The sequence below is a fragment of the Salibaculum halophilum genome, assembly GCF_002094885.1.
Classification (GTDB): Bacteria; Pseudomonadota; Alphaproteobacteria; order Rhodobacterales; family Rhodobacteraceae; genus Salibaculum; species Salibaculum halophilum.
Genome location: NZ_MSIT01000009.1, coordinates 1 through 55,550, shown reverse-complemented (window position 1 = coordinate 55,550; position 55,550 = coordinate 1). Strand labels below are relative to the sequence as shown.

Genomic DNA, 55,550 nt, shown 5'->3' with positions numbered 1-55,550 from the left:
AGTAGCGCGGCGCGGTGCGGCTGCCGTTCTGGGCATAGAGCTTCTGCGCCGCCGGCGAGGTGAAGGCGACCAGCGCCTCGGCGGCATCGGCAACGCGGTCCTCGGCCAGGTTCGAGGGCACGCAGAGCACGTAGCCCCCCACCGGCGCGATCGGCGCGCCCTCGGGCCCGTGCGGATGCGGCAGATAGCCCGTGTTGCCGTGGGCCGGGCAGCTGCTGTCGAGTTCGAAATAGGGGGCCAGCAGGGTATAGCCATAGGCCATGGCGACCTTGCCCTCGGCATAGGGGCGGACGCGTTCGTACCACGACATCGACAGGATGTCGGGCGGCGAGACATCCATCAACTGCATCAGGTAGTCGGCCGCTGCATGCGCGCGGTCGGTATCGAACCGCGGGGCAAAGCCGCCCTCGGCCAGGTTGTCGGCGTCGAACCCGCCGGCGATGGGCGGAATGTCGATGATGGGCTGGCCGAAGGCCGCGCAGGTCATCATGAAGGTATGCCCCAGCGCGGTGCCGCGCGCGGCGTTCCAGGCCACGCCGTAGCGGCCGTGGCGCGGGTCGTGCAGGTGCCGGGCGGCGGCGATCACCGCCTCGGTGGTTGCCGGCGGCTCCAGCCCGGCGGCGGCGAACCAGTCCTTGCGGTAGAACATCAGTTCCGGCGTCGTCTGGCTGGGCACGCCGTAGGGTGTGCCGCCCCAGTGCGCCGCGCGCCAGCCGGCGGTGTGAAAATCGCTGGGGTCGAGGCGGTCGACATCCATGACCTCGGCCAGCGGACGGATGACGCCCCGGCTGACGAACTCGCCCAGCCAGGGCAGATCCACCGCGATCAGGTCATAGCGGCTCTTGGGGCGGGCGGCGTTGCGCAGCGCCTCTTCGCGCAGCCGGTCGATGGAAAAGGCGCGCTGATGGATGCCGGTGCCGACGATCTGTTCGAACTGCCGCTTGAGCGTCTCCATGACCATGAAGGTGGGGTCGCCGTGAACCAGGATGCGCAGCCCGCCGGCCAGCTTGAGCGGCTGCGGCAGGGCGCTGGGCGGCGCGATGGCGGCCAGGCCCGGCTGATAGGAGCGCCCGAAGTAATAGTCGGTGTCCCCGCCGTCGCCGGAGGTCTGAAGCAGCGTGGCCCGGGCCATGCGGTCGACCCGGTCGGCCAGCTGGCTGAAACTGTCCAGCAACTGCGGGCTGGGATGCAGCGAGAAGCTCTTGCCGGTCTTGGTGCGCGGGCGCTGCTCGATCAGCCCAGCGCCGCGCAGATCGGTCAGCTTGCGGGTGCCTGTGGCGTAGGGCACCCCGGCGGCGGCGACCATGGACGAGGGCGAGATCACGCGCCCTTCGAGGTGCCCGCGCAGCAGGTGCAGGATCATGTTGAGATGCGGGTTTGGCGTGTTCGGGTCGATCGCCGTGTCGATCTCGACGCAGAAGTCCTGCAAAAAATGCACGATGCGTTCCAGATCGGGGCCGGCCGCCACGCCGGACAGGCCGTCAGCGGGGGCGACAGCGGATTGTCCGATTTGGATATCTTTAGCGGCAGGCTGGTGCATGGCTCGCGGCGTGTCGGAGGTTGCGGGGGCGCGGGTCGCGTCGTTCATCGGATTGTCCTCAAAATGTTCAATTTGGGCTGGCGCCAGTATGGATAAAAAATCCGTATCGGATACAAGAATATCCGATTTGAACAAAACGGCCGATCACATGTGGCGCAGAATCGCGCCTTATTCGGGGCAGGATTGCGCCGGGTGTCGTCCCGGTCTGGGAGGACAGCCGCGATCCGCGCGATACATCCAATGGGAGGATCCAGGAATGAATAAGACACTGAAAGCCGCGCTCGCCTGTTCGACGGCCATGATCGGCACGTCGGCGCTGGCGCAGGATGACACCTATACCATCGGCATCACTCAGAACAACGTGGGCGTCGACAGCTACCAGACAACCTACGAGCAGGCCTTCATCGCCGCCGCCGAGGCCAACGACAACGTCGAGGTCGTGGTGCTGGACGCCGGCGGCGACGTGGCCCGCCAGATCGCCCAGATGGAAGACCTGATCCAGCAGGAGGTCGATGCCATCATCATCTGGCCGACCAACGGCGAAGCGGTGATCCCGGCCGTGCGCAAGGCAGACCAGGCCGGCATCCCGGTCGTCGTCACCAACTCGAACATCGCGGAGGCCGGTTTCGACTTCGTCGCCTCCTTCTCGGGCCCCGACAACATCACCCAGGGCTCGCGTTCGGCCGAGATCATGTGTGATCGCTTCAAGGAGCTGGGCATCGCTGACGAGGCCCGCGTGGTCGAGATCACCGGCCAGCCCGGTTACACCACCGCGATCGAACGCTCCGACGGTTTCCAGGACCGCCTGCCCGAGGTCTGCCCGAACGTCGAGCTTGTCGAAAGCCAGCCCGGTGACTGGAACCGCGAGAAGTCGCAGCAAGTCATGGAAGCCTTCCTCGTCAAGTACGACGATATCGACGGCGTCTATGCCGGCGACGACAACATGGGCGTGGGCGCGCTGAACGCCGCCAAGGCCGCGGGGCGTGACGGGATCACCTTCGTGGGCGCGACCAACTTTGCCGTGGGCTACGAGGCCATGGGCGAAGGTGATTACTGGGGGTCTATCTACCAGTCGCCGGTTGATGACGCCGAGGCCGCGCTGCGGACCGCGATCGACGTTCTCGATGGTGAGGATGTCCCGTTCCTGAACTACTTCGACACGCCGAAGATCACTCAGGACAACATGGACGAGTTCGACAAGCCGGTGTTCTAGGTCTCTCCCGGAATGCGCGGGGCGGCCTGTCTGCCCCGCGCATTTTGCGTTCCACGACAAGACGGAGAGGGGCGTGTGATGACGCGAGTCTCGGGGCGGTCCTGCATCGTCACTGGCGCGGCACAGGGCATTGGCCGCGCGATCGGAGAGGCGCTCCTGGATGAGGGCGCGAATGTCTGTTTCGCCGACATGAACGCGCACAAGATCGCCGAGGTCGCCGCGCAGAACGCCGCTCGCGCCGCGCGGGCCGGCGCTGACGTGACCCACGCTGTGGTCGATGTCACCGATCGCGATCAGGTTCGCGCGATGATTGCCCACACCGTCGAGGTCTTCGGGCGGCTGGACGTCAAGTTCAACAACGCGGGCGTGAACAAGCCGATGAATTTTCTCGACGTGACCGAGGATAACTGGAATTTCATCATGGGCGTCAACGGGATGGGCTGCATGATCGGCATGCAGGAAGCGGCCCGGCAGATGATCGCCCAGGGCGGCGGCGGCAAGATCGTCAACACCGCCAGCATCGCCAGCCGGCAGGGGTTCGACAACGTCGCGCCCTATTGTGCCAGCAAGTGGGCGGTTGTCGCGCTCACGCAATCGGGGGCACGCGATCTGGCAAAACATGATATCACGGTGACGGGCTTCGCCCCGGGCGTCGTCGCCACCGAGATGTGGGAACAGGTCGACCGCGACCTGATGGAGATCGGCGCCGCCGACCGCCCCGGGCAGGCGATGGAGGAATTTTCGGCAGAGATCCTCAAGGGCCGCGTCGCCCGCCCCGAGGATATCACCGGGACGACGACGTTCCTGGCCTCGAAGGACAGCGACTACATGACCGGGCAGATCGTGATGATCGACGGTGGGATGACCTTGGTGTGACCGGGCCGCGGGCCGCGGCGCACCATCTGGGAGGATGACATGGCGGACTTGACGAAAAAGGGCATCGGCGGCTTCTTGGCCCGGCAGGGCATCCTCGTCGCCTTCGTGCTGTTCATGGTCGGCTTCGCGCTGGCCAATCAGCGATTTATCGCGATCGACAACATCTTCGGGGTGATCCGGTCCTCGGCCATCCTCGGGGTGATGGCGCTGGGCGTGACCTTTGTGGTGATCGGCGGCAACCTCGACCTGTCGGTCGGGTCGATGATGTCGTTCTCGACCATCGTGGTGCTGGATTTGCACGACACGCTGGGCCCGACGCTGGCGATCCCTGCGATGTTCGGGCTGACGCTGGCGCTCGGGGCCTTCATCGGGTTCCTCGTGGGGTATCTGAAACTTAATTCCCTGATCGTGACGCTGGGCATGCTTTCGGCGATCCACGGTCTGACGCTGACATGGTCGGGCGGCCAGAACATGGACATCGCCGACAAGGAGGGCACCTGGTTCGGTCTCTTCGGGCGCGGTGATATCCTCGGCGTCCCCATGCCGATCGTCATCTTCGGAACGCTCGCCCTCGTGCTGAGCCTGGTGCTGTCCAAGACCCCCTTCGGCCGCAAGGTCTACGCCGTCGGTGGTAACGGCCAGGCGGCAACCTTCTCGGGCATTCCGCGGGCGCGGGTGGTGTTCTTCACCTACCTGATCTCGGCCTTCTGCGTGGCCACGGCCGGCCTGCTGCAGGCCAGCCGCAGCCTGGGCAGCCAGAACACCGTGGGCCAGGGCTACGAGCTCGAGGTGCTGGCCATGGTCATCCTCGGCGGCGCGTCGCTTCTGGGCGGGTCGGGCACGATCCTAAAGACGGTGATCGGCGTCCTGATCTTCGGCTTCATCGAGAACGGCCTGCTGCTGATCGGCCTCGAATTCTATGTCCAGGACGTCGTGATCTGGGCGGTCATCATCCTGGCGGTCTGGCTGGACATCGCCGCCAAGCGGGGCCGTCTCTGGTCGCCGATCGCCTGAGGGAGGGACACCATGTTTACGGAAAGACGCAAGGACCTGCTCAAGCAGGGCGCGATCTGGGGCTTCATCGTCCTCGAACTGGCCTTCTTCTCGATCGCGGGAAACTACCTGTCGGTCACTGACACGGCCTTCATGGATTTCGACAACATGCTGCTGCTGCTCAAGCAGTCGGCACCGATCGGGATCATCGCGCTGGGCATGACCATCATCATGATCAACGGCAACATCGACCTGAGCGTCGGCGCGACCTTCGCGCTGGCTGCGATCGTGATGCTGGACAGCATGACTTGGCCCTTCATGCAGGCGCTGGGCGACTGGGCCATCCCGCTGGCCTGGGGCTTCGCGCTGCTGACCGGGGTCGTGCTCGGGGCGATCAACGGCCTGATCGTCTGGAAGACCGGGGTCGATGCCTTCATCGTCACGCTGGGGTCGATGCTGGGCTTTCGCGGGCTGGTGTTCATGTACAACGGCGAACAGCCCACCAGCCACCTGAACTGGACGCTGGTGGATTTCGCCGAGGCGCAGTTCCTGGGGCTGCACACGGCAAGCTGGTTCCTGCTCGCGGTGGCGCTGATCCTCTGGCTGGTCATGACCCGGACGGTGCACGGCCGCAATGCCTATGCCATCGGCAACAACCGCGATGCGGCGGTGAACGCCGGTATCCGGGTCGGGCCGCACTTCCTGCTGAATTTCATGCTGATCGGTTTTCTCGCGGCGCTGTCGGCTGTCGTCTTCTACTCGGAAAGCGGCTCGGTGAACCCCAATGACGGCATGCTCTACGAGCTCTGGGCGATCACCGCCGTGGTCCTGGGCGGCACCAAGCTGGCGGGGGGCTACGGCTCGATCGTCTCGACTCTCGGCGGGGTCATCGCCATCCAGCTGCTGCGCAAGGGGCTGGGCCACATCGGCGCCGACACGGAAACGGTGAACCTCGTGATCGGCCTGATCCTGATCGCGGTGCTGTTCCTGGATCGCCAATTGAACCGCAAGGGCAAGGAGGAGCTCAAGACATGACGGATCAACCCCCTGTTCTGCGCCTGGAAGGGGTGGTCAAGACCTTCCCCGGCGTGCGCGCCCTTGATGGTGTCTCTTTCGACCTGCGCCCCGGCGAGGTTCACGCCCTCATGGGCGAGAACGGTGCCGGAAAGTCGACACTGATGAAGGTCCTGGGCGGCATCTACGACCCCAACGAGGGTCAAATCTGCGTGGCCGAGGAACAGGTCGAGATCACCTCGCCCATGCAGGCCAAGGCCCGCGGCGTGGTTTTCATCCACCAGGAACTGAGCCTCGCGGACGAACTCACAGTGGCCGAAAACATCTGGCTTGGCGAGTTGCCTCTTAAATCCTTCGGCCGGGTGGATTGGGGCAAGCTCTACGCGGATACCGACGCGATCCTCAAGACGCTCAATGTCAGCTTCGATGCGCGCACCCGGGTCGGGGACCTGTCGATCGCCAACCAGCAGATGGTCGAGATCGCCCGCGCGCTGACCGTCGATCCGCGCGCGGTCATCTTCGACGAACCCACGGCCTCGCTGACCGATGCCGAGAAGGTCGTGCTCTTCAAGGTGATTGCGGATCTGCAATCAAGGGGCGTCGGGATCATCTATATCTCGCACCGGATGGAGGAAATCTTCAAGATCACCGACCGGATCAGCGTCCTGCGCGACGGCCAGTATCGCGGCACGCTGAACACCGCCGAAACCGATGAGGAAGCGGTCACGCAGCTGATGATCGGGCGCAAGCTGGACCTGAGCCGCAACGAGAGCCATCACGAGATGGGCGATGTGGCGCTGGAAGTGCGCGGCCTGTCCTGCGGTCATCTGTTCAATGATGTCAGCTTCACCGTCCACCGGGGCGAGGTCGTGGGCTTCTACGGGCTGGTCGGCGCGGGCCGCACCGAGATCGCCGAGACGATCTTCGGCCTGCGCGATCCGTCCGAGGGGCAGATCCTGCTGGGCGGGGAGGAGGTGCGTATCCATTCCCCGATCGAGGCCATTGCGCGGGGAATCTCGCTGGTGCCCGAGGATCGCAAGGGCCAGGGCCTCGTGCTGGGCATGAACTGCCGCGACAACATGACCTTGCCGCAGGTCGACGACCTGACCGCCGGGCCCTTCGTCAGCGACGGGGCCGAGATCTCGATCTTCGACCAGTATCGCGACAAGCTCGACATCCGAACGCCGGGCTGGCGCCAGACCGTCGGCAACCTGTCGGGCGGCAACCAGCAGAAGATTGTCATCGGCAAGTGGCTGTCGATGCGCCCCGAGGTGCTCATCGTCGACGAGCCGACGCGCGGCATCGACGTCGGCTCGAAGTCCGAGATTCACAACCTGATCCGCGACCTTGCCGCGCAGGGCTACGCGGTCATCGTCATCAGTTCGGAAATGCCCGAGGTGCTGCATGTCTCCGACCGGATCGTCGCGATGTTCTCGGGCCGGGTTATGCGCACCTTCACCTCGGACGAGGTCACTGAAGACAGCCTGATCCAGGCGATTTCCGGCCTGCAGGGCGACAAAGTGGCCTGAGATGCGCGTCGGATTCGCGGGACTTGGCCGTATGGGCGCGCATATGGCTGCCAATCTCGTGGCGGCCGGGCATGACGTCACCGTCTGGAACCGCACGCCCGACAAGGCGCGGGCGCTGGCCGACCGGACCGGCTGCTCCGTCGCCGACAGCCCCGCGGCGATGACCGAAGCGGTGGAGGTCGTCGTGACCATGCTGGCCGATGACTCGTCGTCCGAGGCGGTGCACCTCGACGCGGACGGGTTGTTCGCGGGGCGGGGCGCGCGGGTCTTCCTGGAAATGGGCACCATGTCGCCGGATCACATCGCGATGCTGGCTTCGAACGCGCCGGAAGGATGCCAGGTGATCGACGCGCCGGTCTCCGGGGCGACGCAGGCCGCCGAACAGGCGCAACTGCTGATCATGGCCGGTTGCACCGAGGATGAGGCCGCGCCGCTCAGGCTGCTGTTCGACGCCATGGGCCGGGCCACGATCTGCCTTGGCGCCACGGGCGCCGGGGCGGTCATGAAGCTCGCCGTCAACTCGCTGATCCACGGCATCAACCAGACCCTTGCCGAGGCCATGACCCTGGCCGAGGCGGCGGGCATCGCACGCGACGCGGCCTTTGACGTGATCGAGAAGAGCGCCGCCGCCGCGCCGATGCTGAAATACCGTCGGCCGCTCTACCTCGACGAGGCCGCGCATGACGTGACCTTCACCGTGGCACTGGCGCGCAAGGACATGGAAGTCACCGCCGCTCTGGCCGACAGGCTGGGCATCGCCATGCCGCAGGGGCGGGTGACTCTGGACAGACTACTCAGGGCCGAGGCTGAGGGCTATGGCGCCCGCGACATGGCCGCGATCCTGCCATTCACGCGAGGGGACAAGGCATGAAGGCCGCGCTTTTCGTCGGCGGATGGGAAGGCCACACGCCCACCCACTTTGCCGACTGGTACAAAGAGCTTCTGGCGGCGAACGGTTTCGAGGTCGATGTCTACGACACGCTAGCACCGCTGGAATGCCCCGATGACCTGGCCGACCTGGACCTGATCACGCCGATCTGGTCATCGGCCCGGTCGGGCCATCAGATCGAGTTCGGCAACATGACCAAGCCGCAGGAAGACGGATTGCTCAAGCTGATCGGGGACGGCTGCGGGCTGGCCGGCTGGCACGGGCACATGGGTGACGCCTTTCGCGACCGGCCCACATATCACTTCCTGATCGGCGGGCAGTTCGTGGCGCACCCGCCGGGCTGGCCGGACAACCTCCAGCCCAGGGAAGACTACATCGACTACGATGTGACCATCTGCCAGCCTGACCATCCGCTGGTCGCGGGTATCGGCAGTTTTCGCATTAAGTCCGAGCAGTACTACATGCTCACGGATCCCTCGAACAACGTGCTGGCCACGACTACCTTTTCCGGCGACCATCTTTGGTGGATCGAGGGCACGGTCATCCCAGTCACCTGGACCCGCCGGTGGGACAAGGGTCGGGTGTTCTATTGCTCCATCGGGCACGAACTGGACGATCTGAAGGTTCCGCAGGTGACCGAGATGATCCGACGCGGCGCCATATGGGCCGCCGAGGGCAAGCAGGCGGCGGGCTGACAGCGCGGCGGCACGGCGCTAGGTTGCCGCTCCGAAGGGAGCCGTCGATCGTGGACGCCGACACGCTGAAATCCCGTATCCGGTCCTGTTCGCTTTGCGCCGAGGATTTTGCGGCCACGAAAACTGCCCATGCCCCGCGCCCGGTGGCCTGGTTCCGGCCCGGTGCCCGTCTGCTGATCGCGGGGCAGGCGCCGGGGATGCGCGTGCATGAAAGCGGGGTGCCATTCGACGATCGGTCGGGCGATCGGCTGCGCGACTGGCTGGGCCTGAGCCGCGCGGAGTTCTACGACACCGACAGGGTGGCGATCGTGCCCATGGCCTTCTGCTTTCCGGGGTATGATGCGCGCGGCAGCGACCGGCCGCCGCCGCGGCGCTGCGCGGAAACCTGGCGCGCGGCGGTCCTCGCGCACCTGCCTGATATCAGGACGACCGTTGTGATTGGCGGCCACGCCCAGCGCTGGCACCTCGGCCCGCAGGCCGCGCGGGCGGGGGTGGTCGAGACCCTGCGCAACTGGCGCGCCCATGCGCCGGGCACCTTCGTCCTGCCGCATCCGTCGTGGCGCAACACCGCCGTGCTGCGCCGCCACCCCTGGATCGAGGCGGAGATCCTGCCGGCGCTGCGCCAGCGGGTCCGGGAGATCCTCTAGCGCTTGCGGTCGCGGCGGCTGGACATGGGCTGGAAGGCGACGCCGACATGGGCCTCGCAATAGGGTTTGCCCTGCTGCACCGGCAGGCCGCAGAAATAGAAATCCTCGGTCGCCGGGTCGCCGATGGGCCACTTGCAGGTCCGTTCGGTCAACTCCATCAGGCTGAGCTTCTTGGCGGTCTTCTCGACCTCGCTCACCTTCGCCAGCGCCTCGGGGTCGATCTCGTTGGCGCTGGGCTGGGGTGGCAGCGGCTGGCCCGCAGGGATGATGGCCCGACGCGCGGCGGTGCGCGGCGCCTCTTCTGCGGCCTCTTCGTGATCCTCCGCGTCCGGCTCGGGCGCTGCGGGGGCCGGGCTTTCGGCCTCCGGCTCGGGCCGGGCCTCGGGCTGGGCGGTCGGCTTGGCGGCCGGGGCCGGTTTCGCCGGGGCCTCGGGCGCCGGCGCCGCGGCTGTCGCTGCGGGCGCCCCGGCCGTACCGGCCCGATTCGACAACCCCAGCCGGTGCACCTTGCCGATCACGGCGTTGCGGGTCACGCCGCCCAGCTCCTTGGCGATCTGGCTGGCCGACTGGCCTTCGGTCCACATCTTCTTCAACGTCTCGACGCGCTCGTCGCTCCAGGACATCTGCTTCCAATCCGCTCGGTCTGGCCCCGGGCGCCGCTCGGGCACCGCGCAGGGGGTTGTATCTCGGGTCAGCATCCTATTCTAAGCACACGCACTGCAGATACAAGCGGATCGCGGGCAAAAGGACGGGCGGATGACCGATAATCCGGAAATGGGCGTGCGCCGATTCGGCGCGGTGAACTGGCTTGGCACCTGGACGCTGGCCCGGCGCGAGGTGCAGCGTTTCATCAATGTCTGGACCCAGACGGTGATGGCGCCGCTGATCAACGCGGCGCTTCTGCTGCTGATCTTCACCATCGCGATCGGCAGCCGCCGGGGCGATGTCATGGGCGTTCCCTTCCTGGAATTCATCGCGCCGGGCATCCTGACCATGACGGTGATCCAGAACGCCTTTGCGAATACCTCCTCCTCGATCGCCTCCGCCAAGGTGCAGGGCAATATCGTCGATACGCTGATGCCCCCCTTGTCGCCGGCCGAACTGCTCGTGGGGTACCTGGCCGGGGCCGTCGCGCGCGGGCTTCTCGTGGCGCTGGTCATTGCCATCGGGGCCTGGCTGTTCCTGGATGTTGCCTGGCCGCACCCGCTGTGGTCGCTGACCTTCGTGGTCGCGGGGTCGGTCGTCCTCGGCGGGCTGGGCATGATCGGTGGCATCTATGCCAACAAGTTCGATCAACTCGCTGCCCTGACGAATTTCGTCATCACGCCGCTGGCCTTCCTGTCGGGCACCTTCTACTCGATAGAGGCGCTGCCGCCGCCGGTGCAGATGATCAGCCACCTCAACCCGTTCTTCTACATGATCGACGGGGTGCGCTACGGGGCCATCGGCGTGTCCGACAGTTCGCCCTGGCTGGGGCTGGCGATGGTGCTGGGCGCGGCCGCCGTGATCCTCGGGCTGGTCTGGACGTGGCTCAAACGGGGCTACCGGCTCAAGGCCTGAGGCGGGGGCGCCCCGCGTCACGCCGTTGAAAAGGGGTTCCCAAACCGGGCCGATTAACCTAAACGCCAACGCATGAACTGCGCGATGCCCACCGCCGACACCCGCCGCCGACGCTGACACTGCGTCCGCGCCGCCATGTTTGCGCAGCTTTTCCCGACGACGTCCCGCCCGACAGATTGACACGGCCCGTCGTGTCGGCATCACTCGGGCTTTCCAAGCAAGGACCATCAGGATGATCCCCACCGTTCTCCCCACCTACACGCGTGCGCCGCTTAGCTTCGTGGCGGGCGACGGCAGCTGGCTGACGGAGCAGGACGGGCGACGCTTCCTCGATTTCGGCGCGGGGATCGCGGTGAACGCGCTGGGCCATGCCCACCCGGACCTGGTGCAGGCCCTGACCGACCAGGCCGGCAAGCTCTGGCATGTCTCGAACCTCTACCAGATCGAACCGCAACAGCGGCTGGCGGATCTACTGGTCGAGGCGACCTTCGCCGACACGGCCTTCTTTACCAATTCGGGCACCGAGGCCTGCGAACTGGCCGTCAAGATGGCCCGCAAATACTGGCACGACCGCGGCGCGGACCGCCCCACGATCCTCACCTTCGAGGGCGCGTTCCACGGCCGCTCCAGCGCCGGGATCGCCGCTGCCGGATCCGAGAAGATGACCAAGGGGTTCGGCCCGCTCCTGCCCGGGTTCCGCAGCCTGCCCTGGGGCGACCATGACGCGCTCCGGGCCGCCGCCGCGCAGCCCGATGTCGGCGCCATCCTGATTGAGCCGGTGCAGGGCGAGGGCGGCATCCGTCCGTTGCCCGACCCCTGCCTGCAGGGCCTGCGCGAACTCTGCGACGCCCACGGCCTGCTACTGATCCTCGACGAGGTGCAATGCGGCATGGGGCGCACCGGCAAGCTCTTCGCGCATGACTGGGCCGGGGTGGCGCCGGATATCATGATGGTGGCCAAGGGCATCGGCGGGGGCTTTCCCCTGGGCGCGGTGCTGGCCAGCGAAACGGCCGCACAGCCCATGACGGCGGGCACGCACGGCTCCACCTACGGCGGCAACCCGCTGGCCTGTGCCGTCGGCTGCACGGTCATGGAAATCGTGGCCGACCCCGCCTTCCTGGCCGAGGTGCGCCGCAAGGCCGCCCGGTTGCGCCAGGGTCTCGAGGGGCTGGTCGCCGGCCACCCCGAGGTTTTCGAGGCGGTGCGCGGCACCGGCCTGATGCTGGGCCTGAAATGCAAGGCCGCCAACACCGAGGTGTTGCAGGCGGGTCACGCACAGCAGATCCTGACCGTGCCGGCCGCCGATAATGTCGTGCGCCTGGTGCCGCCGCTCAACCTGACCGACGACGACATGACCGAGGCGCTCGCCCGTCTGGATGCGGCGGCAACGGGCCTGCACGCCTGATGTCTTCTGGCCCCAAATATCCCGGGGGGTCCGGGGGGCTGGCCCCCCGGTGCGACCGGCCCAAAGCGAGACTGACATGACCCATTTCCTCGATATAGACAAAACCAGCCCAACCGAGCTGCGTCAGATCATCGACACGGCCGCGGCGATGAAATCGGCGCGCAACGGCCGCCCCCGCGGCAGCCCCGACGACGCCATGCCGCTGGCCGGGCACATGGTGGCGCTGATCTTCGAGAAACCCTCGACCCGCACGCGCATCTCCTTCGACGTGGGCGTGCGCCAGATGGGTGGGCAGACCATGGTGCTGTCGGGCTCCGACATGCAGCTGGGCCACGGCGAGACCATCGCCGACACCGCCCGCGTCCTGTCGCGCTATGTCGATCTGATCATGATACGCACCTTCGAGGAGCAGACCCTGCTGGAAATGGCCGAACACGCCGACGTGCCGGTCATCAACGGGCTGACCGACCGCAGCCACCCCTGCCAGATCATGGCCGACATCCTCACCTACGAGGAACACCGCGGCCCCATCGCGGGCCGCAAGGTCGTCTGGTCGGGCGACGGAAACAACGTCTGCGCCAGCTTCATCCACGCCGCCGGGCAGTTCGGCTTCGACCTGACCTTCACCGGCCCCGAACCGCTCGACCCAGACCAGGCCGTCGTCGACGAGGCCCGCGCCCGGGGCGCGCGGGTCGAGATCGAGCGCGACCCGCACCGCGCGGTCGCCGGGGCCGACCTCGTTGTCACCGACACCTGGGTCAGCATGCACGACCCCCAGTCGGCCCGCGAACGCCGCCACAACCAGCTGCGCGGCTACCAGGTCAACGCCGCGCTGATGGCGCGGGCCAAGGCGGATGCGCTCTTCATGCACTGCCTGCCTGCACACCGCGACGACGAGGCCACTTCCGAGGTCATGGACGGCCCGCACTCGGTGATCTGGGACGAGGCCGAGAACCGCCTGCACGCGCAGAAGGCGATCCTTCGGCACTGCCTGGGCGTCTGAGCGGGGCGGCGCGGCGTCCCATCCGCGGCCGCAATCGGCCTGCGCCGATCGCTTTCCCGCGGTCGGCGAAACTGCGTTTCACCTAGGACGAGGCCGAAAACCGCCTGCACGCGCAGAAGGCGATCCTTCGGCACTGCCTGGGCGTCTGAGCGCAGCGGCAGGGCGTCCCATCCACGGCCGCAATCGGCCTGCGCCGATCACTTTCCCGCGGTCGGCGAAACTGCGTTTCACCGGGGACGAGGCCGAGACCCGGCTGCGCGCGCAAAGGGCGATCCTTCACCACTGCCTCTGCGTCTGAGCGGGGCGGCGCGGCGTCCCCTCCGCCGCACCCGGCCTGCGCCCCGCGCATCGCACTGCTCCCGCCCAGGCGTCTTCGGGTGTCAAATACCGCGGGGGAGTCCGCGCCCCGGCGCGGATGGGGCCTGCCGCCCGCTAGCCCCGCCGCTTGGTGCGCAGGGTGGGGTCGGCGCGCGTCGGGTCCTCGGGCCATGGGTGCTTGGGGTATTGCCCGCGCATGTCCTTGCGCACCTCCATGTAGGACTCGGCCCAGAACCCGGGCAGGTCCATCGTCGTCTGAACCGGCCGCCCCGCCGGCGAGAGCAACGTCACCCGCAGCGGCCGGCCGGCCACCTGCGGATGCGTCGTCTGGCCGAACATCTCCTGCAGGCGCAGGGTGATCTCGGGGGCCGCGCCGCCGTAGTCGATCGGCACCTTGCGGCCCAGCGGCGTGGTGAACGTCGCGGGCACCGCGCGGTCCAGCCGGGCGCGCTGGGGCCAGTCCAGCATCGCCTCAAGCGCGGACAGCTTGTCGAAACCCTTCCAGTCCTCCGCCGTGCGCAGGCCCGCCAGAAAGGGCAGCGCCCAGTCTTCCAACCCGTCGAGCAGGGCCGCGTCGCCCATGTCGGGCAGGTCGCCGTCCCGCGCGCGCAGCAGCGCGACCCGCGCGCGGAACCGGTCCGCGGCGGGCGACAGCTGCAGGCCGATCTCGCGGATGCCCGCCAGCATGGCGCGGGCCACCGCCTCGGGCGGGGCGTCGGGCCAGCGCCGGTCGTCCAGCACCAGCGCGCCGAACCGTTCCTGCTGGCGGGTGATCACCCGCCCCGAGCGGCGCGACCAGGCGCAGTGGTCCTGCCAGGCGATGCGGCCCCCATGCACTTCGCGCAGCTCGCCCTCGGTCAGCGGCAGGGCGGCGCGGATGCGGGCCTCGCGCGGGTTGCCGTCGGTGTCGGTGACGACCAGCAGGCGCTGCCCGGCCAGCGGGTCGGCCGCGTCCAGCACCGCGCCCTTGCCGCCCGAGAGGACATAGCGCGGGGCCTCGCCCGCGCGGCGCAGGCCCACCCGGTCGGGATAGGCGAGTGCGGCCATCTGCGCGGGGGTGAAGGTATCCGTCGAACGCGGCGCCCCCTTGGCCAGCCGCTTGGCCTCGGCGCGCACCCGGTCGCGGGCGGCGGGGATCACCTCGCCCGGCCCGTCATGGTGGCCCCTCAGCGCCGCCAGCCGCAGGGTCAGGTCTGCCGGCGCGCCGCGCAGGATGTCGCGCTCGGCCAGCAGGGCGGCCAGCGGCGCGGCGTCGCGCCCTGCCACCTGCAGCATGTGCCCCAGCCGGGGATGCAGCGGCAGGCGGGCCAGGGCGCGACCATGCGGCGTAATCCTGTCGGCCCGGTCCAGCGCGCCCAGGTCGCGCAGCAGCGCGCGTGCCGCCTCGAGCGCGCGCGGCGGCGGCGGTGTCAGGAAGGGCAGGTCGGCACTGCCCCACAGTGCCAGTTCCAGCGCCAGCCCGGTCAGGTCGGCCACCTCGATCTCGGGCGGGGCGAAGGCGGGCAGGGCGCCGTCGGCCCCGCGTGTCCACAGCCTGTAGCACACTCCTTCGGCGACCCGGCCGGCGCGGCCCGCGCGTTGCGTGGCCTCGGCGCGGCTGACCGGCTCCGTCACCAGCCGCGACATCCCCGATCCGGGATCGAAGCGCGCCCGCCGCGCCCGGCCCGCATCCACGACCACACGGATATCCGAAATGGTCAGCGAGGTTTCGGCGATCGACGTGGCCAGCACCACCTTGCGCCCCTGGTCCGCCGGCGCGATCGCCGCGCGCTGCTCGGCAAAGGGCAGGGCGCCGAAAAGCGGCCGGACATGGCAGTCGTCTGGCAGTGACAGCTTTGCCATGGTGCGCCGGATCTCGCCCTCGCCGGGCAGGAAGGCCAGCACGCCGCCCGTCGTCTCGGCCACGGCCCGTTCGATCAGCCGCGCGGTGGCCGCCTCCAGCCGCGTGGCCTTGGGCACGGGCGTATCGAGAAACCGGGTCTCCACCGGATAGCTGCGCCCCTGCGCGGTGATGACCGGCGCGTCGTCCATCAACGCGGCCACCGGCACGGCGTCCAGCGTTGCCGACATGGCCAGCACCTGCAGGTCCGGGCGCAGCGCCGCGCGCGCCTCCAGCACCAGCGCCAACCCGAGGTCGGCATTGAGCGAGCGTTCGTGAAACTCGTCGAAGATCACTGCCCCGATACCGGGCAATTCCGGGTCGGATTGCAGCATGCGAGTCAGGATGCCCTCTGTCACGACCTCGACCCGCGCCCCCGGCACGTTGGCCCCACGCATCCTGTAGCCCACGCGGCCGCCCGGCGCCTCGCCCAGCCCCTCGGCCAGCCGTTCGGCGGCGGCGCGCGTGGCCAGCCGGCGCGGCTCCAGCATGACGATGCGGCCCTGGGTCAGCCCGGCCTCCAGCATGGCCAGCGGCACGCGGGTGGTCTTGCCCGCGCCGGGCGGGGCCTGCAGCACAGCGCGGCCCTGCGCGCGCAGGGCCTCGATCAGCTCGGGCAGGCAGTCGTCGATGGGCAGGCGGTGCATCGCTCCCTTGCAGCCCGCCCGGCGCCGAAGGTCAAGACCGCGCGTTTCGGGGCCTCTGGACAGTCGCGCTACGCCGGGCGACAAGTCCGGCCATGGAGACGACCGAGTTGGCAGACAAGATCGCCCGCGGCGACCGGCGTGCCCTGGCCCGGGCCATCACCCTGGTCGAAAGCGCGCGCCCCGATCACCGCGCCCAGGCCGCCGAGGTTCTGGCGGCGCTTGACACCACGCGCCAGGCGCTGCGCATCGGGCTGTCGGGCACGCCCGGTGTCGGCAAGTCCACCTTCATCGAAAGCTTCGGCCTGATGCTGACAGGGCAGGGCAAGCGCGTTGCGGTGCTGGCGGTCGACCCCTCCAGCGCGCGCTCGGGCGGGTCGATCCTGGGCGACAAGACGCGGATGGAACAGCTCTCGCGCGACCCCAACGCCTTCATCCGCCCCTCGCCCAGCCAGAGCCAGTTGGGCGGTGTCGCCCGCCGCACCCGCGAGGCCATCGCACTGTGCGAGGGGGCGGGCTTCGACGTGGTGCTGATCGAGACCGTGGGCGTGGGCCAGTCGGAAACGGCCGTGGCCGAGATGTCGGACTTGTTCCTGTTGCTGCTGGCCCCGGCGGGCGGCGACGAATTGCAGGGGGTCAAGCGCGGCATCATGGAGACCTGCGACATGATCCTCGTCAACAAGGCCGATGGCGAGTTGCGCCCACAGGCGATCCGCACCTGTTCGGATTACGCCGGGGCGCTGCGCCTGCTGCGCCGGCGGTCGCAGGACCCCGAGGGATTTCCCAAGGCGCTGACCGTTTCCGCGTTCGAGACCGGCGGGATCGAGGCGGCCTGGGCCGAGATGCGGGCGCTGGCGCAATGGCGCCGCGACACCGGCGTCTGGGACGAACGCCGCGCCGGTCAGGCCCTGTTCTGGTTCCGCGAGGAGGTGCGCGCCGGGCTGCTGGCCGCGCTGGAAGACGACCCGGCCATCGCAGCCCTGCTGGAGGATCTGCAGACCCGCGTCGCCCGGGGCGAACTGCTCCCGGCGCTGGCCGCCGACCAGTTGGTGCAGCGCTTTTGGGGCAAGGGCTAGGGTGATCGGGAAACTGCCCCCGGCGGGTTGACGGCGTCGCGGAATCCGCCTAAGCGGATGCACTGAATTGAGGCCCCGCGCCGCGGCGGGGTCTGTGCCGTTTGAACGAAGGGCTCGCCCGCCCGCAGGGCCCTGTCTGGACAAGGAACAAGAAGATGTCGCGCCGTTGCGAACTGACCGGTAAAGGCCCGCTGACTGGCAACAATGTCAGCCACGCCAACAACAAGACCAAGCGCCGCTACCTGCCCAACCTGCAGGACGTGACGCTGCAGTCCGACGTGCTGGGCCGCAGCTTCCGGTTCCGCGTGTCCTCGGCTGCATTGCGGACCGTCGATCACCGTGGCGGGCTGGACCAGTTCATGGCCAAGGCCAAGGACGAGACACTGTCCGTCGATGCGCTGAAGGTCAAGAAGGACATCCTCAAGGCGCAGGCCACGGCCTGAATCCGCCCGCAAGGATGCAACTGGCCCGGCCGCCGCTGGCGACCAGGCAAACCGTATCGGCGCGGCGCATTGTCCGATACCGGCGCCTCTGTTTCGTGTCTAAGACAAGGGCATGACGTTTCGCCGCGCCATAATCCCGGCGCTACTGGCGCTGCTGGTCGCCTTGACCGCGCAGAATATGGCCGTTGCCCGCGGTCAGCCGCAGGCCGCCGGTCAGATTGAACTCTGCGCCGATGGCCGCATCGTCACTGTTGCCGTGGATCGCCATGGCAACCCCGTCGGCCCGACCCGTATCTGCCCCGACGTGGCGCTTGCGCTGATGGCGGCGCTGGCCGCGCCCGAACCGGGTGCGATACCAGTTGTCCATATCCAGCGTCTGGCGCAGGACCGTGAGTCCACGGACGCGATTTCGCATGTCCACATTCCTGCGCGGGCCCGCGACCCGCCCCTGTCTGCCTGAAACCAGCCTTTTCAGATTTCAACCTTGCGGGGCCGACCCCGCCACCAGACAGGAGAGCAGACATGACGCTCAAATCCGCAACCCTCGGCCTGACGGCCGCACTCGCCCTTGCTCTGCCCGCAGTCGCCGAGGATATCGCGATCGAAGATCCCTACGCCCGCGCCGCCGGGGCCTCGGCCATGGCCGGGGCCGCCTTCATGACGATCCGCAACGACAGCGCCATCGCCGATCGGCTGGTCGCGGCGCAGTCGGACGTGGCCGACCGGGTCGAACTGCACACCCATGTCGCCGATGGCGACGTGATGCGCATGATCGAGGTCGAAGAGGGCTTTGCCATCCCGGCCGGCGAGGCGCACAGCCTCGCGCGCGGGGGCGATCACGTGATGCTCATGGGGCTGCGCCAGCCCTTCGAGCAGGGCGAGACTATCAGCGTGACCCTGACCTTCGAAAACGCCGGCGAGATGACGGTGGAGGTCCCCATCGACAACGAGCGCACCGGCATGGGCATGGACCACGGCGACATGGACCACGGCGACATGGACCATGGCACCGACGGCGACGGCTAGCGCCCGAGAACCTCGTCGACCCAGGCGGGGACAAGGTCACTGGCCGGGCCCGCCCGGCCAGTGTCGAAGGCGCTGGCGCGATCGCCGGGTTCGAGGTTGAGTTCCAGCGTCTCGGCGCCGCTGTCGCGGGCCAGGTCGACGAAACCGGCCGCGGGATAGACCGCCCCGCTCGTGCCCACGGCCACGAACAGATCGCACCGCGCGAGGGCGGCACTGATCCGGTCCAACTGGTGGGGCATCTCGCCGAACCAGACCACATCGGGGCGGGGGGATCCGGCGCCGCAGGCCTGGCAGCCGTCGGCGAGGCGCATGACCTTGGGCGCTGGCCAGCGGTGCCCGCAGGCGCCGCAGAGCGCGCCGAACAGGCTTCCATGCATGTGGATCACCGGGTCGGACCCGGCCCGTTCGTGCAGGTCGTCGATGTTCTGGGTGACCAGTGTTACCTGGTCGCCGTTGTCCTTTTGCAATCTGGCAAGCGCCGCGTGCGCCGGGTTCGGTTTGGCCGCGCAGGCCGCGCGCCGCCGCTGGTTGTAGAAATCCAGCACCAGGGCGGGATCGCGGGCAAAGCCCTCGGGCGTGGCGAGGTCGGCCAGGTCGTGCCGCGCCCAGAGCCCGCCGGCATCGCGAAAGGTGTCCAGCCCGCTCTCCGCCGAAATCCCCGCACCCGTCAGGATGACGATCCGCATTCGCCCTTTCCTTGCCCTCGCTTTTCCGGTTTCCTGTCCGGGGCAACCGGACCGGAGCTGTCGCATGCAGTCTATTCTCTTTGTCTGTCTGGGCAACATCTGCCGCTCGCCCGCGGCCGAGGGCGTGGTACGCCGCCGCCTGCCCGAGTTGATGCTCGACAGCGCGGGCACCGGCGGCTGGCACGTCGGGGCGGCGCCCTACGGCCCGATGCAGGCTGCGGCTCGGGCGCGGGGGTATGACCTGTCCGCCCTGCGCGCGCGGCAGTTCGGACCGGCGGATTTCGCGAACTTCGATATGATCTTCGCCATGGACGACGCCAACATGCGCTATATCGAGGCCCAGCGGCCCCGCGGCAAAACAACGCCGGTCGAGAATTTCGCCGCGTTGGCCGGGGCGGACGCGGTGCCCGACCCCTATTACACCCGCGATTTCGAGGGCTGTCTCGACCTGATCGAGGCTTGCGCGGCGGCGCTCAGCCGCAGGTTCGCCGCGCCGCGCTGACGTAGTCGCGGTAGCGGTCCCAGAAGGCATCGTTGCGCCAGCTGTCCGAGATCTTGACCGCGTGCGCCTCTTCGGGGTCGTCGAAAAACCCGGCGATGCGGCGCGTGTCGCGGCCCGAGAGCGTCTGGTCGGCGACGGCCTGGATGCAGCCGCACAACTGGCGGCCGGCGGCGTCGCGGTCCGAAGCGCGGCAGGCGCTGTAGATCGGCCCGGTGGCAAAGGCCGCGACCGGCGCCTCGCGCGCGTCCGGGTGGCTGCTGCCGCCGCAGGCCGCGAGGCCGAGAGAGAGGCCCCCCAAAAGAAGAAATGCCCGCATGTCGTTCACGCCCTGACTGACTGCCCGTATCATCGGCGCTGCCCGGTTGGCCCGGTATCCCTATGCGCCGTTGCGAAGAGTATGCGCCGGCCCCGGCGATTTTGCAATCGCGCCCTGCGCTCGGGGGTGACAGACCGGCGGGTCTCAGCCGTTGCGCGGTGCGCTTACACCGAAATGGGCCGCGCGCGATGCGGCAGGTCGGCGACCGCGTCGGCGGGCATCTGCGCCGCGCGCAGCCGCGCCTGGATCTCCTCGGGCATGGGCGCAACGCGCGGGCCGGGGTCGCGGGCGACGTGCAGCTGCATCATCTCGGCCACGGCCAGCACCGCCTCGTCCTCGCGCATCACCGACCAGAGGTGGAACCGTTTGGCGTCGTGGTCGAGCAGGCGTGTTTCGACCGTGATTGCCGCCCCGCGCTTGACCTCGCGCAGGAAGTGCTTGTGATCCTCGACCAGGTAGATCGTGCAGCCGCTGCGCGCACGATAGGCCGCGTCCAGCCCGACGGCATCCTGAAAGGCATCGACCGCGTAGCTGAAGACCAGCCCGTAATAGGCGTCGCGCATGTGGTCGTTGTAATCGATCCACTCGGTCCGGACGGTGGTGTGATATTCGAACGGGTCGGTCAAGGCAGGGCGTAGAACCGGGCGGCGGTGTCTTGGAAAACGGCTGTTTGTGCGGTTTGCGGCACGATGGCCTCCTGGGCGGTCACGATGGCGGCATAGTCGGAATACAACGAATCCACCGGGAAATTCGACCCGAACATGCAGCGGTCGGGTCCGAATTGGTCAAGGCAGGTCTCGATCACCGGGCGCAGGCTGTCCCGGGTCCAGGCGTGATCGAACATGCCCAAGCCCGACAGCTTGCAGGTGACCTGTGGGCGATCCGACAACAGCCGCAACTGGTCGGCCCAGGCGCGCAGGCCGGCCGGGCTGCGGTCATGCGGGCTGCCCGCGTGGCACAGGGCAACGGGCGTGTCCGGCGCGCGGTCGAGCACCCGCGCCATGCCCGCGTAGAGCTCGGGGATCAGTTGCAGATCGAAGGACAGACCGCGCGTGCCGAGGGTGCGCAGCCCCACGGCAAAGGCCGGGTCGTCCAGCAGGGCGTTGGTGCCGGTTGCCGCGTCCTCGTCCGGTGCGCGGCCGACGATCTGGCGGACGCCTCGGACGCTCGGCAGGGTTTGCAAGCGGTCGAGGTGGTCCTCGTGCGCCTGGTCGGTCAGGTCGCAAAAGGCCACCTGTGCCAGCGGCCAGTCGGGCGCGGCATCGGCGACGGCCTGGACCCATTGCGCCTCGGCCCAGCCGTCCGCGGCCCCGACCTGGATATGCACCGAGGCGTCGAATCCGGCGGCATCGCGGCGGAACTCTTCCAGCAGGTAGTCGCGCTGGATCGGGCCGGGGTCGCCGAAAAACCGCGTGACGCCCCGCGCCATGAGCCACGGGTAATGCACCGCCGCGAGATCCCAGAGGTGATGATGCGCGTCGATCCTCATGCCCCGATCTCCGTCGTGCGTGCCAGGATGTCCACGCCCTGGGTCTTCCAGAAGTGCAGCAGGTCCACGAAGACCCAGTTTTCGGCGAGCTTGTCGCCGTCGCGCCGGTAGATATCGATGATGCGAAACTCGCCGGGCGCGCCGGTGGCGGGCATGCCCATGAATCCGCCCGTGGGCCGGGCGGTGAAGTTGGCCCAGCCGAAGAAACCGCCGTAATGCCCCTCGGCCAGCCGGCACAGGTGCGTCGTCTTTGACCGGTCGGTGAAGGCGGACCGGAAAACGCCCGAGTGCTGCTGCGCGTAGCGGTCGATCGTGTAGGTGGCCCCGATACCGGTCGGCCCCCACCAGACCATGTCGTCATGCCAGGTGCGGGCCAGTTCCTCGTGCAGGTCCAGCCCCGAGTTCCACTGCCCCAGATCGGCGACCATGGCGTTGATGAGGGCGAGAGTCGCCGCGCCCTCTTCGGGCGGCCGGGCGGTGGTCAAAAGCCCGTCGTGCGTCATCGGCCCGGGCTGGACAAGCTCGGCGCCGGTCTGCGGCGGAAACGGATTCTGGCCGGCCTGCACCATCAGGTGCGGAATGTCGAAATACATCGCCGTCTCGGCGATGCGGCCGTTTTCGACGCGGTTGAACTCGCAATAGCGCAGCATGGCGATCTTGCGGGTGGGGCGGATGCCCAGCCAGGGCGCGTCGAAAAGCCCCATCAGGTGGCCCATGGAGACGACCCAAGTGCTGGCGTGGCCGTCGACCTCGTTCGTGCCCGCAAGGAAGACGTCTTGCCGCCGCTGCAGCCGGGTCAGCGCCGTCTTGAGCGGGGCCCAGAAGGTTTCGGCCACCGTCTGCGGCCCGGTCAGCTCGCCGAAGGGGTGGAACCCGCGCCAGCGATACCCGGGGGTGGTGCAGTCTGCCAGAACCTGCGCCTCCGAATCGGGGTCGGCGGTGTCGAGGGCTGCGTGATATGCCTGCACGGTGTCCTTCTCTGCCTGAAAATCTGCCATGGTGGCGGTATCTTGTCCTGTTTGTTGCATGCGTTTGCACAAAGAGCTTGCCGAAAGCGGCCCCGAGAGTCTAGGCTTCCTGCAAACGTATGCAAAAATACGTGCATCCACAGAGGAGGGGCCCCATGGCCGAAATCCAGCTGCACGGCGTGACGAAGCGCTGGGGCAATTTCGTCGGGGTCGACAATTTCGACCTGACGATCGCGGATCGGGAATTCCTGGTGCTGCTGGGGCCCTCGGGCTGCGGCAAGACGACGACCATGCGCATGATCGCCGGGCTGGAGGACCCAACCGACGGCGAGATCACCGTCGGCGGCCGGGTCATCAATGACCTGGAGCCCAAGGACCGCGACGTGGCCATGGTGTTCCAGTCCTACGCGCTCTATCCCAATCTGAACGTCTACGAGAACATCCGCTTTCCGCTGCGGGTGCGCGGCACCGACCCCGCCCACCACGAGCAACGGGTCATGCGCGCCAGCGCCATGGTGGAACTGGACGATTTCCTGCACCGCAAGCCCTCGGAACTCTCGGGCGGCCAGCGCCAGCGCGTGGCGCTCGCCCGCGCCATCGTCCGCGAGCCCAACGTCTTCCTGATGGACGAGCCGCTGTCGAACCTCGATGCCAAGCTGCGGGTCAGCACCCGCGCGCAGATCAAGAACCTCAGTCACGAACTGGCGGTGACGACGATCTATGTCACCCACGACCAGATCGAGGCGATGACGCTGGCCGATCGCGTCGTGGTCATGGAAAAGGGCATCGTCCAGCAGGTCGGCAGCCCGACCGAGATTTACGACCGGCCGGCCAACACCTTTGTCGCCGGCTTCATCGGCTCGCCCGCCATGAACCTGATCGAGGGCGACTGCGCGGGCGGCGTTTTCACCACCGACAGCACCCGGATCGCGGGTCTCGACGTGGCCGACGGGCCGGTGACGCTCGGGTTCCGGGCCGAGGACGCCGAGGTGCGCCCCGGCGAGGGCGGACAGATCACCGCGCCGATCTACACTCTCGAATTGCTGGGCGATGCCACAATGGTCAGCGTCCGCCTCGGCGGGGTTCTGGTCGCGGCCAAGGCCGACAAGACCTTCCGCGCCGAGATCGGCGACATGGTCACGATCCATGTCCCGCAAGAGCATTGCCACCTGTTCGATACCCGGACGGGTGAGCGTATCGGGGGCTGAGGCCCTCAACACCGACCGGGCTGCGACTGCAGCGCGGCCCGCAACAGACCAGGGAGACACTCCGCATGAAACTCAAGACCATCCTGATGGCCGGGGCCATGAGCGCGGTCGCCAGCGCCGGCGCCGCCGAATGTGCCTTTGAAAACGAGGTGCCGCTGCGCTCGCTCACCGCCGGGTTCGAGGCCTGGAAAGCCGTCACCGACAACATGGCCGAGTGCGGCAACTTCGAGGCCAACCTCGACCAGGAATTCCGCGAGAAGCAGCCCGAGGCCTTCGCCGCCGACCCGTCGCTCTATCACATCGGTGGTGTGGCCAACTCGACCATGATCCCGCTGCTGAATGCCGGCACGATCCGCCCGCTCAATGACCTGGTCGAGGAATACGGCCAGCACCTGAGCCCGAACCAGCTGATCACCGTGGACGGCGACATCATGGCCATCGCCATGATGGTGAACAACCAGCACCTGATGTATCGCGAGGACATCCTGAACGACCTCGACCTCGAGGTGCCCACCACCTATGACGAGATGCTCGAGGCCGCCGCGGTCATCCAGGAGGCCGACGTCGTCGAGTATCCGCTGGGCGGCACCTTCGCCTCGGGCTGGAACCTGGGCGAGGAATTCGTGAACATGTTCCTCGCGCATGGCGGCGATTTCGTGGACGACAACAACATGCCCACGATCAACAACGAGATGGGCATCGCCTCGCTGGAAAAGCTCAAGGCGGCGACCCAATACATGGATCCCGAATACCTCGCCGCCGATTCGACCTACGTCCAGCAGCAGTTCCAGCAGGGCCAGATCGCCATGGCCAACCTCTGGGCCAGCCGCGCGGGCGCGATGGACGACCCCGAGGAAAGCCAGGTCGTGGGCAAGGTCACGATGGCCTCGGCCCCGATGGGTCCCGAGGCGCCCGTGTCCTCGATCTGGTGGGACGGCATCGTGATCGCCTCCAACATCACCGATGAAGAGGCCGAGGCCGCTTTCCGCGTCGCCATGGAGGGCATTGACACCGAGACCGTGCAGGAAAGCCCCGAGGCCGCGGTCTGGCTGATCGACGGCTACGAGCCGGGTGATCTCGCCGCCGGTGCCGCCGCCACCGCGGCCAACGGCGCGCGGCCCTATCCGGCCTCCTCGGCCATGGGGATCATGCACAGCGTGCTGGGCAACGGGATCGCCCCCTACCTGAACGGCAACAAGGATGCCGAGACCACGCTGGCCGACATCGAGGCGGCCTACATGACCTCGGCCGAAGAGGCCGGCCTGGTCGAGTGACCCCCGACCGGAGCGGGGCCGCCATCGCGCGGCCCCGCGCCACCGGCTTGCCCCGGCTTGCCCCGACGCGGGCCAAATTGGACAAGCCGCCCAGATCGACCCGCCACGCCGGGCCCCGAACCGGAGAGGACCCATGAAGCCCAAAGTGTTCGCCGCCTTCGTCGGCCCGTCCATCTTCATGATGCTGCTGTTCATCGCCTTTCCGCTGGTGTCGGTCTTCTGGAACAGTTTCGTCGTCACCCAGCCGGTCTACGAGACCGTCGAGGTCGAGAACTGCACCGCCGGGTTCCTGGAACAGACCTGCACCACCGAGATGGAAACCCGCCCCGTTCTGGACGAAAGCGGCGAGATCCGGCGCCAGACCGAGTTCGTGGGTTTTCAGACCTATCAGAACGTCCTCGAGATGGGCCGCTTCTGGGAGGCCGTGAAGGACCGCTCCTGGACCGCGTTGCAGAACATCGACTTCTGGAAGGCGTTGCGCTTCACGCTGATGTTCACGCTGGTCACGCTGCCGCTGGTGCTGGGGGTGGGCCTGGCGATCGCGCTGGTCATCAACAACGCCTCGCAAAAGATCAAGGGGCCGGTGATCTTCCTGTCGCTGCTGCCATTCATCATCACGCCAGTGATCGGGGCGCTGTCGATCAACTGGCTGTTCCGCGGCGACGGCATCCTGACCGCGTTTCTGGAATGGTGGCTGGAACAGGACCTGGCCCTCTTCGCACAGGCCTGGACCATCGAGCTGATGATGATGTTCTACCGTGTCTGGCACGTCGCGCCCTTTGCCGCGATCGTGTTCTACGCCGGGCTTCAGACCGTCAACCAGGACAGCCTCGAAAGCGCGGTGATCGACGGGGCCAGCCGCTGGCAGCGGCTGCGCCTGATCGTGATCCCGCATCTCGCGCCGCTGCTGATCTTCGTGGCGATGATCCACCTGATGGACACCTACCGCGTCTTCGAGGAGGTCGTCGGCTTCCGCGCCGAGGGCTACGTGATCTCGCTGCAGTGGCTCACCTACGATTTCCTGACCCCCGACCAGGCGGGGAACCGCTCGATCAGCCGCGCCTCGGCCTCGGCCATGCTGACGATGATCGGGATCGCCATCCTGCTGGTGCCGCTGCTCAAGCGCACCTGGCGTGACCACAAGGGGAGCCACTGATGACCGCGAAAGCCCTGCGCCAACCCGCCTCGCTGCGCATCGTGTCAGGGGCGTTCCTCGCCTTCTGGTGCCTGATCGCCGCCTTTCCCATCGCCTGGATCGCGGTGATGAGCTTCAAGTCGCCGGTGGACGCCTTCGACTCAAACCCTCTAAACGTGATCTTCGGGCCGGCCACCCGCGCCGACGGCTCGGGCTGGTCGATCCTCGAGATCGGGCTGGGCCTTGCGGTGATCTGGGTCACGGCGCGGTTGACCGTGCGCCGGGCACCGCCGCTGGTGGCCAGCTACAGCCCCGGCGGCTACGTCGCGCTGGGCTGGATCGTGGCGGCGGTGCTGATCGGGCTTGGCTTCGTGCTGGTCTTCTTCGGGCTGCTGCCGCTGGTCACGGATCTTCTCAACCCGATCCTCGGCCCGCTCGGGCGCGACATCATCGGGGCCACGACCGAGCACTACCAGACCGTCTGGATCGAGCGCGGCTTCATCGACAATTTCCGCAACTCGCTGATCGTGACCACCGGGGTGGTGACCATTTCGCTGACCGTGGGCACGCTGGCGGGCTACGGCCTGGCGCGGTCGGGTTCGACGCTGGCCTTCTGGATCCTGATCATCGCGCTGATCTTCCGCTCGCTGCCGCATTCGGTGCTGGTGGCAGGTTACCTGCCGGTCTTCATCAACTCGGCCGAGTGGCTGGCGCCGATCCTGGGCGAGAACGCGCCCACGCTCTACGGCAAGCCGGCGGCGGTGATCGCGGTGCTGGTGGCGATAAACCAGCCCTTCACCATCTGGATGCTGCGCAGTTTCTTCGCCAACATCCCCGCCGACCTGGACGAGGCCGCGCGCGTCGATGGCTGTTCGCATTTCAAGGCCTTCCGGCTGGTCATCATGCCGGTCATGTGGCCCGGCGTCATCACCACGGGGCTGTTCAGCTTCCTGCTGGCCTACAACGACTTTCTCGTGACCTCGCTGCTGCTGGATGCCTCGAACCAGACCATGGTTCCGGCCATCGCGGGCATGTTCAACCGCGAGACCACGACGACCGACCAGGTGGTTGCCGTGGCCGCGGCCGTGTCGATCACCGCGCCGCTGTTCCTGCTGGTCATGGTGTTCCAGCGCCAGATCGTCAGCGGGCTGACCGCCGGGGCGGTGAAGGGATGAGCCGCACCTTTCGTCACGCGGCGACGGGTCGGCACCCGGCGCTGAACCGGATGCCGCGGGACTTCCTGTCGGAGGAGGGCGTCACCCATCACGCCGCCTTCTATCCGACCCCACAGGAGTGACCCGATGAGAGGTTCCCGCCCCGAACAGGCCGTGCTGACCCGCGACACGGACCTGCGCAAGACCGACGAGACCCGCGCCGTGATCGAGGGCATGGTCAACGGTCTGAACGATCACCGCATCGACGATATCGGCCAGTTCTTCGCCGAAAACTTCCGCTGGAGGGGCAATCAGGGCTGCGGCACCAAGACGGGCCTGCGCGAATTTCAGGACAACTGGCAGCGCCCCTTCCAGGCCGCCTTTTCCGACAAGGTCTGCGTCGACGAGGCGCGGCTTTACATGGGCGAATGGGCCGCCGCCTTCGGCCGGCAGGAGGCGACGCATTCGGGTACCTTCATGGGGGTCGCCCCTTCCGGCAAGCGGGTCGAGATCCGCTACATGGATTTCTGGAAGGTAGAGGACGGCAAGATCACCGAAAACCGGGTCATGGTCGATTTCCCGCATGTGCTTGCCCAGCTGGGCGTGGATGTCTTCGACGGCCAGGGCTGGGAACGATTTGACCGGGGCGAGGTCACCCCGCCCCAACCGCAAGAGCAAGGTTGAAAGACATGAGAATCGAACACCTTAAGAAAAGCAAACCCGAGGCCGAGCGCCTCGAGGATGACACCAAGGTCCGCACGGCGGTCGAAGGCACGCTGCGCGATATCGAGACACGCGGCGATGCGGCCGTGCGCGAGCTGTCCGAAAAATTCGACGGCTACACGCCCGAGAGCTTCCGCCTGACACAATCCGAGATCGAGGCGGCCATGCAGAAGGTCAGCGCGCGCGAGATGGAGGATATCAAGTTTGCGCAGGACCAGATCCGCCGCTTTGCCGAGGCGCAGCGCGCCAGCATGACCGATATCGAGGTCGAGACCCTGCCGGGCGTCGTGCTGGGGCACAAGAATATCCCCGTGCAATCGGTGGGCTGCTACGTGCCCGGCGGCAAGTTTCCCATGGTCGCCAGCGCGCACATGTCGGTGCTGACGGCCAGCGTGGCCGGCGTGCCGCGCATCGTGGCCAGCGCCCCGCCGGTGAACGGGGAGCCGCACCCGGCCATCGTCGCGGCGATGCACATGGGCGGGGCGCACGAGATCCTTTGCCTCGGCGGTATCCAGGCCGTGGGGGCGATGGCCATCGGCACCGAGAGCCTCGACCCGGTCCATATGCTTGTCGGCCCGGGCAACGCCTTCGTGGCCGAGGCCAAGCGGCAGCTCTTCGGGCGCGTCGGCATCGATCTTTTCGCCGGGCCGACCGAGACCATGGTGATCGCCGACGACAGCGTCGATGCCGAGCTCTGCGCCACCGACCTGCTTGGCCAGGCCGAGCACGGGTTCAACTCGCCCGCCTGCCTGATCACCAACAGCCGCAAGCTGGCCGAGGACACGCTGGCCGAGGTGGACCGCCTGCTGGCTATCCTGCCCACGGCCGAGACCGCCGCCGTGTCCTGGCGCGACTACGGCGACGTGATCTTGTGCGAGGGCTACGACGAGATGCTGCAGGTGGCCAACGACATGGCCTATGAACACGTCCAGGTCATGACCGACCGCGACGACTGGTTCCTCGAGCACATGCACAGCTACGGCGCACTGTTCCTGGGGCCGCGCACCAACGTGGCCAACGGCGACAAGGTGATCGGCACCAACCACACCCTGCCGACCAAGAAGGCGGGGCGCTATACCGGCGGGCTCTGGGTGGGCAAGTTCCTGAAGACCCACAGCTACCAGAAGGTCACGAGCGACGCGGCCGCGGCGCAGGTCGGGGAATACGGCTCGCGGCTGTGCATGCTCGAAGGGTTTGTCGGCCACGCCGAACAGTGCAACATCCGCGTGCGCCGCTATGGCGGGCGCAACGTCGCCTACGGCACGGCTGTGGAATGAGCGGTCGACGCGCCGGCGGCGCGCCGATCCGCCGGGGGGCGCTGCCCCCCGGACCCCCCGGGATATTTTGGGCCAGAAGACAGGGATGACGGATCGACATTTGGAAAACAGGCGCCTGCTGGAGCGGGTGCGGGCGGCGCAATACGACTGGGATGCGGGCGCGATCCGGGCGGCACTGGATGCTGTCTGTGCGCCCGAGGCGGTGTTTCGGCTCGCCCATCCCTTCGGCGAGATGACCGGCCCGCAGGCCTTTCACGATCAGGCCCTGGCGGTGCTGCGCGCCGCCTGGCCCGACGTGGAGCGGCGCGACTGGATCGTCATGGCCGGCACCGACGACCACGGCGGTGACTGGGTCGGTTGCGGGGGCCATTTCATCGGCACCTTCGCGGCACCGTTCCTGGACATTCCGCCCACCGGGCATCTGGCGCATATGCGGTTCCACGAGTTCTACCGCGTCGCGGCGGGCCGCGTGGTCGAATACCAGGCGCTTTGGGACATTCCCGAGGTGATGATGCAGGCGGGGGCCTGGCCCATGGCGCCGTCGCTGGGGCGTGAGCTTTGCGTGCCCGGCCCGGCCAGTGGCGACGGGCTGGTCCGCGCCGCGCGGGACGAGGCCCACAGCCGCGCGAGCCAGCGGATCATCGTGGACATGCTGGACCACATGAAGCGCCATCCCGGCGAGGGGGGCGCAGAAGTGATGGAAATGCCGCGCTTCTGGCACGAGACCATGACCTGGTACGGCCCCGCCGGTATCGGCACCGGCCGGGGCATCGCAGGGTTCCGCAACTGGCACCAGATCCCGTTCCTGAATGCCATGCCCGACCGGGGACGCTACGTGGACGAGATCACCTATCACTTCTTCGGCGACAACGACTACGTCGCCGTGACCGGCTGGCCCAACATGATCCAGACCGTCAGCCATGACGGCTGGATGGGCATCGCGCCCTCCGGCAAGAAGATCACCATGAAGAGCCTCGATTTCTGGCGGCTGGAGCAGGGCCGTATCCGCGAGAACTGGGTCATGGTGGATATCCTCGACGCCTATCGGCAGTTGGGCGTCGATGTCTTTGCCCGGCTGCGCGAATTCAACAAGGCGCGGGTGCCCGGGTCGGTGCCCTTTCCTGTGGGGGCGGCGTGATGGAGTTGCCGCGCATGCCCAGTTTCCGCCTTGACGGCAAGCGCGCGCTGGTGACCGGTGCCTCCTCCGGCATCGGGCTGGGCGCCGCGGTGGCGCTGGCCGAGGCCGGGGCGCATGTGATCTGCGCCGCGCGCGGCGCGGCTCGGCTGGCCGAGGCGGTCGCGGCGATGCAGGCGGCCGGGTTCAGCGCCGAGGCCCGCGCGCTGGACGTGGCCGACGCGGCGGCGGTGCGCGACGCCTTCGCCGGGGCCCCCTTCGACGTTGTCGTCAATGCCGCCGGGCTGGCCCGCCATGGCCCGGCGCTGGAGACCGACCCGGCCGATTACGACGCGGTCATGGGCGTGAACCTGCGCGGGGCCTATTTCCTGTCGCAACAGGCCGCGCGGGCCATGCAGGCGGCCGGGCAGGGCGGGTCGATCATCCATGTTTCGTCCCAGATGGCGCATGTCGGCGGAATCGACAGGGCGGTCTATGCCGCCTCCAAGCACGGGCTGGAGGGCATGGTGAAATCCATGGCCATCGAATGGGGGGCCAGCGGCATCCGCATCAACAGCATCTGCCCGACCTTCATCCGGACCCCGCTGACCGAGGCGACCTTCGACAACCCCGAGCGGGTGCGCTGGATCGAGGAGAAGATCAAGCTGGGCCGCGTCGGCGAGGTTGCCGACATCATGGGCGCGGTGGTCTACCTGGCGACGCCCGCCGCGGCGCTGGTCACGGGCACGTCGCTTGTGGTGGACGGGGGCTGGACGGCCGGATGATGGATCGCGCGCGAATAACATCGGCAGAGGTCGCCGAAAAGGCCGGGGTCAGCCAGTCGGCGGTCAGCCGGGTCTTCACGCCCGGCGCCTCGGCCTCGCCGCGCACCATCGAGAAGGTGCGCCGGGCCGCCGCCGAACTGGGCTACCGGCCCAATGTCCTCGCCCGGGCCATGGTGTCGGGCAAGAGCCGGATCATCGGGCTGGTGGTGGCCTACCTGGAAAACCAGTTCTACCCGGTGGCGCTGGAGCGGCTGTCCAATGCCCTGCAGGCGCAGGGCTATCACATCCTGATCTTCACGGCGACGAACTCGATCGACGACGCCGACGTGGTCGTGCAGGACCTCATGGATTACCAGGTCGACGGGATCCTCACCGCCTCGGTTGCCATAAGCTCGACCCTGGCCGACCGGGCCAACGCGGCCGGCATCCCGGTGGTGCTGTTCAACCGTGGCCAGGACGACAGCGGCTTTTCCTCGGTCACCTCGACCAATTTCGAGGGGGGCCGCAGGGCGGCGGAATTCCTGCTGGCCGGCGGGCACGCGCGGATCGCCCATATCGCGGGCTGGCAGGGCAGTTCGACGGGCCGCGACCGGCAGGCGGGGTTCCTGTCGGTGCTGCAAGAGGCCGGCGTGACGCCCTTCGCCATGGTCGACGGCATGTACAAGCGCGAGGTCGCCATGGAATGTGCGCGCCAGCTGATCGGCGGCCGGGACCGGCCCGACGCGATCTTCGTGGGCAATGACCACATGGCCTTTGCCGTGATGGACGCGCTGCGCGAGGGCGGGCTGGTGCCGGGGCGCGACATCTCGGTGGTGGGCTACGACGACGTGCCGCTGGCGGGCTGGCCGGCCTATGACCTGACGACGATCCGCCAGCCGGTGAACCGGATGGTGGACGCGGCCGTCGAGACGATACTGGCGCAGGTCGAAATTCCCGGCACCGCGCCGCAGCAGATCGAAATCGAGGGCCAGCTGATCCTGCGCGGCTCGGCCCGTATTCCCGAAGGATGGACAGCATGAAGGGCTTCGACCCGAAATTCGCCGATTTTCCCGACTACATCATCGGCATCACCAAGGAAATCTGGGAAGACCGCGGCATCGCCACGCTGCACGACTACTATGCGCCGGATATCGTCGTGCGCTCGCCGGCCTCTGTCGTGGTGGGCAACCAGGGCGTGATCGCGGCGACCATGGCAACGCTGGCCGAGTTTCCCGACCGCGAACTTCTGGGCGAGGACGTGATCTGGTCGGGCACGCCCGAGGACGGCATGTTGTCGAGCCACCGGATCATCTCGACCGCGACCCATGCGCGCGACGGGGTCTATGGCGCGGCCTCGGGGGCGAAGCTGCAATACCGCATCCTCGCCGATTGCCATGCCCGGAACAACGCCATCGACGACGAGTGGCTGATCCGCGACCAGACCGCGATCGTGAAACAGATCGGCTGGGCGCCCGAGGCCTATGCCCGCGACCTGATCGCGCGCGAGGGCGGGCCGGAGGCCTGCGTGCGCCCGCTGACCCCCGCGACCGACACCGCCGGCCCCTACAAGGGCCGGGGCAACGACAACGCATGGGGCCAGCGCCACGCCGACCTGCTGGGCCGGATCATGGGGGCCGACATGGCCGCGATCGAGGCCGAATACGACCGCGCCGCGACCGTGCATTACCCCGGCGGCGAGACGGGCCACGGCTGGGCCGCCGCCGACGGCTTCTGGATGCGGCTGCGCGCGGCCCTGCCCGATGCCACCTTCACCATCGACCACCAGATCGGGCGGGATGATCCCAACATGCCGCCGCGCTCGGCGATCCGCTGGTCGCTGCACGGCACGCATTCGGGCTGGGGCGCCTTCGGCGCGCCCACCGGGGCCGAGGTCTACCTGCTGGGGATTTCCCAGGCCGAGTGGGGCGAGGTGATCTCGGGGCAGGTCAAGCTGCGCCGCGAATGGACGCTCTTCGACGAAACCGCGATCTGGAAACAGATCCTCATGCACACGGGCGCGCTGTGACGCATCAACCCGAGGGCATACGACGGCTGCACATGCTGTTCCAGGCGCGCCGGTCCGTGCGCCTGAACCCGCACCCGCCGGGGCGGGTGTCCTGACGCGCGACCAATCAGGACACCACCCCGAAAGGATTAAGCATATGACACCGCAAGAAATGGAACACCGCATCGTCCGCTATGGCGAACTGCAGCCCTGCAAGACCGCCTTCATCGACGCGCACACGCCGGGTTCGGACCAGAAGGAGAACTTCACGATCATCGGCGGGGGCGTGTCGGAATCCCCCGACCAGCACGTGCACATCACCATCCCGCACGGCTTCAACATTGGCGCGGCCGGGCAGCCGCCGCGCGTGCGCAACTCGCTGCACGACCACCACACCGCCGAGGCGTTCTTCGTCCTCTCGGGGCGCTGGCGCTTCTTCTGGGGGCGCTGGGGCACCGCGGGCGAGGTCACGCTGGAGCCGGGCGATATCTTCAACATCCCCACCGGCATTTTCCGCGGTTTCGAGAATATCGGCACCGACTACGGGATGATCATGGCCATCCTCGGCGGTGACGATGCCGGCGGCGGCGTCATGTGGGCGCCCCAGGTCATCGAGGAGGCGGCCGATCACGGCCTCGTTCTGGCCGAGACCGGCAAGCTCTACGACACCAAGGCGGGCCAGGCCCTGCCCGAGGGGGTCAAGCCGATGCCCCTGATGAGCGCGGACGAGCTGGCCAAGCGCCCCGAGCCGACCACGGCCGATGTTCTGCCCAACCATGTCGCGCGCTACTGGGACATGGTCGCACTGGCGGACAAGGCCCCGGCCAGGGTGATCGGGGAAACCGGCATGCTGCGCGACAAGCCCGGCTTCGAGGTGGACTTCCTCACCCGCGAGAGCGCGACCGAGGACAGGCACAGCCACGACCGGCCCAGCGTGCTGATGCCGGTGACGGGCCATTGGCGGGTTGACTGGGAGGGCGGCCGCGCCACCCTTGCGCCCGGCGACACCATGTCGGTGCCCGAAAACCTGTCCCACAGCGTGGTGCCGTCGATGACCGGCGCGGCCGCGCTTTACCACATCGTGGGCACGGACGATCCCGCCGGGCCGACCTGGCAAGGCTGACCCCGGCCCGCAGCACGAAAGGAAAAACCCCTTGGCGGCACTTCTCCTCGGGTCCATCGGCGTTCTGGCCGAAACCTCGCACCTGCAGCGCGCGGCCTTCAACGCGGCTTTTGCCGAGGCCGGGCTGGACTGGCACTGGTCCGAGGCGCGCTATCGCGCCCTGCTGGCGCGCTCGGGCGGGGCCGACCGGATCGCCGCCGAGGCGGACCGCCGGGGCGCCTCGGTCGACGTCGCGGCCCTGCACGCCCGCAAGAGCGCGCTGTTCCAGCAAGACTTGACCCGGGGCGTGCCGTTGCGCCCTGGCGTGGCCGAGACGATGCAGGCCGCGCGCGACGCGGGCGACGCGGTGGCGCTGGTGACGACGACGAGTGCCGCCAACGTCACGGCGGTTCTGGCGGCGACGGGTCTGTCGGAGGCGGATTTCGACCTGATCCTCACCCGCGCCGATGTCGCCGATCCCAAGCCGGCCCCCGAGGTCTACACGCTGGCGCTGTCGCGGCTGGGCACCCCCGCCGCCCGCGCCGTCGAGGACAACCCCGACGGGCTGCGCGCGGCCCTCGGTGCAGGGCTGACCTGCACCGCCTTTCCCGGCGCGTTGCATGACGACGCCAACTTCGAGGATGCCGAGGCCGTGGTCCGCTCGCTGGCCCCGGCCGGCAAGGTCGCGGTGTGAACGGCCGGCCCGAGGATATCCGCGGGGTCTACGAACGCCAGGCGGCGGTCTATGACGCGCAACGCTCGCGCGTGCTGTTCGAGGCGCGCTGGCTGGCGCGTTTTGCCGCGGCGCTGCCAACGGGCGGGCGGGTGCTCGACCTGGGCTGCGGCGCGGGCGAGCCCATCGCGCGCTGGTTCATGGCCGAGGGCTTTCACGTCACCGGGCTGGACCTGGCCGCCCCGATGCTGGAGATTGCACGCGGGCGCTGGCCCGACGGCGACTGGCGCGAAGGCGACATGCGCGACCTCGAACTGGGCGAGACCTTCGCGGGCATCGTCGCATGGGACAGCTTCTTTCACCTCGACCCCCAGGCCCAGCGGCAGACCCTGGGCCGCATGGCCGCGCACCTCGCCCCCGGCGGGGCGCTGCTGGTGACGGTCGGCCCCAAGGCGGGCGAGGCCACGGGCGATGTCGGCGGCGAACCGGTCTACCATGCCTCTCTCTCGCCCGCGCAGTATGCCGCCTGCCTGGAGGATCACCGCATGCGGCTGACCGGGTTCCTCGCCGAGGACCCCGAAACCGACAAGCACAGCGTGCTGATGGCGCGCAAGGAGGACTGACCAGATGCCGATCAAGACAAGCCACGTGGGATCATTGCCGCGCACGCAGGAGGTCGTGGATTTCATCTTCGCCCGCGAGCATGGCACCGGCTATGACCCGGCCGCTTTCGACGCCTGCATGACGGCGGCCGTGTCAGACACGGTGCGCAAACAGAAAGAGGCCGGCATCGACATTGTTTCCGATGGCGAAACCTCCAAGATCAGTTATGCCACCTACGTCAAGGACCGCTACACCGGCTTCGACGGTGACAGCCCGCGCAACGCGCCCGCCGACCTCAAGCAGTTTCCCAGTTTCCTCAAGCGGCTGGCCGATGACGGCGGCACGCCGCAATACGCCCGGCCGATGTGCGTGGGCGAGGTGAAGTCCAAGGGGCAGGACGATTTGCGCAAGGACATCGCCAACCTCAAGGCGGCGATGGCCGAGCACGGGGCCGAGCGCGGTTTCATGAACGCCGCCAGCCCCGGCGTGATCTCGCTTTTCCTGCAGAACGATCATTACCCCACGCGCGAGGCCTACCTCGCCGCGCTGGCCGACGCGATGAAGGAAGAATACGAGACCATCGTCGCCTCGGGCCTCGACCTGCAGCTGGACTGCCCCGACCTGGCGCTGTCGCGGCACATGCTGTTCAACGACCTGTCCGATGCCGAGTTCCTGAAGATCGCCAATTCCCATGTCGAAGCGCTCAATCACGCGCTGGCCGACGTGCCCGCCGACAGGGTGCGCGTGCATATCTGCTGGGGCAACTACGAGGGCCCGCATGTCTGCGATATCTCCATGGCCAGCATGTTCGACACGCTGATGGCGACCCGGGCGCGCTACGTGCTGTTCGAGACCTCGAACCCCCGCCACGGCCACGAATGGACGGTGTTCCGCGACCGCAAGCCGGATATCCCCGACGACAAGGTGCTGGTGCCCGGCGCGGTGGACACGACGACGAATTTCGTCGAACACCCCGACCTCGTGGCCCAGCGGATCGGGCGCTTCGTCGACATCGTCGGCGCGGACCGGGTGATCGCCGGGTCCGATTGCGGCTTCGGCACCTTCGCGGGTTACGGCGCCGTCGACCCCGAGATCGCCTATGCCAAGCTGGGCGCGCTGGCCGACGGCGCGGCGCGGGTCGGGTGACGGCGCCACTGGTCCTGCTGCCGGGCATGATGTGCGACGCGCGGCTTTTTGATGCGCAGGTCGCGGCGCTGGACGCGACCGTGCTGCCCGTCACAGGGGCCGAGACCGTGCCGGCGCTGGCGGCCGAGGTTCTGGCGCAGGCCCCGGACCGGTTCGCGCTGGGCGGGCTGTCGATGGGCGGCATCGTCGCGATGGAGGTGGCCCGGCAGGCTCCCGCCCGCGTCACCGGGCTGGCGCTGATGGACACCAACCCGCTGGCCGAGGCCGCGCACGTCAAGGCCCGCCGCCAGCCGCAGATGGACCGCGCCGCCGCCGGCGGGCTGGCCGCGGTGATGCGCGACGAGATGAAGCCCAACTACCTGACCGACGGGCCGGGGCGCGCGGCGATCCTCGACCTGTGCATGCAGATGGCGCTGGACCTCGGGCCGGAGGTTTTCCTGCGCCAGTCGCGCGCCCTGCGCGACCGGCCCGACCAGTGCGCCACGCTGCGCCGCTTCGAGCGGCCCGCGCTGGTGCTCTGCGGGCGTGACGACGGGCTGTGCCCGCCGGCCCGGCACGAACTGATGCACGACCTGCTGCCCAATTCGACCCTGACCGTGATCGACGGGGCCGGGCACTTGCCGACCCTGGAACAACCGGAAAAGACCACGCAGGCCCTGCGCCGCTGGCTGGAGGAGACATGACAATGGACCAATCCCTGCTGGACCTGCTGCGGCGGGTCGATACCCCCACCGTGTGCAATGCCATCGAGGTGGTCGAGGGCAAACGCGGCTTCGATCGTTTCACCCGCGGCACGGTGCTGTGCAGCGCCCCCGAGGCCGGCGCGATCGTGGGCCATGCCCGCACCGCGCGTATCGCCGCCGCCGCCCCGCCCGAGGAGGCGCCCGAGGTCATCCGCGCCCGCCGCATGGACTATTACCGCCACATGTCGCAGGGTCCGCGCCCCGCGCTGGCGGTGGTCGAGGACATCGACGGCGCCGCGGCCGTCGGCGCCTTCTGGGGCGAGATCAACACCACCGTTCACAAGGGCTTTGGCCTGTCCGGCGCGCTGACCAACGGCGTGATGCGCGACCTCGGCGACCTGCCCGAGGGGTTCCCGGTGATCGCCGGGTCGGTGGGGCCGAGCCACGCCTTTGTCCATGTGCGCGAGATCGGCACGCCGGTCAGGGTCTTCGGGCTGGAGGTGGCCGATGGCGACCTGGTCCATGCCGACCGCCACGGCGCGCTGGTCATCCCCGCGGGCCACCTGCCCGAGCTGGCCCGCGCCATCCCCAAGCTGCTGGAGACCGAGCGCCTGGTGCTGGAGCCGGCCCGCGACCCCGGATTCGACTTCGAACGGTTCGAGGCCGCCTGGGCGGCCTTCGAGGCGGCCCGCACCTGAGCGCGGATTGACCCCCGCCCCCACCCCGCCCATGCTGCGATGCGTGTGGAGGGCGTTATGGTTACAACCGGCGGGCTGAAAATCGACGAGGTGAAGGGCGGGGTCCCATGGTCGGCGCTGGAACAGGACTTGCTGGCCGAATGCCGGCTGGGGCGCATGGCCCTGCTGGCAGACAAGGATGATTGCCCTGCGAACACGCAGGGCCCCGCCCGCCGGGTGCGCTCCGCCCTGATCCGCTACCTGTTGGAAGGTGGCTGCGCCGATGGCGTCCGCCCCAATCCAAGGGGCGTCAAGCTGCTGGGCGGCTGGATCGACGGTGAACTCGACTTGCAAGGGTGCCGAACGGAGCTGGACCTGGCCCTGCACCACTGCCTGTTTCCCCAGCGCCCGAGCTTTTGCGACGCGGAGCTCGGCGGCCTCTACCTGTCCGGCAGCCGCGCCGAAACTGGCCTGGACTTGCAGCGGTTGCAGGTCGAAACCAACGTGCATCTGCGCAACGGGTTCCACGCCATCGGGCTGGTCGACCTAGCGGGTGCCCGGATCACCGGGCAGTTGTCTTGCGCCGATGGCCGGTTCGATGGGGCCGGGGGATGGGCGCTGAACGCCGATGCAGCAACCGTTGGGGCGGATGTCTTCCTGAGCGACGCGTTTCACGCGACGGGGCTGGTCAATTTCATCCGCGCCCGGATCGAGGGAAATCTGCGGATCGAACAGGCGACCCTGGCCGACGGGATCGACCTTGAAGCCGCGCGGGTCACGGAAGGGTTGTTCCTGACCGGCTTGCGCGGGGCGGAAATCTTCGGCCCGTGGCAACCGGGCGCGCAGCGGCCCGACGCACCTGAGCGGGCGGGCGGTGTCGCCAATCTGACGGATGCGTCCTGCGGTGTGCTTCGGGATGATCCGGCGGCCTGGGGGGCTTTTACCGCCCTCAAGCTCGGAAATTTTCACTATGACCGGATCGCCGACCTTGGCACGGCCGCTGATCGGCTGGCCTGGCTGGACCACGGTAGCCCCGACGACCCGGCCAGGTTCGACCCGCAACCCTACACCCAACTGGCCGCAACCGCCGACAAGCTGGGCCATCGCCGGGTTGCGGCCCGCGTGCGGGAACGGCGCGAGGATGGCCTGCGCCGGGCGGACTAGGCGCGGCGGCATGAGGCCTTGGCGCTGACCCCCTGGCCGATTGTCCCTTGGGTGGCGGCGCGGCTGCGCATTGCGGGTCAGTTTCTGTTCAAAGGGTTTTTCGGCTATGGCCACGCCCCGGCGCGTGCGCTGATCTGGGTGGCCGTGATCCTCGCGGTGGCATGGGCGGTTTACGGCACCGCCTACGCGGCCGGGCAGATGGCGCCCAACTCGGATGTCGTGCTGACCTCCGGCGCCTGGTGGGTGGCGGTGGCGGCCGGCTGCGCGCCGGTGGACTGGGCGGCGGTGGGCTGGTCGCTGACGGCCCCGATCAACGTGGACTGCACCATGCCCCTGCACGATTGGCTGGCCACGGCCCCCGCAGCCGACGACTACGAGAGCTTCAAAGGCGGGCTGTACGCGCTCGATCTGTTCGTGCCGCTGGACGCGCTGGGCCAGGAACGTGCCTGGGCGCCCTCGCGCGACCGGGGCTGGCTTGGCTGGCTGGGCTACGCCCTGCGCATGCCGATCCAGATGGCCGGCTGGCTGATCACCGCGGTGGGCGCCGCCGTGCTGACCGGCCTGGTGGGGCGCAAGGATTAACGCGCATCAAACCGGGCCTGCAGGGCGGCGGCGTCGTAGTCGCGGGCCAGCCAGGTCTCGAAGTCCGGCGCGTCGGAGGCGGCGTAATCGTCCAGCAGCATGTCGAGCACGCCGGTCCGGGTCCAGCGGAAGTGGATGTAGCGCGCCGACAGCATCCGGCGCGCGCGCGAGACCGGCGCACCCTCAATCACCATCAGGTAGACGGCGCTGGCCAGCCCGGCGCGGTCGGCGCCCGACTTGCAGTGGATCAGCAGCGGGCGCTCGACCTCGCGAAACAGCGCGATCATCGCCTGCAGCGCCTCCTTGCGGGGGGCCGCGCGCGACTGCAGGGCGACCCCGTGCAGGGCGATGCCGTGGCGCGTGCAGGACTCCTGTTCCAGCAGGTAGAAGGGCGACGGCCCGGTCCCGCGCAGGGTGATGATGCTGCGGATGCCCATCTGCGCCAGACGCGCGATCCGCGGTTCGTCGGGGTAGTTGGACCGCCAGGCGCCGGGGGCGAACTCCGACTGGTTGTGCCATAGGTTGCGCAGGAAACCGTGGTCGACCCAGTGCACATAGCGCCGCGCCTGGCGGCGGTCGGCCGGGCTGGCCAGTGTGTTGTGCTGCCGGGCCTTGCGCCAACGGCGCAGTCTCTGTCCAAACGATGTCATAGGCGCCCCGGCATGATCCTGCCGCGGTGCATAGCCCGACCGGCGCGCCGGGACAAGCGCGCCCGGCGGGGTGTTCCCGCCGCGCGAGCTTGGTGCTATGGCGTGGCTCCGACGACAAGGAGGCGGGCATGGCCAACGGGCCGGTGACGATGCGCGACAGGGTGGAAGACGCGGGGCTGGCCGCCGGGCTGGGCCTGTTGCGCGGGTTGCCCTATGCCGCGCGGGTGCGGCTGGCGGGCCGGGCCATGGTGGCGCTGTCGGGGCCGCTGGGCCTGCGGGCGCGCATGCGCGAGAATCTGGCCCATGTCCTGCCCGACCTGCCCGCCGCCGAGGTCGCGGCGCTGGAGCGTGCGGTGCCCGACACCATCGGGCGGGTGTTCGTCGAGGAATTCTCGCCCGACGGGCTGGACCGGATGGCGCGCGCGTCCGACTTCGGGGGTGACGGGGTCGCCGAACTGGAGGAGGCCCGGGCCGCCGGCCGCCCCGTCATCATCGCCTCGGGCCATATCGGCAACTACGACGCCTACCGCCGGGCGCTGTTGCAGCGCGGGTTCGATGTCGGCGCGCTCTACCGGCCCTTCAACAACCGTGCCTTCGACCGCCGCTACCGCGCGGTGATGGAACGCGGCGGCGGCCAGATGTTCGCGCGCGGGCGGGCCGGGATGGCCGGCATGGTGCGCCATCTGCGCGCCGGCGGTGTGCTGGGGGTGCTTCATGATCAGCACATGGACCGCGGGGCCGAGCTGCGCTTTTTCGGCAAGCCGGCCATGACCGCGACCTCCGCCGCCGACCTGGCACTGAAATACGACGCGCTGCTCGTGCCCTTTTACGGCATCCGAAAGCCGGACGGGCTGCATTTCGACCTGATCACCGAGGCCCCGATCCCGCATACCGACGCGCTGACCATGACCCAGGCGCTCAACGACAGCCTGGAGGCGCGGGTGCGCGCGCACATGGGCCAGTGGATCTGGACACACCGGCGTTGGAAAACGCGGCGGCGCAAGGCCCGCAGGGCCGCCGGCTGACGAGGGGTCAGGCCATGGCATTCTCGATCCCGCATGCGGTCTACCTGGCCGCCAGCCGCTTCACCGGCCCGGCCTTCGCATTGTGGCAGCGCCGCGCGCTGGCCAACGGCAAGGAGGACCCCGACCGGCGCGGCGAACGCTGGGGCCGCACCGGACGCGAGCGGCCCGAGGGCCGTCTCGTGTGGTTCCACGCCGCCAGTGTCGGCGAAACCCAGTCGATCCTGCCGCTGATCGCGCGGCTTCTGGATACCGTGCCGGACGTGCAGGTGATGGTGACCTCGACCACCCGCAGTTCGGCGCGGATGCTGGCGCGCGACCTGCCGCCGCGGGCCTTCCACCAGGTGGCGCCCTATGACACCAAGGGCGCCTGCCGGCGGTTCCTGCGCCACTGGCAGCCCAATGTCGCGGTCTGGGTGGAAAGTGAACTCTGGCCGCGGATGCTCTACGAGGTGGCGCGGCGTGACGTGCCGATGCTGCTGCTCAACGCACGGGTCTCGGCCCGGACGGCGGCGCGCTGGCGGCGCTTCGCCGGCACGGCCCGGTCGCTTCTGGCCCCGTTCCGCCAGATCCACGTGCAGGAGGAAACGACGCTGGCGGCGATGCAGGGGGTCGGCGTGACCGGCGAGCTTCTGCGTCTGACCGGCGCGCTCAAGCAGGACCGCCCGGCGCTGCCGCATGATCCGGCGGTGCTGGCCCGGCTGCGCGCGGCGATCGGCGACCGGGCGGTCTGGTGCGCCGCGTCGACGCACCCGGGCGAGGACGAGGTTGTGCTGGCGGCCCACGCTCGGGTCGGCGGTTTGCTGATCCTCGCCCCGCGCCATGCCGAACGGGCTGACTCGATCGCCGCCCTTGCGCGCGCGGCCGGGCTGACCCTGGCCCGGCGCAGCCGGGGCGAGGTGCCGGACGCGCAGACGGATGTCTACCTGGCCGATACCATGGGCGAGATGGGGCTGTGGTTCCGCCTCGCGCCGGTGGCCTTCGTCGGCGGCTCGCTGGCGCGCATCGGCGGGCACAACCCCTATGAGCCCGCACAACTGGACACGGCGATCCTGCACGGCCCCCACGTGGACAATTTTGCCGAGATCTACACCGCGCTGGATGCCGAGGGCGGTGCGCTGGAGGTGACCGGGGACGCGGACCTGGCCGCGGCCGTGCGCCGCCTGCAGGCAGGCGATCACGAAAGGATGGCGCGGGTGGCGGCCGGGGTCGTGCGCCGCGCCCGGGGCGCGACCGAGGCCGCGCTGCAGTCGATCCTCGAACAGCTGGCCTATTGATCTGTGCGCATGTGCACATGGGCGGTTGGGCGGTGCGGCTTGAGCGCCGGGCGGTGCCGATCCTAGATCACCCGCGTAGACACTGAGGAGGCTGCCATGTCCATTCGCCCCACCCTCGAAACCCGCAAGGCCACGCCGACCATGGAAGGGGCCGGTGTGCATCTGCACCGCGCCTTCGGCTTCCAAGACCCGTCCGAGCTGGACCCGTTCCTGCTGTTCGACGATTTCCGCAACGATGATCCCGATCACTACCTGCGCGGCTTTCCCTGGCACCCGCACCGCGGCATCGAGACCATCACCTATGTTCTCAACGGCACCGTGGACCACGGCGACAGCCTGGGCAACACCGGCACGCTGGGTGCGGGCGACGTGCAATGGATGACCGCCGGGTCGGGTATCCTGCACCAGGAGATGCCCAAGGGCAATGCGGCCGGACAGATGCACGGCTTTCAGCTCTGGGGCAACCTCCCCGGCAGCCAGAAGATGACCGCGCCGCGCTATCAGGACGTGCAGGCCAAGGACATTCCCGAGGTGATCGACGATGACGGCACCGTGGTGCGCGTCATCGTCGGTGAATTCTGGGGCCGGACCGGCCCGGTCGACGGGATCGCCGCCGATCCGCAGTACCTCGACGTGTCGGTGCCGCCGGGCGTGACCAAGACCTTTCGCATCGACACCTACCGTCGCGCCTTCGCCTATGTCTTTGCCGGGCAGGGGGCCTTTGTTGACGCCAGCGCGCCCGCGGGCGTGCTGCTGGAAAAGGAGGTCATGGGCCAGGAGGTCAATATCCGCGACATGTCGGGTGACCGCACGCTGGTCCGCTTCGGCACCGGCGACGAGGTCAAGGTGCAGGCGGGCCCCGAGGGCGTGCGCTTCCTGCTGGTCTCGGGCGCGCCGATCCAGGAACCGGTGGCCTGGCACGGCCCCATCGTGATGAACACCCGCGAAGAGATCCAGCAGGCCGTCCGCGACCTGCGCAACGGCACCTTCATCCGGCCCGCCCAGTAGCCTCGGGCGGACGGCGCGTGGACGCGCCGTGCCACGCGCGGTCGACCGCGCGTGCGCGCCGCGGATATTTCGGCTTTCATTCGCGCCCCTTTGCCATAGCTTCACCGGCGGAAAGGGGCGCGCATGTTGCTGAGGGTCGAAAACCTGTCCAAGGCCTATCCCGGCCCCGAGGGGCCCGTGCCGGTGCTGCGCGGGGTGGGTTTGCAGTTGCGCGCGGGCGAGACCCTGGCCCTGCGCGGCGAGTCGGGCTCGGGCAAGAGCACGCTGTTGCATCTCGTCGGCGGCCTGGACCGCGCCGACGCGGGCCGCATCGCGATCGACGGGCAGGATGTCACGGGGCTGGACGATCCCGGCCGCGCTGCCCTTCGGCGCGGCACGGTCGGGGTGATCTTCCAGCAGTTCAACCTGATCCCCTCGCTGAACGTGCGCGCCAACATCGCCTTCCAGGCCCGGCTGGCGGGGCGGCACGACGCCGCGCGCGCGGCGCGGCTGGCCGATGCGCTGGGCCTGACCGCGCAGCTCGACAAGTATCCCGAGCAGCTGTCGGGCGGGCAGCAGCAGCGGGTCGCCATAGCCCGCACGCTGGCCGCGCGGCCGGCGTTGGTGCTGGCTGACGAGCCCACGGGCAACCTGGACGAGGCGACGGCGGCGGCGGTCATGGACCAGATGCTGGCGCTGGTGGCCGAGACCGGCGCGGGGCTGATGATGGTCACCCACTCGCCCGACCTGGCCGGGCGGCTGGGGCGGCAACTGCACCTGCGCCAGGGGCGGCTGGCATGACGCGCGCGGGGCTGTCCGCGCTCTGGTCCTTCTGGCGGCGCAACCCGCTGCAGCTGTTCACGCTGGTGGCGGGGCTGGCGCTGGCCACCGCGCTCTGGTCCGGGGTGCAGGCGCTGAACGCGCAGGCGCGCGCCAGCTACGACGCGGCCGCGGCCGTGCTGGGCGAGGGGCGTTATGACCAGCTGATCCCGGCCGCGGGCGAGACCGTCGCCCAGGACAGCTACCTCGCACTGCGCCGGGCGGGCTGGCAGGTCTCGCCGGTGCTGGAGGGGCCGTTGCAGGCCAGGCAGGCCCGCGTGCGCCTGGTGGGGATCGACCCGCTGACCGCCCCGGGCGGTGTCGGCCCGATGACCCGCAGCGAGGCCGCCACGCTGCCCGCCTTCCTGTCCGAGGGCGTGGTCTTTGCCCACCCCGGCATCGCCGAGGCGCTGGCCGGGACGCTGTCGCAACGCGTGGTCGCGGACCCGGGGCTCGCCCCCGATACGGCGATCACCGATATCGGCGTGGCGCAGCGCCTGCTGGGCCGAGATGACCTCAGCCGCCTGATCCTGGCCGAGGATCAGCCCATCGGCCGGCCCGACCTGTCCGACGTCGCCCCCGGCCTGATCCGGCGCGCGTCGCAGCAGGCCTCGGACATCGGGCAACTGACCGACAGTTTCCACCTGAACCTGACCGCCTTCGGCTTGCTGAGCTTTGCCGTCGGTATCTTCATCGTTCACGGCGCGATCGGCCTGGCTTTCGAACAGCGCCGCGCCATGATCCGCACCCTGCGCACGCTGGGGCTGTCGCTGCGGCGGCTGATGGTGCTGATGGGGCTGGAACTGGCGCTGATCGCGCTGGTGGCGGGCGGCATCGGCGTGGCACTGGGCTACGTGCTGGCCGCCGGGCTGTTGCCGGATGTGGCCGCCACGCTGGAGGGGCTTTACGGCGCGCAGGTCGCGGGTGGCTTGCAGCTTGACCCGGTCTGGTGGCTGTCGGGCCTGGGGATCGCGCTGCTCGGGGCGGTGCTGGCCGGGGCGGGCGCCTTCTGGAAGATCATTCGGATGCCGGTGCTGGCCACCGGCGCGCGGGCCTGGGCCGTGGCCACCGGGCGCGGCCGCGGCTGTCAGGGGGCCGCGGCGCTGGCGCTGCTGGGGCTGGCCGGGCTGGGCACGCTGCTGGGCGGCGGGCTGATCGCGGGATTTGCCAGCCTCGCCTGCCTGCTGCTGGGCGCCGCCTTGGCGCTGCCGCTGGTGCTGGACCGGCTGCTGGCGCTGGGCGAGGCCTTCGCGCGGGGCGTGCGCACCGAATGGTTCCTCGCCGACACGCGCCAGCAATTGCCGGGCCTGAGCCTCGCGCTCATGGCGCTGCTGCTGGCCATGGCCGCGAACATCGGGGTCTCGACCATGGTGTCAAGCTTCCGGATGACCTTCACCGGGTTCCTAGACCAGCGCCTCTTCGCAGAGCTTTACGTAGAGGCCGAGGACACCACACAGGGTGCCGCCGTGGCCGATTTCGTGCAGGACCGGGGCGCGACGGTGCTGCCGATCCAGTGGGTCGATACGCACATCGCCGGCCAGGCGGCCGAGGTCTACGGCACCCGCGTCGCCCCGGCCTATGTCGAGAACTGGCGCTTCATCGCGCAGGACGGCACCGACAGCGCGGTCTGGGATCGTGTCGCGGACGGCGCGGCGGCGATCATCAATGAACAACTGGCCCGGCGCGCGGACCTCTGGCCGGGCGATCCGCTGCCCCTTGCCGCCGACCGGACCCTGCCCATTGCCGGGGTCGTCGGCGACTACGGCAACCCGATCGGGCAGGTGGTCATCGGCGAAGGGCTGTTCGAGCGTCTTTTCCCCGCGGCCGCGCCCGAGCGGTTCGGCCTTGTCACCGACACACCCGCGGCCCTGCGCGCGGCGCTGCAGGATGACCTCGGGCTTGCCGCCGGGCAGATCACCGACCAGGCGGCGCTCAAGCAATTCTCGCTGGGTGTGTTCGAGCGGACCTTCACGGTCACCGCGGCGCTGAACGTGCTGACGCTGGCGGTGGCGGGCTTTGCCATCCTGATGAGCCTGCTGACCCTGGCGGCGATGCGCGTGCCGCAACTGGCCCCGGCCTGGGCGTTGGGGCTGACGCGGGCCAGCCTGGGCCGGCTGGAAGTGCTGCGCGCGCTGGTGCTGGCGGCGCTGACGGGGCTGGTGGCGCTGCCGCTGGGGCTGGCGCTGGCCTGGCTGTTGCTGGCCGTCATCAACGTCGAGGCCTTCGGCTGGCGCCTGCCGATGTTCCTGTTTCCGGGCGATTACGCGGTGCTGGGCGGCTTTGCGCTGCTGGCCGCGCTGCTGGCCGCGCTCTGGCCCGCGTGGCGGCTGGCGCGCACGCCGCCCTCCGAACTGCTGAAGGTGTTTGCCAATGACGCGTAAGGTGATCCTGTTCTGTCTGGCGCTTCTGGCCACGCCCGCGCTGGCGCAGGGCTTTGCCGGCATGGGCACCGAGGCCGAGGGCTTTGCCGCCCCCGCCCCCGACCCGGCGTTCGATTTTCCCGCCGATCACGGCCCGCATCCCGACTACCGGATCGAGTGGTGGTATCTGACCGCCAATCTGGAAGGGCCGGAGGGGCGGCGCTACGGCCTGCAATGGACGCTGTTCCGCTCGGCGCTCGCCCCGGGCGCGCGCGAGGGCTGGGACAGCCCGCAGGTCTGGTTTGCCCACGCTGCCGTCACCACGCCCGAGGCTCACTTCTTCACCGAGCGCTTTGCCCGCGGCGGCATTGGCCAGGCGGGGGTGCGGGCCGATCCGTTCGAAGCCCGGATCGACGACTGGCGCATGGCCGGGCCGTCGCTGGACGACATGGAGCTGACGGCGACAGGCCCGGACTTCGCCTACGACATGAACCTGCAGGCCGAGGGGCCGCTGGTGTTTCACGGCGACGGCGGCTACTCGGTCAAGTCCGACCAGGGGCAAGCGAGTTATTACTACTCGCAGCCCTTCTACCGGATCGCGGGCACCCTGACCCTGCCCGAGGGTGGTGTGCCGGTTAGCGGCGCGGCCTGGCTGGATCGCGAGTGGTCCTCGCAACCGCTGGCGGCCGATCAGGACGGCTGGGACTGGTTTTCCCTGAGCTTCGAGAGCGGCGCGAAACTTATGGCGTTCCAGTTACGCCAAAGCGACGGGAGCACCTACAGTTCGGGCACATGGATCGAACCGGACGGCACGACGACGGCCTTGCCCGATGGCGCGATCAGCGCCGCGCCGCAGGCCCGGACCGAGGTCGCCGGGCGCACGGTGCCCACCCGCTGGCGGCTGGACCTTCCCGCGCGGGGGGTGGACGTGACCGTTGCGGCGCTGAACCCGCGCGCCTGGATGGGGGTCAGCGTGCCCTACTGGGAGGGGCCGGTCACGGTCAGCGGCAGCCACGACGGCACGGGGTATCTGGAAATGACCGGCTACGAGTGATCTGGCCGGCAGCCGGAAACCGGGCACTGCGCCCGCGGCGCAAGGCCCGCACCGTTACCCGGATGCTCGTCAACACACTGGTTACACAAGGAAGCAACGCCCTCGGCAGGGCGCGCGCCGACACCGTGACGCAACGGGGTTACGATTGTGCAAAACCCCGGCAAGGATCGGCCGGCGGTCCGCACGGCCGATTGCCGGGTCCCGGCGGCCCGCCTATCGTGGCGGGGTGATGACTCCGACCCGCCGCCGGTTGCTGACCCTGATGACCGCCTGGAGCCTTGCCGCCTGTGGCCCCGGGCCGGTGCCCGCGCAGGACACCCCGGCGCTGCCCGCCGACCTGCGCCCGCAGGCCAACGCCGCCTTTGACGCCTGGCTGTCGGGCTTTCGCGGCCGCGCGGCGGCGCGGGGCATTTCGCCGGCCGCGCTGGAGGCTGGCCTGGCCGGGGCGGGCTACCTGCCCGGGGTGGTGCGGCGCGACCGCACCCAGATCCAGACCCGCCGCAGTTTCGAGGATTACCTGTCCATCGCCACCTCGGACGCGCGGCTGGCGCGGGGCCGGGCGGCCCTGCGCCGGCACGGGGGCACCCTCGCGGCCATCGAGGCCCGCTTCGGCGTCTCGCGTCACATCGTCGCCGCCATCTGGGGCGTGGAAAGCGCGTTCGGGGAGCGCCGCGGGCGCATCCCGGTCGTTTCGGCCACCGCCACGCTGGCCTTCGACGGGCGGCGCGGCGCCTTCTGGGAAGATCAGTTGATAGCCGCCCTGCGCATCCTGCAAGCGGGCGAGACCACGCCGGACGGGTTGCGCGGCAGCTGGGCCGGGGCCATGGGGCACACGCAGTTCATCCCTACATCCTATCTGGCCCACGCCGTGGATTTCGATGGCGACGGACGGCGCGACGTCTGGGGCGACGACCCGGCCGATGCGCTGGCCGCGACCGCCAGCTACCTGGCGCGCAACGGCTGGCGCAGCGGCCTGCCCTGGGGCGAGGAGGCCGGCACCGGCCCGCTGTCGGGCCGGACCATCCGGCCGCAGGCGGGCGGGCCGCGCTTTACCGTCACGCGCAATTTCGACGTGCTCAAGCGCTACAACAACTCGGATTTCTACGCCGCCACCGTGGGTCACCTGGCCGACCGGCTGGCCGGGGGCGGGCCGTTGCGCGGCAGCTTTCCGCCCGATGCGAACGGGTTGACCCGCGCGGACCGGATCGCGGTGCAGCGCGCCCTGGCCAAGCGGGGATACGAGGTCGGCCCCATCGACGGAGTGATCGGCCCGGCGAGCGCGGCGGCGATCCGTGATTTTCAGGCCGCGCAGGGGCTGGCGGTCACCGGGCAGGCCGACCGGGCGCTGCTGGCGCGCCTGCAGTAACGGCGCCGGGGCGCGATTGCCAAAGCCGCCGCTTGGCGCTACTAGAGGTGCGAGACGCGCTGACCGCCGCGCCAGACAACAGGGCCCGAGATGACCAAGTTCGACAAGACCAAGCTTCCCAGCCGCCATGTGACCGAAGGCCCGCAGCGCGCGCCGCACCGGTCCTACTACTACGCCATGGGCATGACCGAGGAAGAGATTCACCAGCCTCTGGTCGGGGTCGCCACCTGCTGGAACGAGGCCGCGCCCTGCAACATCGCGCTGGCGCGCCAGGCGCAATCGGTCAAGACCGGCGTGACCGAGGGCCAGGGCAGCCCGCGCGAGTTCACCACCATCACCGTGACCGACGGCATCGCCATGGGCCACGAGGGCATGCGCAGCTCGCTGGCCAGCCGCGAGGCCATCGCCGACACGGTCGAGCTGACCATGCGCGGGCACTGCTATGACGCGCTGGTGGGGCTGGCCGGCTGCGACAAGTCGCTGCCGGGGATGATGATGGCCATGGTGCGGCTCAACGTGCCCTCGGTCTTCCTTTACGGCGGCTCGATCCTGCCGGGCCGGGCGCCGCAGGACGACGAGATCCCGGACGATTTCCGCACCCGCGACCTGACCGTGCAGGACATGTTCGAGGCCGTGGGCCGCCACCAGAACCAGCAGCTGTCCGACAAGGCGCTGGCGCTTCTGGAAAAGGTGGCCTGTCCCAGTTCCGGGGCCTGTGGCGGGCAGTTCACCGCCAACACCATGGCCTGCGTGTCCGAGGCGATCGGGCTGGCGCTGATGAACTCGAGCGGAATGCCCGCGCCCTACGAATCCCGTGACCAGTACGGCGAGGCCTCGGGCCGGGCGGTGATGACCCTGCTGGAACAGAACATCCGCGCCCGCGACGTCGTCACCCGGCAAAGCATGGAAAACGCCGCCCGCGTGGTGGCCGCCACCGGCGGGTCGACCAACGCCGGGCTGCACCTGCCGGCCATCGCCCACGAGGCGGGGATCGAATTCTACCTCGACGACGTCTGCGAGATCTTCCGCGACACCCCCTATTTCGTGGACCTCAAGCCCGGCGGGCAATACGTTGCCAAGGATCTTTACGAGGCCGGCGGCATTCCGGTGGTGATGAAGGAGCTGCGCAAGGCCGGGCTGATCCACGCCGACTGCCTGACGGCCAATGGCCACAGCATCGGCGAGGAACTGGACCGCATCGACCGCGAGGCCGATGGCCGCGTGATCTACCCCATCGACAAACCGCTGACCGCGACCGGCGGGGTGGTTGGCCTCAAGGGCAACCTCGCCCCGCAGGGCGCCATCGTGAAGGTCGCCGGCATCGCCGCCGAGAACCAGGTCTTCACCGGCCCGGCGCGGGTCTTCGAGTGCGAGGAGGATGCCTTTGCCGCCGTGCGCGCCCGCGAATATGCGGAAGGCGAGGTCATCGTGATCCGCAACGAGGGCCCCGCGGGCGGGCCCGGCATGCGCGAGATGCTAGCCACCACCGCCGCACTGTCCGGGCAGGGCATGGGCAAGAAGGTGGCGCTGATCACCGACGGCCGCTTTTCCGGCGCGACGCGCGGATTCTGTGTCGGCCATGTCGGCCCCGAGGCGGCGCACGGCGGCCCCATCGCGCTGATCGAGACCGGCGATGTCGTCACCATCGACGCCATCACCGGCGCCTTGAGCGTGGACCTGTCGGATGACGAGCTGGCCCGGCGCAAGGAAAACTGGCCCGGCCCGCGCGAGACGATCTATGCCAGCGGCGCCATCTGGAAATTCGCCGAACTCGTGGGCGAAACCTACAAGGGCGCGGTGACCCACCCCGGCGGCAAGGCCGAAAAGCACGTCTACATGGACTTGTGACCCCCGGGCCGGAGCGGCCGGGGCCAACCGGCCCTCAGGGCCGCCCGATACCGCCGGTGTCCAGTTCGACCCGTTCGGAGAGGCTCAGCACGCTGTCGTGCAGCAGCTGCAGCGCGTAGCGCGGGTTGTGCGCCCAGGCCCCGCCATCCTTGGCGACCACCTGGTAGTTGTAGGCCGCCATCAGCAGGCGCGGCGTCCAGCTGTCATACTGGTTGGGAAAGATCGCCTCGCCCGCGTCGATGGTCCCGTCATCGTTTCCGTCGATGAAGAAATATGGATAGCTGTCGGCGTTGTAGCCGATGGGCTGGCCCGCGACCTCGGACGCGTAGGCGCGGATCGCCGCGTCAAGGCGGGCGTGCAGGCCGTCGATCTCGTCGCGGATGCCGCCGCTGGTCACGCCGTCGCCGTCGAAATCGGCGGGCTGGGTGCGGATCGCGGTGATGTCGTCGACCCCCTGGTGACAGGCCGCGCAGCCGTCGGTGGCGACCTCGGTGGTGTGCGGCTCGTGGCAGTCGAGGCAGGTGTTGGCGCTGGGCACATGGGCAAAGCGCCCGGCGTAGGTCTGCCCCTCGTATTCGAAGCCGCCGCTGACCTCTGAGCCGTGCATCGTGGCAGCGGCGACCCCGTAATGGACGTTGATGAAGGACAGGTCGGCGGACACCGTATCGAGGTCCATGTCGGCGGTCGCCGCGGTCACGTCGCCGGTCGCGGCGCGGCCGGAATGGCACATGGTGCAGGTCGCGTTGCCGCCCAGCCCCGAGACCTCCACGCCCGAGGGGAAGGGCACCGCGTCCAGCGCCTCGGCCTCGGAAACGTGGCAAGAGGCGCAGCCGATCACCGTGTTGATCGTGCCGGGGTGGTTAACGACGCCGGCCTCGGTGCCGTCGGCGCCCAGCCAGTCGAGCATGCCCGTTTCGGAATGGCAGGCGGCGCAGGCCTCGGGCACCGCGCCGTCCGCGTTCCAATGCGTGAACGAGGACGAATCATGGTCGGCGTGCGGCCCCATCAGCCAGGCCTCGGTGATGTCGGTCAGGCTCATCTCGTGTGCGTCCAGCGGCGCGGACGGGACCAGAAGAAATACTGTCAGGGCAAGGGGCTTGATCGAAACGGGCATGGCGGGGTCTCCTGGCTCGGCCATCGCGGTCTGCATCACTTATCCGTTAGTGTAGCACAGTATCCGTGACAGGCGGTTGACCGAAATCAACGACGCGGGCGCACCGCAGGACGAGACAGGCCCCAGCAGGGAAAGGACGCCGAGATGCCGGACAAGAGCCAGTCACAGGGTAACGGTCGGACCGCGGGCAAAACACCGGGTAATGGCGATGGGCTGCGCCTGCCCGTCGGCCTCGTGGCGCTGCTCTACCTGGTGGTCTGCCTCGCCCCGCTGGGGCTGGCCCTCACGCGCCCTGTCGCCCCGGCCGCCACCTGGGAAATCGCCGCGGCGGGGCTGGGGCTAATCGGGCTGGCCGCCATGGCGGTGCAGTTCGTCACCTCGGGCCGGTTCCAACTGATCTCCGGCCGGCTGGGGATTGACCGGGTGATGGCTTTTCACAAGACCGCCGCCTGGTGGGTGCTGGGCGCGCTGGTGGTCCACCCGCTGGCCTATGTCGTGCCGACCGTCCGGGCCGACCCGGCGCTGGGTCTCGAACGGCTGGTCGCCTACCTGACCCTGCCGGATTATCGCACCGGCGTCATCGCCCTGGGCGCGCTGGCGCTACTGGTTCTGGGTTCGGCCCTGCGCGAGCGCCTGCCGCTGCGCTACGAGGCCTGGCGCGGGGCGCATGTGATCCTCGCAATCACCGCCGTCGCCGGCGGGCTGCACCATGCGGCCACCGTCGGCCGCTTCAGTGTCCTCGGGGCGCTGCATGGCTACTGGTGGGGCGTGGGGGCCGCGGTGGCGGGCCTGCTGGCCGTGCTTTACGGGCTGCGCTGGGCGCGGCTGCACCGGCGGCCCTGGTGGCTGGCCTCGGTCACGCGGCGGGCCGACCGCATGTGGGAGCTCGACATCCAGCCCGCGCCGGGCACCGCGGCCTTGCCCTATCGCGCCGGGCAGTTCGTCTGGATCACCGAAGGCGCGCGGCGCTTTCCGCTGTTCGATCACCCGTTTTCCATTGCCGGCAGCCCCCGGCGCGCGGGCCTGAGCCTGATCGTCAAGGAGGCGGGCGATTTCACCGACCGGATCGGTGATCTGGCCCCCGGCACGCCCGTGGGCGTGGACGGACCCTACGGCCATTTCACGCTGGAGGGGCACGGCGACGACGCGGTGCTGCTGATCGCGGGCGGGGTCGGGATCGCGCCGATCATGGGGCTGCTGCGCGACCTGCGCGCGCGCGGCCACGACCGGCCGGTGCGGCTGGCCTACGCCGTGGGCGCCCCCGACAACCTGGCCTGCGGCGACGAGATCGCGGAAGCGGCCGGCGACCTCGACCTTCAGACCCTGCTGCTGAGCGAGACCGCCGCACCGGATTGGCCCGGCGAGGTGGGACGGCTTGATCGTGACAGGCTGGGGCAGATGCTGCACGGCCTCGACCCGCAGCGCACCATGGCGATGATCTGCGGCCCCGGGCCGATGGTGACGGCGGTGGCCGAAACGCTGATCGACCTTGGCCTGCCCATGGACCGTGTCATGTACGAACGGTTCGACTATTCCGAGGGGGCCTCGCGGCTCGACCTGCGGCTGCGGCGGCGGTTCCTGGCGCTGGGCGCGGGGCTGGGCCTCGGGCTGGCGGCTTTCGTGCTTGCGGCGGGCTGACAGCTCGGCAACACCGTATCACGCGCGCCCGCCCTTGTCAGGGTAGTTTCGGATCGCTACCTCACGGTCATGACGCATGCCCCGGCCGACCCCGAGATGATCGCCGAACTGCTGGTCCACCTGGGCCGGCTCGCGCGGTGCGAGACCGGCGGTGCCCGGCTGACCCCGGCGCAATGGGCCTGCCTGCGGTTCTTTGCTCGGGCCAATGACAGCACGCGCACGCCCTCGGGTTTTGCCGGCTTTCAGGCGACGACCCGCGGCACCGCCTCGCAGATCATCAAGTCGCTCGAGGGCCAGGGCCTGCTTGTCCGCTGCCGGTCCCAGCAGGACCGGCGCAGCGTGCGCTTCGACCTGACCGACAGCGGCGCGGCCATGCTCGACCAGGACCCACTGGCCGAAGTGATGCGCATCATCGGCACGCTGGAGGCGGGCGAGCAGGCCCGGTTCCGGGCGACGCTGACGCGGATCGCGGCGGATCTGGCCCTGCAGCGCGATGTACCGGCCTTCGGGTCGTGCCGCGATTGCGCGCATTTTTCCGACAGCGGTGGGCGCGCGCATTGCGCCTGCATGGCCGCCGACCTGGACCGGAGCGAGATCGACAGGCTGTGCGCGAGTTTCGCAGCCGAGAATGGCGACGTGACGCCCCCCGAAGGAGATTGACATGACCCGACAAGAGCCTCGCATGATCGCCATCAGCAGCGGCAAGGGCGGCGTGGGCAAATCCACCGTCACCGCCAACATCGCCGTGGCCATGGCCGAGGCCGGCCTGGCCGTGGGGGTGGTGGACGCCGACATCTACGGCCCCTCGATTCCGCGCATGCTGGGCATCGGGGCGGACAAGCCCACCATGACCCCGGACGAAAAGGTCGTCCCCGCGCGGGCGCACGGGGTCAAGGTGATCTCCATGGCGATGCTGACGGATGACGACAAGCCGGCGATCCTGCGCGGGCCCATGGTGACGAAATACCTGCAGATGTTCGTCCGCCAAGTGGACTGGGGCGAACTGGACGTGCTGCTGCTGGACTTGCCGCCGGGCACCGGCGACATCCAGCTGACGCTGGCGCAGGCCTTCCCGCTGTCCGGCGCGGTGGTGGTCAGCACGCCGCAGGACGTCAGCCTCAAGATCGCACAGCGGGGCCTGCGCATGATGGAACAGGTCAACGTGCCCATCCTGGGCGTGATCGAGAACATGAGCGGTTTCACCTGCCCGTCCTGCGGCACGGTCACGCATATCTTCCACCAAGGCGGCGGCGCGGCAATCTCCCGCGACCTGGGCGTCGATTTCCTTGGCAGCGTGCCGCTTGACCCGCACGTGGTCGATTGCGGCGATGACGGCCGCCCGCTGGTGCAGGCCGCGCCCGACGGGCCGGCCGCGCAGGCCTACCGCGACATCGCCGCGGCGCTGGGCGGCGGGGGCGGC

56 protein-coding genes (1 of these 56 running past the window's edge) are annotated in these 55,550 nt (G+C 69.1%); 45 read left to right on the top strand and 11 right to left on the bottom strand.

Annotated elements, in window-relative coordinates; genetic code table 11:
• Positions 1–1,588: the 5' portion of an ABC transporter substrate-binding protein gene (locus BU124_RS07970; protein ID WP_245831644.1), read on the bottom strand. 281 nt of this gene lie to the left of the window's left edge; only the first 1,588 of its 1,869 coding nucleotides appear in the window; the start codon lies at positions 1,586–1,588; its stop codon lies off the left edge, out of view.
• Between the two features lie 208 nt (positions 1,589–1,796).
• Here BU124_RS07970 and BU124_RS07965 point away from each other — a divergent pair, with 208 nt between their 5' ends.
• The 8 genes from BU124_RS07965 to BU124_RS07930 all read left to right on the top strand — a co-directional run bounded on the left by BU124_RS07965 (position 1,797) and on the right by BU124_RS07930 (position 9,396).
• The gene (locus BU124_RS07965; protein ID WP_084862459.1) at positions 1,797–2,753 is read left to right on the top strand and encodes a sugar ABC transporter substrate-binding protein; all 957 of its coding nucleotides are present in this window, start codon (positions 1,797–1,799) and stop codon (positions 2,751–2,753) included.
• Positions 2,754–2,831: 78 nt separating this feature from the next.
• Positions 2,832–3,629 carry an SDR family oxidoreductase gene (locus BU124_RS07960; protein WP_084862457.1) on the top strand — a complete coding sequence of 266 codons (798 nt, stop codon included), beginning with the start codon at positions 2,832–2,834 and terminating at the stop codon, positions 3,627–3,629.
• 39 nt (positions 3,630–3,668) lie between these two features.
• A complete protein-coding gene (locus BU124_RS07955) occupies positions 3,669–4,643 on the top strand; it encodes an ABC transporter permease (RefSeq protein WP_084862455.1) in 975 nt (324 codons plus the stop codon).
• A 12-nt stretch (positions 4,644–4,655) separates the two neighbouring features.
• A complete protein-coding gene (locus BU124_RS07950) occupies positions 4,656–5,657 on the top strand; it encodes an ABC transporter permease (protein ID WP_084862452.1) in 1,002 nt (333 codons plus the stop codon).
• Positions 5,654–7,165, top strand: a complete 1,512-nt coding sequence (locus BU124_RS07945) for a sugar ABC transporter ATP-binding protein (RefSeq protein ID WP_084862449.1) — start codon at positions 5,654–5,656, stop codon at positions 7,163–7,165. The genes BU124_RS07950 and BU124_RS07945 overlap by 4 nt, the downstream gene beginning before the upstream one ends.
• A 1-nt stretch (position 7,166) precedes the next feature.
• Entirely contained in the window at positions 7,167–8,036 is an 870-nt protein-coding gene (locus BU124_RS07940; RefSeq protein WP_084862447.1) for an NAD(P)-dependent oxidoreductase, read from the top strand.
• Positions 8,033–8,749: a ThuA domain-containing protein gene (locus BU124_RS07935; protein ID WP_084862444.1), complete on the top strand. Its 717-nt coding sequence runs from the start codon at positions 8,033–8,035 to the stop codon at positions 8,747–8,749. The genes BU124_RS07940 and BU124_RS07935 overlap by 4 nt, the downstream gene beginning before the upstream one ends.
• Positions 8,750–8,796: 47 nt before the next feature.
• On the top strand, positions 8,797–9,396 hold the full coding sequence (locus BU124_RS07930) for a uracil-DNA glycosylase family protein (RefSeq protein WP_245831648.1): 600 nt from the start codon (positions 8,797–8,799) through the stop codon (positions 9,394–9,396).
• On the opposite strand, the gene BU124_RS07925 is transcribed toward BU124_RS07930, so the two are convergent.
• Complete coding sequence (locus BU124_RS07925; protein WP_084862438.1) at positions 9,393–10,019, bottom strand: GcrA family cell cycle regulator; 627 nt, start codon at positions 10,017–10,019, stop codon at positions 9,393–9,395. The two genes, BU124_RS07930 and BU124_RS07925, sit on opposite strands and share 4 nt — an antisense overlap.
• 133 nt (positions 10,020–10,152) lie before the next feature.
• Here BU124_RS07925 and BU124_RS07920 point away from each other — a divergent pair, with 133 nt between their 5' ends.
• From BU124_RS07920 to argF, 3 genes are all read left to right on the top strand, one after another.
• Positions 10,153–10,956 carry an ABC transporter permease gene (locus tag BU124_RS07920; protein WP_084862435.1) on the top strand — a complete coding sequence of 268 codons (804 nt, stop codon included), beginning with the start codon at positions 10,153–10,155 and terminating at the stop codon, positions 10,954–10,956.
• A gap of 232 nt (positions 10,957–11,188) precedes the next feature.
• Positions 11,189–12,361, top strand: coding sequence for an aspartate aminotransferase family protein (locus BU124_RS07915; RefSeq protein ID WP_084862432.1), 1,173 nt, complete (start codon positions 11,189–11,191; stop codon positions 12,359–12,361).
• A 76-nt stretch (positions 12,362–12,437) separates the two neighbouring features.
• Positions 12,438–13,364, top strand: coding sequence for an ornithine carbamoyltransferase (gene argF, locus BU124_RS07910; RefSeq protein WP_084862429.1), 927 nt, complete (start codon positions 12,438–12,440; stop codon positions 13,362–13,364).
• A 432-nt stretch (positions 13,365–13,796) separates the two neighbouring features.
• Here the strand turns inward: argF and hrpB are convergent, their stop codons facing one another.
• Positions 13,797–16,208, bottom strand: coding sequence for an ATP-dependent helicase HrpB (gene hrpB, locus BU124_RS07905; RefSeq protein WP_084862426.1), 2,412 nt, complete (start codon positions 16,206–16,208; stop codon positions 13,797–13,799).
• Between the two features lie 92 nt (positions 16,209–16,300).
• On the opposite strand from hrpB, the gene meaB reads away from it, so the two are divergent.
• Entirely contained in the window at positions 16,301–17,281 is a 981-nt protein-coding gene (gene meaB, locus BU124_RS07900; protein WP_084862423.1) for a methylmalonyl Co-A mutase-associated GTPase MeaB, read from the top strand.
• 155 nt (positions 17,282–17,436) lie between these two features.
• Positions 17,437–17,724 (top strand): 50S ribosomal protein L28, encoded by a 288-nt coding sequence (rpmB, locus tag BU124_RS07895; RefSeq protein WP_084862421.1) that lies wholly within the window; start codon positions 17,437–17,439, stop codon positions 17,722–17,724.
• A gap of 142 nt (positions 17,725–17,866) precedes the next feature.
• Here rpmB and BU124_RS07890 read toward each other — a convergent pair whose 3' ends face one another.
• Positions 17,867–18,139, bottom strand: coding sequence for a hypothetical protein (locus BU124_RS07890; RefSeq protein WP_084862418.1), 273 nt, complete (start codon positions 18,137–18,139; stop codon positions 17,867–17,869).
• A 107-nt stretch (positions 18,140–18,246) separates the two neighbouring features.
• Here BU124_RS07890 and BU124_RS07885 point away from each other — a divergent pair, with 107 nt between their 5' ends.
• Complete coding sequence (locus tag BU124_RS07885) at positions 18,247–18,750, top strand: copper chaperone PCu(A)C (RefSeq protein WP_084862416.1); 504 nt, start codon at positions 18,247–18,249, stop codon at positions 18,748–18,750.
• Here BU124_RS07885 and BU124_RS07880 read toward each other — a convergent pair.
• On the bottom strand, positions 18,747–19,436 hold the full coding sequence (locus BU124_RS07880) for an NAD-dependent deacylase (protein WP_084862414.1): 690 nt from the start codon (positions 19,434–19,436) through the stop codon (positions 18,747–18,749). The two genes, BU124_RS07885 and BU124_RS07880, sit on opposite strands and share 4 nt — an antisense overlap.
• 64 nt (positions 19,437–19,500) lie before the next feature.
• Between BU124_RS07880 and BU124_RS07875 the strand changes: the two genes are divergently transcribed.
• Positions 19,501–19,938, top strand: a complete 438-nt coding sequence (locus BU124_RS07875) for a low molecular weight protein-tyrosine-phosphatase (protein ID WP_084862412.1) — start codon at positions 19,501–19,503, stop codon at positions 19,936–19,938.
• Here BU124_RS07875 and BU124_RS07870 read toward each other — a convergent pair.
• The 4 genes from BU124_RS07870 to BU124_RS07855 form a co-directional block, all read right to left on the bottom strand.
• Positions 19,910–20,254 carry a hypothetical protein gene (locus BU124_RS07870; protein WP_084862410.1) on the bottom strand — a complete coding sequence of 115 codons (345 nt, stop codon included), beginning with the start codon at positions 20,252–20,254 and terminating at the stop codon, positions 19,910–19,912. The genes BU124_RS07875 and BU124_RS07870 overlap by 29 nt on opposite strands.
• A 164-nt stretch (positions 20,255–20,418) precedes the next feature.
• Complete coding sequence (locus tag BU124_RS07865) at positions 20,419–20,880, bottom strand: thioesterase family protein (protein ID WP_218775100.1); 462 nt, start codon at positions 20,878–20,880, stop codon at positions 20,419–20,421.
• On the bottom strand, positions 20,877–21,743 hold the full coding sequence (locus BU124_RS07860; protein WP_084862408.1) for an amidohydrolase family protein: 867 nt from the start codon (positions 21,741–21,743) through the stop codon (positions 20,877–20,879). Before BU124_RS07860 ends, BU124_RS07865 begins: the two co-directional genes overlap by 4 nt.
• Positions 21,740–22,741, bottom strand: a complete 1,002-nt coding sequence (locus BU124_RS07855; RefSeq protein ID WP_084862406.1) for a nuclear transport factor 2 family protein — start codon at positions 22,739–22,741, stop codon at positions 21,740–21,742. The genes BU124_RS07860 and BU124_RS07855 overlap by 4 nt, the downstream gene beginning before the upstream one ends.
• Positions 22,742–22,866: 125 nt before the next feature.
• Here BU124_RS07855 and BU124_RS07850 point away from each other — a divergent pair, with 125 nt between their 5' ends.
• From BU124_RS07850 to BU124_RS07765, 19 genes are all read left to right on the top strand, one after another.
• Entirely contained in the window at positions 22,867–23,919 is a 1,053-nt protein-coding gene (locus BU124_RS07850) for an ABC transporter ATP-binding protein (protein ID WP_084862404.1), read from the top strand.
• A gap of 65 nt (positions 23,920–23,984) precedes the next feature.
• Positions 23,985–25,193: an ABC transporter substrate-binding protein gene (locus BU124_RS07845; RefSeq protein WP_084862402.1), complete on the top strand. Its 1,209-nt coding sequence runs from the start codon at positions 23,985–23,987 to the stop codon at positions 25,191–25,193.
• A gap of 133 nt (positions 25,194–25,326) precedes the next feature.
• The gene (locus BU124_RS07840) at positions 25,327–26,349 is read left to right on the top strand and encodes a carbohydrate ABC transporter permease (protein WP_084862400.1); all 1,023 of its coding nucleotides are present in this window, start codon (positions 25,327–25,329) and stop codon (positions 26,347–26,349) included.
• On the top strand, positions 26,349–27,503 hold the full coding sequence (locus tag BU124_RS07835) for a carbohydrate ABC transporter permease (protein WP_179141884.1): 1,155 nt from the start codon (positions 26,349–26,351) through the stop codon (positions 27,501–27,503). Before BU124_RS07840 ends, BU124_RS07835 begins: the two co-directional genes overlap by 1 nt.
• The gene (locus BU124_RS15135) at positions 27,500–27,625 is read left to right on the top strand and encodes a hypothetical protein (protein ID WP_281250898.1); all 126 of its coding nucleotides are present in this window, start codon (positions 27,500–27,502) and stop codon (positions 27,623–27,625) included. The genes BU124_RS07835 and BU124_RS15135 overlap by 4 nt, the downstream gene beginning before the upstream one ends.
• A 4-nt stretch (positions 27,626–27,629) precedes the next feature.
• Positions 27,630–28,166, top strand: a complete 537-nt coding sequence (locus tag BU124_RS07830; protein WP_084862396.1) for an ester cyclase — start codon at positions 27,630–27,632, stop codon at positions 28,164–28,166.
• A 5-nt stretch (positions 28,167–28,171) separates the two neighbouring features.
• Positions 28,172–29,482: a histidinol dehydrogenase gene (gene hisD / locus BU124_RS07825; RefSeq protein ID WP_084862394.1), complete on the top strand. Its 1,311-nt coding sequence runs from the start codon at positions 28,172–28,174 to the stop codon at positions 29,480–29,482.
• An 85-nt stretch (positions 29,483–29,567) separates the two neighbouring features.
• Entirely contained in the window at positions 29,568–30,620 is a 1,053-nt protein-coding gene (locus BU124_RS07820; RefSeq protein WP_084862392.1) for an ester cyclase, read from the top strand.
• Entirely contained in the window at positions 30,620–31,381 is a 762-nt protein-coding gene (locus BU124_RS07815) for an SDR family NAD(P)-dependent oxidoreductase (protein ID WP_143529920.1), read from the top strand. Before BU124_RS07820 ends, BU124_RS07815 begins: the two co-directional genes overlap by 1 nt.
• On the top strand, positions 31,381–32,400 hold the full coding sequence (locus BU124_RS07810) for a LacI family DNA-binding transcriptional regulator (RefSeq protein WP_084862610.1): 1,020 nt from the start codon (positions 31,381–31,383) through the stop codon (positions 32,398–32,400). The genes BU124_RS07815 and BU124_RS07810 overlap by 1 nt, the downstream gene beginning before the upstream one ends.
• Entirely contained in the window at positions 32,397–33,386 is a 990-nt protein-coding gene (locus tag BU124_RS07805) for an ester cyclase (RefSeq protein ID WP_084862388.1), read from the top strand. Before BU124_RS07810 ends, BU124_RS07805 begins: the two co-directional genes overlap by 4 nt.
• A gap of 136 nt (positions 33,387–33,522) precedes the next feature.
• Positions 33,523–34,488 (top strand): cupin domain-containing protein, encoded by a 966-nt coding sequence (locus tag BU124_RS07800; RefSeq protein ID WP_084862387.1) that lies wholly within the window; start codon positions 33,523–33,525, stop codon positions 34,486–34,488.
• A gap of 31 nt (positions 34,489–34,519) precedes the next feature.
• Positions 34,520–35,161 carry an HAD family hydrolase gene (locus BU124_RS07795; protein WP_179141883.1) on the top strand — a complete coding sequence of 214 codons (642 nt, stop codon included), beginning with the start codon at positions 34,520–34,522 and terminating at the stop codon, positions 35,159–35,161.
• Positions 35,158–35,763: a class I SAM-dependent methyltransferase gene (locus tag BU124_RS07790; RefSeq protein ID WP_084862383.1), complete on the top strand. Its 606-nt coding sequence runs from the start codon at positions 35,158–35,160 to the stop codon at positions 35,761–35,763. Before BU124_RS07795 ends, BU124_RS07790 begins: the two co-directional genes overlap by 4 nt.
• A gap of 4 nt (positions 35,764–35,767) precedes the next feature.
• Positions 35,768–36,889 carry a cobalamin-independent methionine synthase II family protein gene (locus BU124_RS07785; protein ID WP_084862381.1) on the top strand — a complete coding sequence of 374 codons (1,122 nt, stop codon included), beginning with the start codon at positions 35,768–35,770 and terminating at the stop codon, positions 36,887–36,889.
• A 29-nt stretch (positions 36,890–36,918) separates the two neighbouring features.
• Entirely contained in the window at positions 36,919–37,572 is a 654-nt protein-coding gene (locus tag BU124_RS07780) for an alpha/beta fold hydrolase (protein WP_084862608.1), read from the top strand.
• 2 nt (positions 37,573–37,574) lie between these two features.
• Positions 37,575–38,270: an RraA family protein gene (locus tag BU124_RS07775; protein ID WP_084862379.1), complete on the top strand. Its 696-nt coding sequence runs from the start codon at positions 37,575–37,577 to the stop codon at positions 38,268–38,270.
• Positions 38,271–38,327: 57 nt separating this feature from the next.
• A complete protein-coding gene (locus BU124_RS07770) occupies positions 38,328–39,413 on the top strand; it encodes a hypothetical protein (protein ID WP_084862377.1) in 1,086 nt (361 codons plus the stop codon).
• Positions 39,414–39,431: 18 nt separating this feature from the next.
• Positions 39,432–39,995 carry a hypothetical protein gene (locus tag BU124_RS07765; RefSeq protein WP_084862375.1) on the top strand — a complete coding sequence of 188 codons (564 nt, stop codon included), beginning with the start codon at positions 39,432–39,434 and terminating at the stop codon, positions 39,993–39,995.
• On the opposite strand, the gene BU124_RS07760 is transcribed toward BU124_RS07765, so the two are convergent.
• Positions 39,992–40,645: a phosphatase domain-containing protein gene (locus tag BU124_RS07760; RefSeq protein WP_084862373.1), complete on the bottom strand. Its 654-nt coding sequence runs from the start codon at positions 40,643–40,645 to the stop codon at positions 39,992–39,994. The two genes, BU124_RS07765 and BU124_RS07760, sit on opposite strands and share 4 nt — an antisense overlap.
• A 128-nt stretch (positions 40,646–40,773) precedes the next feature.
• Between BU124_RS07760 and BU124_RS07755 the strand changes: the two genes are divergently transcribed.
• From BU124_RS07755 to ilvD, 8 genes are all read left to right on the top strand, one after another.
• Entirely contained in the window at positions 40,774–41,670 is an 897-nt protein-coding gene (locus tag BU124_RS07755; RefSeq protein WP_245831642.1) for a lysophospholipid acyltransferase family protein, read from the top strand.
• A gap of 14 nt (positions 41,671–41,684) precedes the next feature.
• Positions 41,685–42,944 (top strand): 3-deoxy-D-manno-octulosonic acid transferase, encoded by a 1,260-nt coding sequence (locus BU124_RS07750; RefSeq protein ID WP_084862604.1) that lies wholly within the window; start codon positions 41,685–41,687, stop codon positions 42,942–42,944.
• A gap of 96 nt (positions 42,945–43,040) precedes the next feature.
• Entirely contained in the window at positions 43,041–43,952 is a 912-nt protein-coding gene (locus tag BU124_RS07745; protein WP_084862371.1) for a pirin family protein, read from the top strand.
• 123 nt (positions 43,953–44,075) lie between these two features.
• The gene (locus BU124_RS07740; protein ID WP_084862370.1) at positions 44,076–44,732 is read left to right on the top strand and encodes an ABC transporter ATP-binding protein; all 657 of its coding nucleotides are present in this window, start codon (positions 44,076–44,078) and stop codon (positions 44,730–44,732) included.
• Positions 44,729–47,131 (top strand): ABC transporter permease, encoded by a 2,403-nt coding sequence (locus BU124_RS07735; RefSeq protein WP_084862368.1) that lies wholly within the window; start codon positions 44,729–44,731, stop codon positions 47,129–47,131. Before BU124_RS07740 ends, BU124_RS07735 begins: the two co-directional genes overlap by 4 nt.
• Positions 47,121–48,164 (top strand): lipocalin-like domain-containing protein, encoded by a 1,044-nt coding sequence (locus BU124_RS07730; RefSeq protein WP_084862366.1) that lies wholly within the window; start codon positions 47,121–47,123, stop codon positions 48,162–48,164. Before BU124_RS07735 ends, BU124_RS07730 begins: the two co-directional genes overlap by 11 nt.
• Positions 48,165–48,393: 229 nt before the next feature.
• Entirely contained in the window at positions 48,394–49,530 is a 1,137-nt protein-coding gene (locus BU124_RS07725) for a lytic murein transglycosylase (RefSeq protein ID WP_084862364.1), read from the top strand.
• Between the two features lie 90 nt (positions 49,531–49,620).
• Positions 49,621–51,378: a dihydroxy-acid dehydratase gene (gene ilvD, locus BU124_RS07720; protein ID WP_084862362.1), complete on the top strand. Its 1,758-nt coding sequence runs from the start codon at positions 49,621–49,623 to the stop codon at positions 51,376–51,378.
• A 34-nt stretch (positions 51,379–51,412) separates the two neighbouring features.
• Here the strand turns inward: ilvD and BU124_RS07715 are convergent, their stop codons facing one another.
• A complete protein-coding gene (locus BU124_RS07715; RefSeq protein ID WP_084862602.1) occupies positions 51,413–52,492 on the bottom strand; it encodes a polyheme membrane-associated cytochrome C in 1,080 nt (359 codons plus the stop codon).
• A gap of 144 nt (positions 52,493–52,636) precedes the next feature.
• Here BU124_RS07715 and BU124_RS07710 point away from each other — a divergent pair, with 144 nt between their 5' ends.
• From BU124_RS07710 to BU124_RS07700, 3 genes are all read left to right on the top strand, one after another.
• Positions 52,637–54,130 carry a ferredoxin reductase family protein gene (locus BU124_RS07710; RefSeq protein ID WP_084862360.1) on the top strand — a complete coding sequence of 498 codons (1,494 nt, stop codon included), beginning with the start codon at positions 52,637–52,639 and terminating at the stop codon, positions 54,128–54,130.
• Between the two features lie 69 nt (positions 54,131–54,199).
• Positions 54,200–54,790: a MarR family winged helix-turn-helix transcriptional regulator gene (locus BU124_RS07705; protein ID WP_084862358.1), complete on the top strand. Its 591-nt coding sequence runs from the start codon at positions 54,200–54,202 to the stop codon at positions 54,788–54,790.
• Position 54,791: 1 nt separating this feature from the next.
• On the top strand, positions 54,792–55,550 hold a 759-nt coding region (locus tag BU124_RS07700), incomplete at its 3' end, for an Mrp/NBP35 family ATP-binding protein (RefSeq protein ID WP_143529918.1).

What these genes read in the sequence shown, in the direction of transcription:
- BU124_RS07965 (WP_084862459.1), top strand. Translation starts at nt 1,797, where the DNA reads ATGAATAAGACACTGAAAGCCGCGCTCGCCTGTTCGACGGCCATGATC.
- BU124_RS07960 (WP_084862457.1), top strand. Translation starts at nt 2,832, where the DNA reads ATGACGCGAGTCTCGGGGCGGTCCTGCATCGTCACTGGCGCGGCACAG.
- BU124_RS07955 (WP_084862455.1), top strand. Translation starts at nt 3,669, where the DNA reads ATGGCGGACTTGACGAAAAAGGGCATCGGCGGCTTCTTGGCCCGGCAG.
- BU124_RS07950 (WP_084862452.1), top strand. Translation starts at nt 4,656, where the DNA reads ATGTTTACGGAAAGACGCAAGGACCTGCTCAAGCAGGGCGCGATCTGG.
- BU124_RS07945 (WP_084862449.1), top strand. Translation starts at nt 5,654, where the DNA reads ATGACGGATCAACCCCCTGTTCTGCGCCTGGAAGGGGTGGTCAAGACC.
- BU124_RS07940 (WP_084862447.1), top strand. Translation starts at nt 7,167, where the DNA reads ATGCGCGTCGGATTCGCGGGACTTGGCCGTATGGGCGCGCATATGGCT.
- BU124_RS07935 (WP_084862444.1), top strand. Translation starts at nt 8,033, where the DNA reads ATGAAGGCCGCGCTTTTCGTCGGCGGATGGGAAGGCCACACGCCCACC.
- BU124_RS07925 (WP_084862438.1), bottom strand. Translation starts at nt 10,019, where the DNA reads ATGTCCTGGAGCGACGAGCGCGTCGAGACGTTGAAGAAGATGTGGACC.
- BU124_RS07920 (WP_084862435.1), top strand. Translation starts at nt 10,153, where the DNA reads ATGACCGATAATCCGGAAATGGGCGTGCGCCGATTCGGCGCGGTGAAC.
- BU124_RS07915 (WP_084862432.1), top strand. Translation starts at nt 11,189, where the DNA reads ATGATCCCCACCGTTCTCCCCACCTACACGCGTGCGCCGCTTAGCTTC.
- argF (WP_084862429.1), top strand. Translation starts at nt 12,438, where the DNA reads ATGACCCATTTCCTCGATATAGACAAAACCAGCCCAACCGAGCTGCGT.
- hrpB (WP_084862426.1), bottom strand. Translation starts at nt 16,208, where the DNA reads ATGCACCGCCTGCCCATCGACGACTGCCTGCCCGAGCTGATCGAGGCC.
- meaB (WP_084862423.1), top strand. Translation starts at nt 16,301, where the DNA reads ATGGAGACGACCGAGTTGGCAGACAAGATCGCCCGCGGCGACCGGCGT.
- rpmB (WP_084862421.1), top strand. Translation starts at nt 17,437, where the DNA reads ATGTCGCGCCGTTGCGAACTGACCGGTAAAGGCCCGCTGACTGGCAAC.
- BU124_RS07890 (WP_084862418.1), bottom strand. Translation starts at nt 18,139, where the DNA reads ATGCGAAATCGCGTCCGTGGACTCACGGTCCTGCGCCAGACGCTGGAT.
- BU124_RS07885 (WP_084862416.1), top strand. Translation starts at nt 18,247, where the DNA reads ATGACGCTCAAATCCGCAACCCTCGGCCTGACGGCCGCACTCGCCCTT.
- BU124_RS07880 (WP_084862414.1), bottom strand. Translation starts at nt 19,436, where the DNA reads ATGCGGATCGTCATCCTGACGGGTGCGGGGATTTCGGCGGAGAGCGGG.
- BU124_RS07875 (WP_084862412.1), top strand. Translation starts at nt 19,501, where the DNA reads ATGCAGTCTATTCTCTTTGTCTGTCTGGGCAACATCTGCCGCTCGCCC.
- BU124_RS07870 (WP_084862410.1), bottom strand. Translation starts at nt 20,254, where the DNA reads ATGCGGGCATTTCTTCTTTTGGGGGGCCTCTCTCTCGGCCTCGCGGCC.
- BU124_RS07860 (WP_084862408.1), bottom strand. Translation starts at nt 21,743, where the DNA reads ATGAGGATCGACGCGCATCATCACCTCTGGGATCTCGCGGCGGTGCAT.
- BU124_RS07855 (WP_084862406.1), bottom strand. Translation starts at nt 22,741, where the DNA reads ATGGCAGATTTTCAGGCAGAGAAGGACACCGTGCAGGCATATCACGCA.
- BU124_RS07850 (WP_084862404.1), top strand. Translation starts at nt 22,867, where the DNA reads ATGGCCGAAATCCAGCTGCACGGCGTGACGAAGCGCTGGGGCAATTTC.
- BU124_RS07845 (WP_084862402.1), top strand. Translation starts at nt 23,985, where the DNA reads ATGAAACTCAAGACCATCCTGATGGCCGGGGCCATGAGCGCGGTCGCC.
- BU124_RS07840 (WP_084862400.1), top strand. Translation starts at nt 25,327, where the DNA reads ATGAAGCCCAAAGTGTTCGCCGCCTTCGTCGGCCCGTCCATCTTCATG.
- BU124_RS07835 (WP_179141884.1), top strand. Translation starts at nt 26,349, where the DNA reads ATGACCGCGAAAGCCCTGCGCCAACCCGCCTCGCTGCGCATCGTGTCA.
- BU124_RS15135 (WP_281250898.1), top strand. Translation starts at nt 27,500, where the DNA reads ATGAGCCGCACCTTTCGTCACGCGGCGACGGGTCGGCACCCGGCGCTG.
- BU124_RS07830 (WP_084862396.1), top strand. Translation starts at nt 27,630, where the DNA reads ATGAGAGGTTCCCGCCCCGAACAGGCCGTGCTGACCCGCGACACGGAC.
- hisD (WP_084862394.1), top strand. Translation starts at nt 28,172, where the DNA reads ATGAGAATCGAACACCTTAAGAAAAGCAAACCCGAGGCCGAGCGCCTC.
- BU124_RS07820 (WP_084862392.1), top strand. Translation starts at nt 29,568, where the DNA reads ATGACGGATCGACATTTGGAAAACAGGCGCCTGCTGGAGCGGGTGCGG.
- BU124_RS07815 (WP_143529920.1), top strand. Translation starts at nt 30,620, where the DNA reads ATGGAGTTGCCGCGCATGCCCAGTTTCCGCCTTGACGGCAAGCGCGCG.
- BU124_RS07810 (WP_084862610.1), top strand. Translation starts at nt 31,381, where the DNA reads ATGGATCGCGCGCGAATAACATCGGCAGAGGTCGCCGAAAAGGCCGGG.
- BU124_RS07805 (WP_084862388.1), top strand. Translation starts at nt 32,397, where the DNA reads ATGAAGGGCTTCGACCCGAAATTCGCCGATTTTCCCGACTACATCATC.
- BU124_RS07800 (WP_084862387.1), top strand. Translation starts at nt 33,523, where the DNA reads ATGACACCGCAAGAAATGGAACACCGCATCGTCCGCTATGGCGAACTG.
- BU124_RS07785 (WP_084862381.1), top strand. Translation starts at nt 35,768, where the DNA reads ATGCCGATCAAGACAAGCCACGTGGGATCATTGCCGCGCACGCAGGAG.
- BU124_RS07780 (WP_084862608.1), top strand. Translation starts at nt 36,919, where the DNA reads ATGTGCGACGCGCGGCTTTTTGATGCGCAGGTCGCGGCGCTGGACGCG.
- BU124_RS07775 (WP_084862379.1), top strand. Translation starts at nt 37,575, where the DNA reads ATGGACCAATCCCTGCTGGACCTGCTGCGGCGGGTCGATACCCCCACC.
- BU124_RS07770 (WP_084862377.1), top strand. Translation starts at nt 38,328, where the DNA reads ATGGTTACAACCGGCGGGCTGAAAATCGACGAGGTGAAGGGCGGGGTC.
- BU124_RS07760 (WP_084862373.1), bottom strand. Translation starts at nt 40,645, where the DNA reads ATGACATCGTTTGGACAGAGACTGCGCCGTTGGCGCAAGGCCCGGCAG.
- BU124_RS07755 (WP_245831642.1), top strand. Translation starts at nt 40,774, where the DNA reads ATGGCCAACGGGCCGGTGACGATGCGCGACAGGGTGGAAGACGCGGGG.
- BU124_RS07750 (WP_084862604.1), top strand. Translation starts at nt 41,685, where the DNA reads ATGGCATTCTCGATCCCGCATGCGGTCTACCTGGCCGCCAGCCGCTTC.
- BU124_RS07745 (WP_084862371.1), top strand. Translation starts at nt 43,041, where the DNA reads ATGTCCATTCGCCCCACCCTCGAAACCCGCAAGGCCACGCCGACCATG.
- BU124_RS07740 (WP_084862370.1), top strand. Translation starts at nt 44,076, where the DNA reads ATGTTGCTGAGGGTCGAAAACCTGTCCAAGGCCTATCCCGGCCCCGAG.
- BU124_RS07735 (WP_084862368.1), top strand. Translation starts at nt 44,729, where the DNA reads ATGACGCGCGCGGGGCTGTCCGCGCTCTGGTCCTTCTGGCGGCGCAAC.
- BU124_RS07730 (WP_084862366.1), top strand. Translation starts at nt 47,121, where the DNA reads ATGACGCGTAAGGTGATCCTGTTCTGTCTGGCGCTTCTGGCCACGCCC.
- BU124_RS07725 (WP_084862364.1), top strand. Translation starts at nt 48,394, where the DNA reads ATGACTCCGACCCGCCGCCGGTTGCTGACCCTGATGACCGCCTGGAGC.
- ilvD (WP_084862362.1), top strand. Translation starts at nt 49,621, where the DNA reads ATGACCAAGTTCGACAAGACCAAGCTTCCCAGCCGCCATGTGACCGAA.
- BU124_RS07715 (WP_084862602.1), bottom strand. Translation starts at nt 52,492, where the DNA reads ATGCCCGTTTCGATCAAGCCCCTTGCCCTGACAGTATTTCTTCTGGTC.
- BU124_RS07710 (WP_084862360.1), top strand. Translation starts at nt 52,637, where the DNA reads ATGCCGGACAAGAGCCAGTCACAGGGTAACGGTCGGACCGCGGGCAAA.
- BU124_RS07705 (WP_084862358.1), top strand. Translation starts at nt 54,200, where the DNA reads ATGACGCATGCCCCGGCCGACCCCGAGATGATCGCCGAACTGCTGGTC.